This window comes from Pantoea sp. FN0305 (assembly GCF_050113845.1).
In the GTDB taxonomy this organism is placed as follows: domain Bacteria; phylum Pseudomonadota; class Gammaproteobacteria; order Enterobacterales; family Enterobacteriaceae; genus Mixta; species Mixta alhagi.
Window position 1 is genome coordinate 225,444 of sequence record NZ_JBNJSN010000002.1, and the last position, 55,989, is coordinate 281,432.

At 54.5% G+C, this 55,989-nt stretch carries 53 protein-coding genes, 5 tRNA genes, 3 other RNA genes and 4 pseudogenes (2 of these 65 running past the window's edge); 46 read left to right on the forward strand and 19 right to left on the reverse strand.

From position 1 onward, the window contains the following. The 5 genes in view from pxpA to nei are tightly spaced (at most 44 nt apart) and all read left to right on the forward strand, a layout consistent with a single transcriptional unit that may run on beyond the window. Positions 1-313, forward strand: partial view of a 5-oxoprolinase subunit PxpA gene (gene pxpA / locus ACQE3Y_RS05135; protein WP_426981013.1) — the end only. 428 nt of this gene lie to the left of the window's left edge; only the last 313 of its 741 coding nucleotides appear in the window; its start codon lies off the left edge, out of view; its stop codon occupies positions 311-313. Between the two features lie 44 nt (positions 314-357). Continuing rightward, positions 358-1,086: a DUF969 domain-containing protein gene (locus tag ACQE3Y_RS05140; protein WP_250652125.1), complete on the forward strand. Its 729-nt coding sequence runs from the start codon at positions 358-360 to the stop codon at positions 1,084-1,086. Further along, a complete protein-coding gene (locus ACQE3Y_RS05145; RefSeq protein WP_426981014.1) occupies positions 1,086-2,102 on the forward strand; it encodes a DUF979 domain-containing protein in 1,017 nt (338 codons plus the stop codon). Before ACQE3Y_RS05140 ends, ACQE3Y_RS05145 begins: the two co-directional genes overlap by 1 nt. Before the next feature lie 7 nt (positions 2,103-2,109). Beyond that, positions 2,110-2,757, forward strand: a complete 648-nt coding sequence (pcp, locus tag ACQE3Y_RS05150) for a pyroglutamyl-peptidase I (RefSeq protein WP_426981015.1) — start codon at positions 2,110-2,112, stop codon at positions 2,755-2,757. Between the two features lie 12 nt (positions 2,758-2,769). Then, positions 2,770-3,558: an endonuclease VIII gene (gene nei, locus ACQE3Y_RS05155; protein WP_426981016.1), complete on the forward strand. Its 789-nt coding sequence runs from the start codon at positions 2,770-2,772 to the stop codon at positions 3,556-3,558. A gap of 221 nt (positions 3,559-3,779) precedes the next feature. Here the strand turns inward: nei and ACQE3Y_RS05160 are convergent, their stop codons facing one another. Then, positions 3,780-5,063 carry a citrate synthase gene (locus tag ACQE3Y_RS05160; protein ID WP_085067587.1) on the reverse strand — a complete coding sequence of 428 codons (1,284 nt, stop codon included), beginning with the start codon at positions 5,061-5,063 and terminating at the stop codon, positions 3,780-3,782. Between the two features lie 622 nt (positions 5,064-5,685). Between ACQE3Y_RS05160 and sdhC the strand changes: the two genes are divergently transcribed. The 27 genes from sdhC (at position 5,686) to ACQE3Y_RS05295 (ending at position 26,270) form a co-directional block, all read left to right on the forward strand. Next, positions 5,686-6,075: a succinate dehydrogenase cytochrome b556 subunit gene (gene sdhC, locus ACQE3Y_RS05165; protein WP_426974110.1), complete on the forward strand. Its 390-nt coding sequence runs from the start codon at positions 5,686-5,688 to the stop codon at positions 6,073-6,075. After that, positions 6,069-6,416, forward strand: a complete 348-nt coding sequence (sdhD, locus tag ACQE3Y_RS05170) for a succinate dehydrogenase membrane anchor subunit (protein WP_085067586.1) — start codon at positions 6,069-6,071, stop codon at positions 6,414-6,416. Before sdhC ends, sdhD begins: the two co-directional genes overlap by 7 nt. Before the next feature lie 2 nt (positions 6,417-6,418). Beyond that, a complete protein-coding gene (gene sdhA, locus ACQE3Y_RS05175) occupies positions 6,419-8,185 on the forward strand; it encodes a succinate dehydrogenase flavoprotein subunit (protein ID WP_085067585.1) in 1,767 nt (588 codons plus the stop codon). Between the two features lie 17 nt (positions 8,186-8,202). Continuing rightward, positions 8,203-8,919, forward strand: coding sequence for a succinate dehydrogenase iron-sulfur subunit (locus ACQE3Y_RS05180; protein WP_085067584.1), 717 nt, complete (start codon positions 8,203-8,205; stop codon positions 8,917-8,919). Between the two features lie 254 nt (positions 8,920-9,173). Then, the gene (sucA, locus tag ACQE3Y_RS05185) at positions 9,174-11,981 is read left to right on the forward strand and encodes a 2-oxoglutarate dehydrogenase E1 component (RefSeq protein WP_426974111.1); all 2,808 of its coding nucleotides are present in this window, start codon (positions 9,174-9,176) and stop codon (positions 11,979-11,981) included. Between the two features lie 13 nt (positions 11,982-11,994). Beyond that, positions 11,995-13,218, forward strand: coding sequence for a 2-oxoglutarate dehydrogenase complex dihydrolipoyllysine-residue succinyltransferase (gene odhB / locus ACQE3Y_RS05190; RefSeq protein WP_426974112.1), 1,224 nt, complete (start codon positions 11,995-11,997; stop codon positions 13,216-13,218). A 69-nt stretch (positions 13,219-13,287) separates the two neighbouring features. Next, the gene (sucC, locus tag ACQE3Y_RS05195) at positions 13,288-14,454 is read left to right on the forward strand and encodes an ADP-forming succinate--CoA ligase subunit beta (protein ID WP_085067581.1); all 1,167 of its coding nucleotides are present in this window, start codon (positions 13,288-13,290) and stop codon (positions 14,452-14,454) included. Continuing rightward, positions 14,454-15,329 carry a succinate--CoA ligase subunit alpha gene (gene sucD, locus ACQE3Y_RS05200; protein ID WP_085067580.1) on the forward strand — a complete coding sequence of 292 codons (876 nt, stop codon included), beginning with the start codon at positions 14,454-14,456 and terminating at the stop codon, positions 15,327-15,329. The genes sucC and sucD overlap by 1 nt, the downstream gene beginning before the upstream one ends. 706 nt (positions 15,330-16,035) lie before the next feature. After that, entirely contained in the window at positions 16,036-17,604 is a 1,569-nt protein-coding gene (gene cydA / locus ACQE3Y_RS05205) for a cytochrome ubiquinol oxidase subunit I (RefSeq protein WP_426974113.1), read from the forward strand. Positions 17,605-17,615: 11 nt separating this feature from the next. Beyond that, on the forward strand, positions 17,616-18,755 hold the full coding sequence (gene cydB, locus ACQE3Y_RS05210; RefSeq protein WP_426981018.1) for a cytochrome d ubiquinol oxidase subunit II: 1,140 nt from the start codon (positions 17,616-17,618) through the stop codon (positions 18,753-18,755). Between the two features lie 15 nt (positions 18,756-18,770). Then, the gene (gene cydX / locus ACQE3Y_RS05215) at positions 18,771-18,884 is read left to right on the forward strand and encodes a cytochrome bd-I oxidase subunit CydX (RefSeq protein ID WP_085067578.1); all 114 of its coding nucleotides are present in this window, start codon (positions 18,771-18,773) and stop codon (positions 18,882-18,884) included. Continuing rightward, a complete protein-coding gene (gene ybgE / locus ACQE3Y_RS05220) occupies positions 18,884-19,177 on the forward strand; it encodes a cyd operon protein YbgE (RefSeq protein WP_426974115.1) in 294 nt (97 codons plus the stop codon). Before cydX ends, ybgE begins: the two co-directional genes overlap by 1 nt. Positions 19,178-19,403: 226 nt before the next feature. Continuing rightward, a complete protein-coding gene (gene ybgC / locus ACQE3Y_RS05225; protein ID WP_250652134.1) occupies positions 19,404-19,808 on the forward strand; it encodes a tol-pal system-associated acyl-CoA thioesterase in 405 nt (134 codons plus the stop codon). Beyond that, entirely contained in the window at positions 19,805-20,491 is a 687-nt protein-coding gene (tolQ, locus tag ACQE3Y_RS05230) for a Tol-Pal system protein TolQ (protein ID WP_085067575.1), read from the forward strand. The genes ybgC and tolQ overlap by 4 nt, the downstream gene beginning before the upstream one ends. 13 nt (positions 20,492-20,504) lie before the next feature. Continuing rightward, a complete protein-coding gene (tolR, locus tag ACQE3Y_RS05235; protein ID WP_038627352.1) occupies positions 20,505-20,933 on the forward strand; it encodes a colicin uptake protein TolR in 429 nt (142 codons plus the stop codon). A 31-nt stretch (positions 20,934-20,964) separates the two neighbouring features. Further along, the gene (gene tolA / locus ACQE3Y_RS05240) at positions 20,965-22,281 is read left to right on the forward strand and encodes a cell envelope integrity protein TolA (RefSeq protein WP_426981019.1); all 1,317 of its coding nucleotides are present in this window, start codon (positions 20,965-20,967) and stop codon (positions 22,279-22,281) included. 124 nt (positions 22,282-22,405) lie between these two features. Then, positions 22,406-23,701 (forward strand): Tol-Pal system beta propeller repeat protein TolB, encoded by a 1,296-nt coding sequence (gene tolB / locus ACQE3Y_RS05245; protein WP_426974117.1) that lies wholly within the window; start codon positions 22,406-22,408, stop codon positions 23,699-23,701. A 44-nt stretch (positions 23,702-23,745) separates the two neighbouring features. Continuing rightward, a complete protein-coding gene (gene pal, locus ACQE3Y_RS05250; protein WP_085067572.1) occupies positions 23,746-24,273 on the forward strand; it encodes a peptidoglycan-associated lipoprotein Pal in 528 nt (175 codons plus the stop codon). A 9-nt stretch (positions 24,274-24,282) separates the two neighbouring features. Further along, entirely contained in the window at positions 24,283-25,068 is a 786-nt protein-coding gene (gene cpoB / locus ACQE3Y_RS05255) for a cell division protein CpoB (RefSeq protein WP_426974118.1), read from the forward strand. A gap of 164 nt (positions 25,069-25,232) precedes the next feature. Next, positions 25,233-25,308: transfer RNA gene (locus tag ACQE3Y_RS05260), tRNA-Lys, on the forward strand. 73 nt (positions 25,309-25,381) lie between these two features. After that, positions 25,382-25,457, forward strand: a tRNA-Lys gene (locus ACQE3Y_RS05265). 76 nt (positions 25,458-25,533) lie between these two features. After that, positions 25,534-25,609: transfer RNA gene (locus ACQE3Y_RS05270), tRNA-Lys, on the forward strand. A gap of 12 nt (positions 25,610-25,621) precedes the next feature. Then, positions 25,622-25,748, forward strand: a non-coding RNA gene (locus ACQE3Y_RS05275) — RtT sRNA. A 12-nt stretch (positions 25,749-25,760) separates the two neighbouring features. Then, positions 25,761-25,887: non-coding RNA, RtT sRNA (locus tag ACQE3Y_RS05280), on the forward strand. 75 nt (positions 25,888-25,962) lie between these two features. Further along, positions 25,963-26,038: transfer RNA gene (locus tag ACQE3Y_RS05285), tRNA-Val, on the forward strand. Between the two features lie 2 nt (positions 26,039-26,040). Continuing rightward, positions 26,041-26,116: transfer RNA gene (locus ACQE3Y_RS05290), tRNA-Lys, on the forward strand. 29 nt (positions 26,117-26,145) lie between these two features. Continuing rightward, positions 26,146-26,270, forward strand: a non-coding RNA gene (locus ACQE3Y_RS05295) — RtT sRNA. Between the two features lie 72 nt (positions 26,271-26,342). Here ACQE3Y_RS05295 and ACQE3Y_RS05300 read toward each other — a convergent pair. Further along, positions 26,343-27,803 (reverse strand): AlkA N-terminal domain-containing protein, encoded by a 1,461-nt coding sequence (locus ACQE3Y_RS05300; RefSeq protein ID WP_426981020.1) that lies wholly within the window; start codon positions 27,801-27,803, stop codon positions 26,343-26,345. 168 nt (positions 27,804-27,971) lie between these two features. On the opposite strand from ACQE3Y_RS05300, the gene ACQE3Y_RS05305 reads away from it, so the two are divergent. The 3 genes from ACQE3Y_RS05305 (at position 27,972) to pnuC (ending at position 30,413) form a co-directional block, all read left to right on the forward strand. Further along, positions 27,972-28,463, forward strand: a complete 492-nt coding sequence (locus tag ACQE3Y_RS05305; RefSeq protein WP_426981021.1) for a methylated-DNA--[protein]-cysteine S-methyltransferase — start codon at positions 27,972-27,974, stop codon at positions 28,461-28,463. Between the two features lie 161 nt (positions 28,464-28,624). After that, positions 28,625-29,683, forward strand: a complete 1,059-nt coding sequence (gene nadA / locus ACQE3Y_RS05310) for a quinolinate synthase NadA (RefSeq protein ID WP_426974120.1) — start codon at positions 28,625-28,627, stop codon at positions 29,681-29,683. 22 nt (positions 29,684-29,705) lie between these two features. Continuing rightward, positions 29,706-30,413, forward strand: coding sequence for a nicotinamide riboside transporter PnuC (pnuC, locus tag ACQE3Y_RS05315; RefSeq protein ID WP_250652140.1), 708 nt, complete (start codon positions 29,706-29,708; stop codon positions 30,411-30,413). A 4-nt stretch (positions 30,414-30,417) separates the two neighbouring features. On the opposite strand, the gene zitB is transcribed toward pnuC, so the two are convergent. The 4 genes from zitB to ACQE3Y_RS05335 all read right to left on the reverse strand — a co-directional run bounded on the left by zitB (position 30,418) and on the right by ACQE3Y_RS05335 (position 35,565). After that, a complete protein-coding gene (gene zitB / locus ACQE3Y_RS05320; protein ID WP_426974121.1) occupies positions 30,418-31,350 on the reverse strand; it encodes a CDF family zinc transporter ZitB in 933 nt (310 codons plus the stop codon). After that, positions 31,319-34,465: an ATP-binding protein gene (locus tag ACQE3Y_RS05325; RefSeq protein WP_426981022.1), complete on the reverse strand. Its 3,147-nt coding sequence runs from the start codon at positions 34,463-34,465 to the stop codon at positions 31,319-31,321. Before ACQE3Y_RS05325 ends, zitB begins: the two co-directional genes overlap by 32 nt. Beyond that, on the reverse strand, positions 34,447-35,034 hold the full coding sequence (locus tag ACQE3Y_RS05330; RefSeq protein ID WP_426981024.1) for a response regulator: 588 nt from the start codon (positions 35,032-35,034) through the stop codon (positions 34,447-34,449). Before ACQE3Y_RS05330 ends, ACQE3Y_RS05325 begins: the two co-directional genes overlap by 19 nt. Positions 35,035-35,208: 174 nt before the next feature. Then, on the reverse strand, positions 35,209-35,565 hold the full coding sequence (locus tag ACQE3Y_RS05335) for a YbgS-like family protein (RefSeq protein WP_426974124.1): 357 nt from the start codon (positions 35,563-35,565) through the stop codon (positions 35,209-35,211). 293 nt (positions 35,566-35,858) lie between these two features. On the opposite strand from ACQE3Y_RS05335, the gene aroG reads away from it, so the two are divergent. Further along, positions 35,859-36,911, forward strand: a complete 1,053-nt coding sequence (gene aroG / locus ACQE3Y_RS05340; protein ID WP_426981026.1) for a 3-deoxy-7-phosphoheptulonate synthase AroG — start codon at positions 35,859-35,861, stop codon at positions 36,909-36,911. 67 nt (positions 36,912-36,978) lie between these two features. Here the strand turns inward: aroG and gpmA are convergent, their stop codons facing one another. The 6 genes from gpmA to modE all read right to left on the reverse strand — a co-directional run bounded on the left by gpmA (position 36,979) and on the right by modE (position 43,736). Then, on the reverse strand, positions 36,979-37,731 hold the full coding sequence (gpmA, locus tag ACQE3Y_RS05345) for a 2,3-diphosphoglycerate-dependent phosphoglycerate mutase (protein WP_085067561.1): 753 nt from the start codon (positions 37,729-37,731) through the stop codon (positions 36,979-36,981). Positions 37,732-37,877: 146 nt separating this feature from the next. Then, positions 37,878-38,909, reverse strand: coding sequence for a galactose-1-epimerase (gene galM, locus ACQE3Y_RS05350; protein WP_426974126.1), 1,032 nt, complete (start codon positions 38,907-38,909; stop codon positions 37,878-37,880). Next, the gene (gene galK / locus ACQE3Y_RS05355) at positions 38,903-40,051 is read right to left on the reverse strand and encodes a galactokinase (RefSeq protein WP_426981027.1); all 1,149 of its coding nucleotides are present in this window, start codon (positions 40,049-40,051) and stop codon (positions 38,903-38,905) included. The genes galM and galK overlap by 7 nt, the downstream gene beginning before the upstream one ends. Then, a complete protein-coding gene (gene galT, locus ACQE3Y_RS05360; RefSeq protein ID WP_426974128.1) occupies positions 40,048-41,100 on the reverse strand; it encodes a galactose-1-phosphate uridylyltransferase in 1,053 nt (350 codons plus the stop codon). Before galT ends, galK begins: the two co-directional genes overlap by 4 nt. A 307-nt stretch (positions 41,101-41,407) precedes the next feature. Next, positions 41,408-42,877 carry a molybdate ABC transporter ATP-binding protein ModF gene (gene modF, locus ACQE3Y_RS05365; RefSeq protein ID WP_426981028.1) on the reverse strand — a complete coding sequence of 490 codons (1,470 nt, stop codon included), beginning with the start codon at positions 42,875-42,877 and terminating at the stop codon, positions 41,408-41,410. Between the two features lie 76 nt (positions 42,878-42,953). After that, positions 42,954-43,736, reverse strand: a complete 783-nt coding sequence (gene modE / locus ACQE3Y_RS05370; protein WP_426974130.1) for a molybdenum-dependent transcriptional regulator — start codon at positions 43,734-43,736, stop codon at positions 42,954-42,956. A 164-nt stretch (positions 43,737-43,900) separates the two neighbouring features. Here modE and ACQE3Y_RS05375 point away from each other — a divergent pair, with 164 nt between their 5' ends. From ACQE3Y_RS05375 to modC, 4 genes are all read left to right on the forward strand, one after another. Beyond that, complete coding sequence (locus ACQE3Y_RS05375; protein ID WP_426974131.1) at positions 43,901-44,056, forward strand: AcrZ family multidrug efflux pump-associated protein; 156 nt, start codon at positions 43,901-43,903, stop codon at positions 44,054-44,056. A 150-nt stretch (positions 44,057-44,206) separates the two neighbouring features. Then, complete coding sequence (gene modA, locus ACQE3Y_RS05380) at positions 44,207-44,983, forward strand: molybdate ABC transporter substrate-binding protein (protein WP_426974132.1); 777 nt, start codon at positions 44,207-44,209, stop codon at positions 44,981-44,983. Further along, positions 44,983-45,672 (forward strand): molybdate ABC transporter permease subunit, encoded by a 690-nt coding sequence (gene modB, locus ACQE3Y_RS05385; protein WP_426974133.1) that lies wholly within the window; start codon positions 44,983-44,985, stop codon positions 45,670-45,672. The genes modA and modB overlap by 1 nt, the downstream gene beginning before the upstream one ends. Then, positions 45,672-46,733 (forward strand): molybdenum ABC transporter ATP-binding protein ModC, encoded by a 1,062-nt coding sequence (gene modC / locus ACQE3Y_RS05390; protein ID WP_426974134.1) that lies wholly within the window; start codon positions 45,672-45,674, stop codon positions 46,731-46,733. Before modB ends, modC begins: the two co-directional genes overlap by 1 nt. Positions 46,734-46,826: 93 nt before the next feature. Here the strand turns inward: modC and ACQE3Y_RS05395 are convergent. Continuing rightward, positions 46,827-47,051, reverse strand: a pseudogene (locus tag ACQE3Y_RS05395) (HAD hydrolase family protein); the annotation flags it as partial. Between the two features lie 113 nt (positions 47,052-47,164). Here ACQE3Y_RS05395 and ACQE3Y_RS05400 point away from each other — a divergent pair. From ACQE3Y_RS05400 to ACQE3Y_RS05410, 3 genes and pseudogenes are all read left to right on the forward strand, one after another. Further along, a pseudogene (locus ACQE3Y_RS05400) lies at positions 47,165-47,794 on the forward strand (DDE-type integrase/transposase/recombinase); the annotation flags it as partial. A gap of 102 nt (positions 47,795-47,896) precedes the next feature. Then, positions 47,897-48,358, forward strand: a pseudogene (locus ACQE3Y_RS05405) (STM2901 family protein). After that, the gene (locus tag ACQE3Y_RS05410) at positions 48,343-48,672 is read left to right on the forward strand and encodes a DUF1493 family protein (protein ID WP_426974136.1); all 330 of its coding nucleotides are present in this window, start codon (positions 48,343-48,345) and stop codon (positions 48,670-48,672) included. Before ACQE3Y_RS05405 ends, ACQE3Y_RS05410 begins: the two are co-directional and overlap by 16 nt. A 192-nt stretch (positions 48,673-48,864) precedes the next feature. On the opposite strand, the gene ACQE3Y_RS05415 is transcribed toward ACQE3Y_RS05410, so the two are convergent. Together ACQE3Y_RS05415 and ACQE3Y_RS05420 are read right to left on the reverse strand one after the other, a co-directional pair. Next, positions 48,865-49,707 carry a pyridoxal phosphatase gene (locus tag ACQE3Y_RS05415; RefSeq protein ID WP_426981029.1) on the reverse strand — a complete coding sequence of 281 codons (843 nt, stop codon included), beginning with the start codon at positions 49,705-49,707 and terminating at the stop codon, positions 48,865-48,867. A gap of 124 nt (positions 49,708-49,831) precedes the next feature. Next, positions 49,832-50,047: pseudogene (locus ACQE3Y_RS05420) on the reverse strand (HAD-IIB family hydrolase); the annotation flags it as partial. A 158-nt stretch (positions 50,048-50,205) separates the two neighbouring features. Between ACQE3Y_RS05420 and pgl the strand changes: the two are divergent. After that, complete coding sequence (gene pgl, locus ACQE3Y_RS05425) at positions 50,206-51,201, forward strand: 6-phosphogluconolactonase (protein ID WP_426974138.1); 996 nt, start codon at positions 50,206-50,208, stop codon at positions 51,199-51,201. Continuing rightward, on the forward strand, positions 51,177-51,347 hold the full coding sequence (locus ACQE3Y_RS05430; protein WP_426974139.1) for a hypothetical protein: 171 nt from the start codon (positions 51,177-51,179) through the stop codon (positions 51,345-51,347). The genes pgl and ACQE3Y_RS05430 overlap by 25 nt, the downstream gene beginning before the upstream one ends. Here ACQE3Y_RS05430 and ACQE3Y_RS05435 read toward each other — a convergent pair. The 4 genes from ACQE3Y_RS05435 to bioA all read right to left on the reverse strand — a co-directional run bounded on the left by ACQE3Y_RS05435 (position 51,344) and on the right by bioA (position 54,932). Beyond that, on the reverse strand, positions 51,344-51,820 hold the full coding sequence (locus ACQE3Y_RS05435) for a kinase inhibitor (RefSeq protein ID WP_426981030.1): 477 nt from the start codon (positions 51,818-51,820) through the stop codon (positions 51,344-51,346). The genes ACQE3Y_RS05430 and ACQE3Y_RS05435 overlap by 4 nt on opposite strands. Positions 51,821-51,832: 12 nt before the next feature. Beyond that, positions 51,833-52,513 carry a type 1 glutamine amidotransferase domain-containing protein gene (locus tag ACQE3Y_RS05440; RefSeq protein WP_250652157.1) on the reverse strand — a complete coding sequence of 227 codons (681 nt, stop codon included), beginning with the start codon at positions 52,511-52,513 and terminating at the stop codon, positions 51,833-51,835. Then, on the reverse strand, positions 52,513-53,565 hold the full coding sequence (locus tag ACQE3Y_RS05445; protein ID WP_426981031.1) for an NADP-dependent oxidoreductase: 1,053 nt from the start codon (positions 53,563-53,565) through the stop codon (positions 52,513-52,515). Before ACQE3Y_RS05445 ends, ACQE3Y_RS05440 begins: the two co-directional genes overlap by 1 nt. A 74-nt stretch (positions 53,566-53,639) precedes the next feature. Further along, positions 53,640-54,932, reverse strand: coding sequence for an adenosylmethionine--8-amino-7-oxononanoate transaminase (gene bioA, locus ACQE3Y_RS05450; RefSeq protein ID WP_426981187.1), 1,293 nt, complete (start codon positions 54,930-54,932; stop codon positions 53,640-53,642). 86 nt (positions 54,933-55,018) lie between these two features. Here bioA and bioB point away from each other — a divergent pair, with 86 nt between their 5' ends. Beyond that, positions 55,019-55,989: the 5' portion of a biotin synthase BioB gene (bioB, locus tag ACQE3Y_RS05455; protein WP_085067545.1), read on the forward strand. 61 nt of this gene lie beyond the right edge of the window; 971 of the gene's 1,032 nt are visible here — the first part of the coding sequence; it begins with the start codon at positions 55,019-55,021; its stop codon lies beyond the right edge, outside the window.

Consider the following 55,989-nt stretch of genomic DNA (forward strand, 5'->3'; position numbering starts at 1 on the left):
ATCGATCCGCGCCGCGCAGCATCACGGATTGCGCACCCGGGAAGAGGTCTTCGCCGATCGCGGCTATCAGGCCGACGGCTCGCTGGTGCCACGTAATCAGCCGGGCGCGATGATTGAAGAAGAACAACAAGCCATATCTCGTACCTTAAGCATGGTGCAGCAGGGGAGAATCGCCAGCGTCACCGGGGAGTGGGTTACATTGCATGCACAAACCGTTTGTCTGCACGGCGACGGCCCGCATGCATTAACGTTCGCACGCCGCCTGCGTGACGCGTTTGCTGCGCAGCATATAGCTGTTAGCAGTGAAATCTGACAGCTCACCCCGGATCGTAGCGGGATTTTTTAGCAGGAGATACTATGCAACCTCTGGTAAGCCTGTGGCCCCTGTTGGGGATCGCAGCCATTGTTATCGGTTTTTTACTGCGTTTTAACCCGGTGCTGGTGGTGCTTCTGGCCGGTCTGGTCACTGGCTTCGCCGCGCATATGCCGCTGGCGGATATTCTGGAAAAGCTGGGCTCGGGATTCCTGAATACCCGTAACCTGCCGTTTATTCTGCTGTTGCCACTGGCGATAATCGGGCTGCTGGAGCGGCATGGATTAAAAGAGCGCGCCCAGGCGTGGATCGCCACAATTAAAACGGCCACCGCAGGTCGCCTGTTAATTATCTATCTGCTGGTGCGTGAAGCCACGGCGGCGCTGGGGCTAACCAGCCTGGGCGGACATCCGCAAATGGTGCGTCCGCTACTGGCACCGATGGCGGAAGGTGCCACAAAAAACCGTTATGGCGAATTGCCCGCTGAGGTTCGCTACCGTCTGCGCGCCATGTCAGCGGCAACCGATAACGTTGGGCTCTTTTTTGGCGAAGATATTTTTGTCGCCTTCGGCGCCATTATTTTCATGCATAACTTTATGCTGGAATCGGGCGGTATCCACACCGAGCCATTGCACATTGCGCTATGGGGCATTCCTACAGCGGTGTGCGCCTTTATTATCCACGCTCTGCGTCTGCGTCGGCTGGATAAGAAACTGGCGGCAGAGCTAAGCGCGCTAAATCAGGCGGCGCTGCAGCAGAAGGAGGGCCGCTAATGTTTCAGCAACAGTATCTGTTTTATCTGGCCGGATTGATTTTGCTGGTAGTGGCGCTGATGTCATGGCGTGATAAGGCCAATCCGCGACGTTTTACCACCGGGCTATTCTGGGGCCTGTATGGCCTGATCTTTTTTATCGGTGACTGGGCATATCAACTGGCGACGCAGTTAACCGGATCCGGCGAGGCTGGCGCGCGTAATCTGCATATTTTTGTTGGCGTGCTGGTGATGTTAATGGGCGTGATTGCTGGCCTGGGCGGGTTAAAACTCGGGCGCTATCACCAGCGCAGCGAAGAAGAACGTCAGCAAAGCGCCAGTCGGCTGGGCAATCGCCTGTTCCTGCCGGCGCTCTCTATTCCGCTGGTTACGGTAGCGGGCGTGCTGGCGTTTAACCATATTGCCGGGCTGGAAACGCGGGTGTTCGGCACCGGCAACCACGCTACGTTGGTCACGCTCTTTTCAATGTCCGTGGGCTGTTTGGTGGGCTGGCTGGTGGCATTGAAAATCAGCCATGAGCGTCCGGCGCAATCGTTGCAGGAAGCGCGCCGCCTGCTGGACTCCATCGGCTGGGCCTTTGTTTTGCCGCAGCTCCTTGCCACCCTGGGCTTGCTGTTTACCACTGCAGGCGTTGGCAGCGCGATCGCTCACCTCACGGGGGAATATCTGGCGGTGGATAATCGTATGATTGCCGTAGCGGTCTATGTGACTGGTATGGCGCTGCTGACCATGATTATGGGCAATGCCTTTGCTGCGTTTCCCATTGTCACTGCCGGTATCGGTATTCCGATCCTGGTGCTGCAGCACGGCGGCAACCCGGCCGTTATGGCCGCTATTGGGATGTTTTCCGGCTACTGCGGCACCCTGATGACGCCGATGGCAGCCAATTTTAATCTTGTTCCTGCGGCGTTACTGGAGCTGCCGGATCGCAATGCGGTCATCAAGGCGCAGACGCCTACCGGCGTGCTACTGTTAATTGTGAACATATTCCTGCTCTATTTCCTGATGTTCCTGTGAGGCGATAATGAGAAAAGTACTGATTACGGCGTTTGAGCCTTTTGGCGGTGAGCAGATGAACCCTTCATGGGAAGCGGTGCGTCAGCTGCATGAGCGTATGCTGTGCGGTTTTCAGGTAGTAGCCAAAGAGTTGCCCTGCGTCTTTGGCGATGCGCTCACTACGCTTTACGCTGAAATGGAGGCACTGCAGCCAGAATTAATTATTGCGGTAGGGCAGGCGGGTGGGCGCGCCGATATTTCCGTAGAGCGCATCGGTATCAACATTAACGATGCGCGTATCCCTGATAACAAGGGTAATCAGCCCATTGATGAACCGATTATTCCCGGCGGTCCGGCCGCCTACTTTTCAACCCTGCCAATTAAGGCGATTGTTGAAGGGATACGTGAAGCTGGCATTCCCGCATCGGTATCACAAACGGCAGGTACCGACGTCTGCAATCATGTGATGTATGGGCTGCTGCATCGTCTTGCTCAACAGGGCAACGGGGTGCGCGGTGGGTTTATTCATATTCCTTATCTGCCGGAACAGGCGATTAACCATCCCGGCGCGCCGAGCATGGCGGCACAAACCGTGATTCTGGCGCTGGAAATGGCGATTACCATTGCGCTACGAACTGAACAGGATTTGCGTCTGGTTGGCGGCGCAACGCACTAACAGGATATCTCTATGCCAGAAGGACCCGAGATCCGTCGGGCGGCGGATCGGCTGGAAAAAGCCATCGCGGGCAAGCCCCTGACGGAGGTCTGGTTTGCTTTTCCGCAGCTAAAAACTTATGAAAATGCGTTAATTGGTGAAACGGTCACCGCCATTGAAACCCGAGGCAAAGCGCTGCTGACCCATTTTTCCAACGGATTAACGCTTTACAGTCATAACCAGCTTTATGGCGTCTGGCGGGTGGTCAAAACCGGTAGCGAGCCGGCAACGCAGCGCATATTACGGGTGCGCCTCGGCTGCGCCGACCAAACGATTTTGCTCTATAGCGCGTCTGATATTGAAATGCACAACAGCGACACGCTGGCGGCGCATCCTTTTTTGCAGCGCATCGGGCCCGATGTTCTGGATATGACGCTTACCGAAGAAGAGGTGTGCGAGCGCCTGCTTTCACCGCGCTTTCGTCGGCGTCAGTTCAGCGGGCTGTTGCTGGATCAGGCTTTTCTGGCGGGCTTAGGCAATTACCTGCGTGTGGAGATTTTATGGGACGCAGCGCTGGCACCGCAGCACCGGGCGCAGGATTTAACCGGGGCGCAGCTACAGCGCCTGGCGCATGCGCTGTTGGCGATTCCGCGTCACTCTTATCGGATGCGTGGCACCATGAAGAGCGCACATCACGGTGCGGCCTTTCGTTTTAAAGTCTTTCATCGGGCTGGCAAACCCTGTGAGCGCTGTGGCGGAATCATTGAGAAAAGCACGCTTTCATCGCGTCCTTTTTACTGGTGCCCCGGCTGTCAGCATTAATCTGTTAGCGCTAATAAAAAAGGGCCCGCAGGCCCTTCAGACGCCTATGCTTAAGCGCGGGAGACAAGGACCGAAGAGCAAAGCGTCCCGCGCCAGGGAAGGCGCGGGACGAGCTGGCAGGGATGCCGTCTTTTGCGTCTTTGCGAACGGACCTTGTCTCCCGCGCGATCGCCAGAACAAACTTTAAGGGCCCGCAGGCCCTTTTTTCTTTGGCAGGAAAATTATTTCTGCAGCTGGGATTCGAACTCACGCTGTGCGTAACCGGTATAGAGCTGACGCGGACGGGCAATTTTCATGCCTTCGTCATGCATCTCTTTCCAGTGGGCAATCCAGCCAACGGTACGTGCCATAGCAAAAATCACGGTAAACATAGAAGAGGGGATGCCCATCGCTTTCAGAATAATGCCAGAGTAGAAATCGACGTTCGGATAGAGTTTGCGCTCAATAAAGTATGGGTCATTCAGCGCAATATGCTCCAGCTCCATCGCCACTTCCAGCAGGTCATCTTTCATACCCAGCTCGTTCAGCACTTCATGACAGGTATCGCGCATAACCGTTGCACGCGGATCGTAGTTTTTATAAACACGATGACCGAAGCCCATCAGGCGGAAAGAGTCATTCTTATCTTTCGCACGCCTCACAAATTCCGGAATATGCTCTTTATGGCTAATCTCTTCCAGCATGCGCAGACAGGCTTCGTTTGCGCCGCCGTGCGCCGGTCCCCATAGCGAGGCGATACCGGCAGCGATACAGGCGAACGGGTTAGCGCCGGACGATCCTGCGGTACGTACCGTTGAAGTAGAAGCGTTCTGCTCATGATCCGCGTGCAGGATCAGAATACGATCCATGGCGCGCTCCAGCACCGGGTTCACTTTATACTCTTCACACGGGGTGGCGAACATCATATGCAGGAAGTTACCGGCATAAGAGAGGTCATTGCGCGGATAAACGAACGGCTGGCCAATCGAATATTTGTAACACATGGCTGCCATGGTCGGCATTTTAGAGAGCAAGCGGAACGCCGCAATTTCACGGTGACGCTCAATATTCACATCCATTGAGTCATGGTAGAACGCCGCCAGCGCGCCGGTGACGCCGCACATAACCGCCATCGGATGCGAGTCGCGACGGAAGCCATGAAACAGACGGGTAATCTGCTCATGAATCATGGTATGGCGCGTAACCGTGATACGAAACTCTTCAAACTGTTCTGGCGTCGGCGCTTCACCATTCAAAAGGATGTAACAGACTTCCAGATAATTAGAGTGGGTAGCGAGTTGGTCGATGGGATAGCCACGATGGAGCAGAATGCCTTCATCACCATCAATATAGGTAATTTTGGATTCGCAGGACGCAGTAGAGGTAAAACCAGGGTCAAACGTAAACAAACCCTGTGAGCCAAGGCTTCGGACATCGACAACATCCTGGCCCAGCGTGCCCTGTAGCACGTCCAGCTCAACAGGAGCTTCACCGTCAAGGGTGAGCGTCACTTTTTTATCAGCCATTTACAGTCTCCTTAGCGCCATATTTGTAGGATCTTTGACACCGAAGTTACCATCATGCTGCAAATTGCGTGAAGTAATTGCAGACTATCTACTCTGTGGCATGTTTTGCTTGCAGGGTACAGAGTGACGGGCGCAGTCGGAAGTTTCCGACAGCCACGATGCTAATGCGTTCTGTGGTTGTTAAAGATCCGTGCTGGTCATTATGAATCTTAACTAATAACCTGATGCGTTTAGCAATTTATTTCATCACTGTTACATAACTTGCGTTGAGGGGTAAAGTGTATCCCCATAACTTTTGCGCATCATAGAACTTTCGTGCGTTAGTTTGTAACTGAATTGTTGAAGTTTTGTCAAATCAGATAATTGAATTTGTTTAAAATATGAAAACCGTGAGGTTGATCACTGTTCCACTTAAATCTCGCTAAAGCGTTTGTAGAGCAATTGTAATGAGAATGTGATCGTCCTATACTGCCGCCAGGTCTCCGGAATACCCTGACACCAGGAGCCACCCAGCGTTTTTATCGCTTCAATTAACACTGGATGTTGCTGTTATGGTGCCGGTGCACGAGTCGTGTTCGGCTATCACCTTCAGGCCCGGAGGAAGCAAAATAAGAAAAGCTGTGTGGGCAAAACCGTGAAAAAACAAAGACCTGTCAACTTGGATCTCACTACGATCCGGTTTCCCGTTACTGCAATATCGTCCATTCTCCACCGCGTTTCCGGCGTCATTAGTTTTGTGGCTGTTGGGATCCTGCTCTGGTTACTCGGACTCTCGCTCTCCTCTCCTGAAGGCTTCCTGCAGGCATCTGCCGTGATGAACAGCTTTTTCGCTAAGTTCATTATGTGGGGCATTCTCACCGCCCTGGCCTGGCATACTGTTGGCGGTATTCGCCATATGTTGATGGATTTCGGTTACCTGGCGGAAACGCAGCGTGTCGGCAATAGCTCTGCACACTTCTGTTTCGCTATTACTATCGTGCTTTCAATTCTGGCTGGAGTCCTCGTATGGTAAGCAATGCTACTGCACTGGGTCGCAATGGTGTGCAGGACTGGCTGCTGTTACGTGCCACTGCAATCCTCATTACGCTCTACACCTTATATATTCTTGGCTTCATCATTGTGTCAGATACGCTGACTTATGATATCTGGCGCGCCTTCTTCGCCTCTTCCTTTACTAAGGTCTTTACCCTGTTGACGCTGTTTTCTACCGTGATCCACGGCTGGATCGGTATGTGGCAGGTGCTGACAGACTATGTTAAACCTCTGGCATGGCGTCTGCTGTTGCAGCTGGTCATTGTTGTTACGCTGTTGGTTTATGCAATTTATGGAACTGTTGTGGTGTGGGGTGCGTGAGAATGAATTTGCCAGTCAGAGAGTTTGATGCCGTAGTTATCGGGGCAGGCGGCGCAGGTATGCGCGCGGCCCTGCAGATTTCACAGTCGGGCCAGAGCTGCGCCCTGCTGTCTAAAGTTTTTCCTACCCGTTCCCATACCGTTTCTGCGCAGGGCGGTATTACCGTCGCGCTGGGTAATACCCATGAAGATAACTGGGAATGGCACATGTACGATACCGTTAAAGGCTCCGACTATATCGGCGACCAGGACGCGATCGAATATATGTGTAAAACCGGCCCGGAAGCGATTCTGGAGCTGGAACATATGGGCCTGCCATTCTCCCGTCTGGAAGATGGCCGCATTTATCAGCGTCCGTTCGGCGGACAGTCGCGTAATTTCGGCGGCGAACAGGCGGCACGTACCGCGGCGGCCGCTGACCGTACCGGCCATGCGCTGCTGCACACGCTCTATCAGCAGAACCTGAAAAACAAAACCACCATTTTCTCAGAATGGTATGCGTTGGATCTGGTGAAAAATCAGGACGGCGCCGTAGTGGGCTGTACCGCGCTGAGTATTGAAACAGGCGAAGTTGTCTACTTCAAAGCGAAAGCCACGGTGCTGGCGACCGGCGGCGCAGGCCGTATCTATCAGTCCACCACCAATGCCCATATCAATACCGGTGATGGCGTGGGTATGGCGCTGCGCGCGGGCGTGCCGGTGCAGGATATGGAGATGTGGCAGTTCCACCCGACCGGCATCGCGGGCGCTGGCGTGCTGGTGACCGAAGGTTGTCGTGGTGAAGGTGGCTATCTGCTGAATAAACATGGCGAACGCTTCATGGAACGTTACGCGCCGAACGCCAAAGATCTGGCGGGCCGTGATGTGGTCGCGCGTTCCATGATGATTGAGATTCGTGAAGGCCGCGGCTGTGAAGGCCCGTGGGGTCCGCACATTAAACTCAAGCTGGATCATCTGGGTAAAGAGGTGCTGGAGTCGCGTTTGCCGGGCATCCTTGAGCTGTCCCGTACCTTTGCTCACGTGGATCCGGTAAAAGAACCGATTCCGGTTATCCCAACCTGCCACTATATGATGGGCGGCATTCCGACCAAAGTGAGCGGCCAGGCGCTGACCCTGAACGAAAAAGGGGAAGATGTGGTGGTGCCGGGTCTGTTCGCCGTTGGCGAAATTGCCTGCGTATCGGTACACGGCGCGAACCGTCTGGGCGGCAACTCGCTGCTGGACCTGGTCGTGTTTGGCCGTGCGGCAGGCCTGCATCTGCTGGAGTCGATTCAGGAGCAGGGAACGCTGCGCGATGCCACTTCAGAAGATATCGACGCCGCCATGGCGCGCTATCATCGCTGGGATAACAACACCACGGGTGAAGATCCGGTTGAAATCCGTAAGGCGTTGCAAAGCTGCATGCAGAATAACTTCTCTGTGTTCCGTGAAGGCGATGCGATGGCGCAGGGGCTTGAGGATCTGAAACAGATCCGTGAGCGCCTGAAACATGCGCGTCTTGACGATCGTTCCAGCGATTTCAATACCCAGCGCATCGAATGCCTGGAGCTGGATAACCTGATGGAAACCGCTTTTGCTACTGCGGTAGCAGCGAATTACCGCACGGAGAGCCGCGGCGCCCATAGCCGTTTTGACTACCCGGAACGTGACGATGAGAACTGGCTGTGCCATTCGCTCTATCTGCCGCAAACCGAAAGCATGACGCGCCGTGAGGTGAACATGCAGCCGAAACTGCGCGCCGCTTTCCCGCCGAAAGTGCGTACCTACTAATTTGCGGAGAAGAGACGATGAGACTCGAATTTTCCATTTATCGTTATAACCCGGACGTGGATGACGCGCCGCGCATGCAGGATTACACCCTGGAAGCGGAAGATGGCCGTGACATGATGCTGCTGGACGCGCTGATCAAGCTGAAAGAGAAAGACCCGACGCTGGCCTTTCGGCGTTCCTGCCGTGAGGGCGTTTGCGGCTCTGACGGCCTGAATATGAACGGTCGTAACGGTCTGGCCTGCATTACGCCGGTTTCAGCGCTGGGCAACGGCAAGAAAAAAATCGTTATCCGTCCGCTGCCGGGCCTGCCGGTAGTCCGTGACTTAGTCGTGGACATGGGGCAGTTCTACAAGCAGTATGAGAAAATTAAGCCTTACCTGTTGAATAATGGCGCAAATCCGCCTGCACGCGAGCATTTGCAGTCGCCGGAAGATCGTGCGCACCTGGATGGGTTGTACGAATGTATTCTGTGCGCCTGCTGCTCAACGTCATGCCCGTCATTCTGGTGGAATCCGGATAAGTTTGTTGGGCCTGCGGGGCTGCTGGCTTCCTATCGCTTCCTGATCGACAGCCGCGATACCGAAACCAATGCGCGTCTGGACGATCTCAGCGATGCTTTCAGCGTATTCCGTTGCCACAGTATCATGAACTGTGTCAGCGTCTGTCCTAAAGGGCTGAACCCAACGCGCGCTATCGGCCATATTAAGTCGATGCTGCTGCAGCGTAACGCATAACAGCACTATGCTCCGGGAACCCCGGTTCCTGGAGCATTTACGGAGACCCTGGTAAGGTCTGTCACGGCGCGGTGAAAAACCTTACCAAGGTTCCCTTACGGGCCAGGGCATCGATTGCCCCGTGCTTGTATCGATGAACTGGATCTGGCTGTGGCGGGCACTTTCCAAGCAGGTGCGCGACACAGCGTTGGGCAAGCCGGTAACCCGGCAACAATGAAACCTCGAAAAAAGCATGTAATGCTTAAGGGATCACAATGCAGAACAGCGCAATGAAGCCCTGGCTTGACTCTTCCTGGCTGGCCGGCGCGAACCAATCTTACATAGAACAGCTCTATGAGGATTTTCTCACCGATCCTGACTCTGTTGATGCTGTATGGCGCGATATGTTCCAACAGCTTCCCGGCACCGGGCTCAGGCCTGAGCAGTTCCACTCCTCTACGCGCGACTATTTCCGTCGTCTGGCAAAAGATACCTCGCGTTACGCCGCTTCCGTTGGCGATCCCGATGCCAATGCCAAACAGGTTAAAGTCCTGCAACTGATCAATGCCTACCGCTTCCGTGGACATCAGCACGCTAACCTCGATCCGCTGGGCCTCTGGCAGCAGGAGCAGGTTTCCGATCTCGACCCGGCTTTTCATGGCTTAAGCGAGGCGGATTTTCAGGAAACTTTCAATGTCGGCTCTTTTGCCATCGGCAAAGATCGCCTGCAGTTAGGGGAACTGATTAATGCGCTGAAGCAAACCTATTGCGGCTCAATCGGCGCGGAATATATGCACATCACCAACACCGATGAAAAACGCTGGCTGCAACAGCGTATCGAATCGGCTGTAGGACGCGCATCTTTCTCCGCTGAAGAGAAAAAAGGCTTTCTGAAAGAGCTAACCGCCGCAGAAGGGCTGGAGCGCTATCTGGGCGCTAAATTCCCCGGTGCGAAACGCTTCTCGCTGGAAGGCGGCGATGCGCTGGTGCCGATGCTGCGTGAGATGATTCGTCACGCCGGCAAAAGCGGCACGCGTGAAGTGGTACTGGGGATGGCGCACCGTGGTCGCCTGAACGTATTAATCAACGTACTGGGTAAAAAACCTCAGGATCTGTTTGATGAGTTCGCCGGTAAACACAAAGAGCATCTCGGTACCGGTGACGTAAAATATCATATGGGCTTCTCTTCCGATGTGGAAACCGAAGGCGGTATGGTTCACCTGGCGCTGGCGTTTAACCCGTCGCATCTGGAGATCGTCAGTCCGGTAGTTATGGGCTCGGTACGTGCCCGCCTCGATCGTCTGGATGAGCCGGTCAGCAATAAAGTGCTGCCGATTACCATTCATGGCGATGCGGCGGTCATCGGCCAGGGCGTGGTTCAGGAAACCCTGAACATGTCGCAGGCGCGAGGTTATGAAGTGGGCGGTACGGTGCGTATCGTGATTAACAACCAGATCGGTTTTACCACTTCAAACCCGAAAGATGCCCGTTCAACACAATACTGTACCGACATCGGTAAAATGGTGCAGTCGCCTATTTTCCACGTTAACGCCGACGATCCGGAAGCGGTCGCCTTTGTTACCCGCCTGGCGCTCGATTTCCGTAATACCTTTAAGCGCGATGTCTTTATCGATCTGGTTTGCTATCGCCGTCACGGCCATAACGAAGCGGATGAGCCAAGCGCAACCCAGCCGGTGATGTACCAGAAAATCAAAAAGCATCCGACGCCGCGTAAAATCTACGCCGATCGTCTGGAAACGGAGCAGGTGATTAATCTGGAAGACGCTACGGAGATGGTTAACCTTTACCGTGATGCGCTGGATGCAGGTGAATGCGTAGTGCCGGAATGGCGTCCCATGAGCCTGCACTCTTTCACCTGGTCGCCTTATCTCAACCATGAGTGGGATGAGAGCTACCCGGAAAAAGTGGAACTCAAGCGTCTGCAGGAGCTGGCGAAACGCATCAGCCAGGTGCCGGAATCCGTTGAAGTGCAGTCGCGCGTGGCGAAGATCTACAACGACCGCGCTGAAATGGCAGCAGGCAATAAGCCGTTTGACTGGGGCGCAGCGGAAAACCTCGCCTACGCCACGCTGGTGGATGAGGGGATTCCGGTGCGTATTTCCGGCGAAGACTCCGGGCGCGGCACCTTCTTCCATCGTCATGCGGTGATTCATAACCAGGCGAACGGCTCAACCTGGATCCCGCTGCAGCATATCCATAACGGCCAGGGCCAGTTCAAAGTCTGGGATTCGGTGCTGTCGGAAGAAGCCGTGCTGGCGTTTGAATATGGTTACGCTACCGCTGAGCCGCGTACCCTGACCATCTGGGAAGCGCAGTTTGGTGACTTTGCCAACGGCGCTCAGGTAGTTATCGATCAGTTCATCAGCTCCGGCGAGCAGAAGTGGGGCCGTATGTGCGGCCTGGTGATGCTGCTGCCGCACGGCTATGAAGGGCAGGGACCGGAGCACTCGTCGGCGCGCCTGGAGCGTTATCTGCAACTCTGCGCAGAGCAGAATATGCAGGTCTGTGTACCGTCGACCCCGGCGCAGGTCTATCACATGCTGCGTCGTCAGGCGTTGCGCGGTATGCGTCGCCCGCTGGTGGTCATGTCGCCGAAGTCGCTTTTGCGTCATCCGCTGGCGGTTTCTACCCTGGATGAACTGGCTAACGGCAGCTTTAAGCCCGCGATTGGTGAAGTCGACGCGCTGGATGCCAAAGCAGTAAAACGCGTAGTGCTGTGTGCCGGTAAGGTCTATTACGATCTGCTGGAGCAGCGTCGCAAAAATGAACAAAGCGATGTCGCTATCGTGCGCATTGAGCAGCTTTATCCTTTCCCGCACAAAGCGGTACAGGAAGCGCTGCAGCCTTACGCGCACGTGCATGATTTCGTTTGGTGTCAGGAGGAGCCGCTAAACCAGGGCGCCTGGTATTGCAGCCAGCATCACTTCCGTGAAGTGATTCCTTTTGGTGCTTCTTTACGTTATGCCGGACGTCCGGCTTCCGCTTCACCTGCTGTAGGTTACATGTCTGTACACCTGAAACAGCAGCAAGACCTGGTTAATGACGCGCTGAACGTTGATTAAATAAGGAAAGATAATGAGTAGCGTAGAAATTCTCGTTCCCGACCTGCCTGAATCTGTTGCTGATGCCACTGTAGCAACCTGGCATAAGAAACCGGGCGATGCGGTAAGCCGCGATGAAGTACTGGTAGAAATCGAGACCGATAAAGTGGTGCTGGAAGTGCCAGCCTCTGCTGACGGCGTGCTGGAAGCCATACTGGAAGAAGAGGGTGCAACCGTGACCTCGCGTCAGATCCTGGGACGCCTGAAAGAGGGTAACAGCGGCGGCAAAGAGGCCTCTGTTAAAACGGAAAGCAATGAATCCACTCCGGCGCAGCGTCAGTCTGCTTCGCTGGAAGAAGAGAGCAACGATGCCCTCAGCCCGGCGATCCGTCGGCTGATTGCCGAGCACGATCTGGATGCGGCGGCGATTAAAGGCACCGGCGTAGGCGGACGCATTACCCGCGAAGATGTGGAAAAACATCTCAAGCAGCAGCCGGCGAAAGCCGAGTCAAAACCGCAAGCCGCCGCGCAGCAGGCACAGCCTCAACCGCTGGCTGGCCGCAGCGAGAAGCGCGTACCGATGACGCGTCTGCGTAAGCGCGTTGCCGAGCGTCTGCTGGAAGCGAAAAACAGCACCGCCATGCTGACCACTTTTAACGAAGTCAACATGAAGCCGATCATGGAACTGCGTAAGCAGTACGGCGATGCCTTCGAGAAACGTCACGGCGTGCGTTTGGGCTTTATGTCCTTCTATATCAAAGCGGTTGTGGAAGCGCTGAAACGCTATCCGGAAGTGAACGCTTCCATCGATGGCGATGATGTGGTGTATCACAACTACTTTGACGTCAGCATCGCCGTTTCCACGCCGCGCGGCCTGGTGACGCCGGTTCTGCGCGATGTCGATACGCTGAGCATGGCGGATATCGAGAAGAAAATTAAAGAGCTGGCGGTAAAAGGCCGTGACGGCAAGCTGACGGTCGAAGAGCTGACCGGCGGCAACTTTACCATCACCAACGGTGGCGTGTTCGGTTCGCTGATGTCGACGCCGATCATTAACCCGCCGCAGAGCGCCATCCTGGGCATGCACGCAATCAAAGATCGCCCAATGGCGGTTAATGGTCAGGTTGTGGTGCTGCCGATGATGTATCTGGCGCTCTCTTACGACCACCGTCTGATTGATGGCCGCGAATCCGTGGGCTATCTGGTGGCAGTGAAAGAGATGCTGGAAGATCCGGCGCGCCTGCTGCTGGACGTTTAATGTTGCCGGGCGCGGTTACTGCCGCGCCCAACCTTATTAATCTTTTCAGACCTGAATGGATAGAACATCATGAACTTACACGAGTACCAGGCGAAACAGCTGTTTGCACGGTATGGCTTACCGGCACCGACCGGTTACGCCTGCACTACACCACGTGAAGCGGAAGAAGCGGCCTCTAAAATTGGCGCAGGTCCGTGGGTAGTAAAATGTCAGGTTCATGCCGGTGGCCGTGGTAAAGCGGGCGGTGTGAAAGTGGTTAACAGCAAAGAAGAGATCCGTACTTTTGCTGAAAACTGGCTGGGTAAACGTCTGGTCACTTATCAAACGGATGCGGAAGGCCAGCCGGTTAACCAGATTCTGGTTGAAGCCGCTACCGATATTGATCAGGAACTCTACCTGGGTGCCGTGGTTGACCGCAGCACGCGTCGCGTGGTGTTTATGGCCTCCACCGAAGGTGGCGTTGAAATTGAAAAAGTGGCGGAAGAGACGCCAGAGCTGATTCATAAAATGGCGCTGGATCCGCTGACTGGCCCGCAGCCTTATCAGGGCCGCGAGCTGGCGTTTAAGCTGGGTCTGAGCGGCAAGCAGGTCAATCAGTTCACCAAAATTTTTATGGGTCTGGCGACGCTGTTCCTGGAACGCGACCTGGCCCTGGTTGAGATCAACCCGCTGGTTATCACCAAACAGGGCGACCTGGTCTGCCTGGATGGCAAACTGGGCGCAGACGGTAATGCGATGTTCCGTCAGCCGGAGCTGCGTGAAATGCGCGATCCGAGCCAGGAAGATCCGCGCGAAGCGCATGCGACGCAGTGGGAACTTAACTACGTTGCGCTGGAAGGCAACATCGGCTGTATGGTAAACGGCGCCGGTCTGGCGATGGGCACCATGGACATCGTGAAACATCACGGTGGTCAGCCAGCTAACTTCCTTGACGTTGGCGGCGGCGCAACCAAAGAGCGCGTTACCGAAGCCTTTAAAATCATCCTGTCTGACGACGCGGTAAAAGCGGTATTCGTTAACATTTTCGGCGGCATCGTACGCTGTGACCTGATTGCTGATGGCATCATCGGCGCGGTGGCAGAAGTTGGCGTCAACGTACCGGTAGTGGTGCGTCTTGAAGGGAACAACGCTGAGCTGGGCGCACAGAAACTGGCGGACAGCGGTCTGAACATTATTGCAGCAACCAGCCTGACCGACGCGGCCCAACGCGTTGTTGCTGCAGCGGAGGGTAAATAATGTCCATTTTGATCGACAAAAACACCAAAGTGATCTGCCAGGGTTTCACCGGCGGCCAGGGTACATTCCACTCTGAACAGGCGCTGGCCTATGGTACGCAGCTGGTTGGCGGCGTAACGCCAGGCAAAGGCGGCACCACGCATCTGGGCCTGCCGGTATTCAATACCGTACGCGAGGCGGTGGAAGCGACTGGCGCAACGGCATCCGTTATCTATGTTCCGGCACCTTTCTGCAAAGACGGTATTCTGGAAGCGATCGATGCGGGTATTAAGCTGATCATCACTATCACTGAAGGCATCCCGACGCTGGATATGCTGACGGTAAAAGTGAAGCTGGATGAAGCGGGCGTGCGCATGATTGGCCCGAACTGTCCGGGCGTTATCACCCCAGGCGAATGTAAAATCGGCATTATGCCGGGCCACATTCACCAGCCGGGCCGCATCGGTATCGTTTCACGTTCCGGTACGCTGACCTATGAAGCTGTGAAGCAGACTACCGATATCGGCTACGGCCAGTCCACCTGTGTGGGTATCGGCGGCGACCCGATCCCTGGCTCTAACTTTATCGATATCCTGCAGATGTTCCAGGATGATCCGCAGACAGAAGCCATCGTGATGATCGGTGAAATCGGCGGCAGCGCAGAAGAAGAAGCGGCAGCCTACATCAAAGAACACGTTACCAAACCGGTTGTTGGCTATATCGCTGGCGTTACGGCGCCGAAAGGCAAGCGTATGGGCCATGCTGGCGCGATCATTGCCGGTGGCAAAGGTACGGCGGATGAGAAATTCGCTGCGCTGGAAGCGGCCGGTGTTAAAACCGTCCGTAGCCTGGCGGATATTGGTGACGCGGTAAAAGCAGTCCTCCCTCTTAAATAATCGGTATCAGCTTATTCCACAGACTGGCCACCTACGGGTGGCCTTTTTTATGAGTTTTATTCCTGCTATAAGGGATGTTTGTTAATAATAAAATGAATTTCGGTTTAATAATTGTGAAGTTAAATGCAGTAAAAATCTATTTTTCTTTTTATCAATGGAATTGAAATGAAAATTTAAGACTGCTCTTGCGAAAGGAATAGACATTTATGCGGTATGATTTCTGCTGTTTTTAAATAAAGTTTTAATAAAGTCATTTAGCCAAAACATATTATTAACATATATTTTACCTGTTTGGTTTATATTGATTATTATATTTAACCTTATTTTAATTTTATAGCTAAGCCATGGATGTTTAAGTGATTTTTGAGATGATTTCTCATTTTTGATCCTATTACGCTATGTCATATCAAGCCTTTATAACACTTTCAGGTTAAATGCGGGTCCAGATCAAAAAATATCCCAGAGATCACAATAATTTTTCTTTACCGTATCGTTTGTAAGGGTATGATATTGCCGTCTCACTTACGGTGAGTTATCAACTCTCTTTTATTTGCTGCCTGCGGGTGTGATTTTCCCTGTCCGTTTAACAGCAAACTATAAATATCGTTTTATTGAAAACAGCAATCAGCATGGCGCTATTTGCCAACGCTTTCCGGCAAATGAACATCATGCATTAACTGCTTTTAGCAAAGAGCAAGGGGTTAAGATGTTTGATATCGTCGAACTGTCGCGTTTACAGTTTGCCCTGACTGCGATGTACCACTTCCTTTTCGTGCCGTTAACGCTGGGTATGGCGTTTCTGCTGGCGATTATGGAAACCGTTTATGTCCTGTCGGGTAAACAGATCTACAAAGATATGACCAAATTCTGGGGCAAGTTGTTTGGTATCAACTTTGCACTGGGCGTGGCAACGGGCCTGACCATGGAGTTCCAGTTCGGCACCAACTGGTCTTACTACTCTCACTATGTCGGCGATATCTTCGGTGCCCCGCTGGCCATTGAAGGCCTGATGGCTTTCTTCCTTGAATCCACCTTTGTTGGCCTGTTCTTTTTTGGCTGGGATCGCCTGAGCAAAGTGCAGCATATGGCCGTCACCTGGCTGGTGGCCCTGGGTTCCAACCTCTCTGCGCTCTGGATCCTGGTGGCAAATGGCTGGATGCAAAACCCCATCGCCTCTGAATTTAATTTTGAAACCATGCGCATGGAGATGGTGAGCTTCTCAGAGCTGGTGCTTAACCCGGTCGCGCAAGTGAAGTTTGTGCATACGGTTGCGGCAGGCTATACCACCGGCGCAATGTTTATTCTTGGCATCAGTGCATATTACCTGCTGCGCGGGCGCGATCTGGCATTTGCTAAACGCTCCTTTGCTATCGCCGCCAGTTTCGGCATGGCGGCGGTGCTGTCGGTGATCGTGCTGGGCGATGAGTCAGGCTACGAAATGGGCGATGTGCAAAAAACCAAGCTGGCAGCGATCGAAGCCGAGTGGGAAACGCAGCCCGCCCCGGCAGCCTTTACCCTGTTTGGCCTGCCCAATCAGCTGACGCAGGAAAACAGCTACGCGATTCAAATTCCTTATCTGCTGGGCCTGATTGCTACCCGTTCGGTCGATCAGCCAGTTACCGGCCTGAAAGATCTGCTGGCACAGCATGAAGTGCGCATCCGCAACGGGATGAAGGCTTATCACCTACTGGAAGAACTGCGTGCAGGCAATACCGATCCGGCAGTGCGTGAAGCCTTTAACGGCCACAAGCAGGATCTGGGTTACGGTCTGCTGCTGAAACGTTATACGCCAAATGTTGTCGACGCCACGGAAGCGCAAATCAAGCTGGCTACTCAGGACTCAATTCCGCATGTTGCGCCGCTCTATTTCTCTTTCCGCATTATGGTGCTGTGCGGCGTGCTGATGCTCGGCATTATCGGCCTCTCGTTCTGGAGCGTTATTCGTAACCGCATCGGGAAAAACCGCTGGCTGCTGAAAGCGGCGCTGTATGGCATTCCGCTGCCGTGGATTGCCGTTGAGGCGGGCTGGTTTGTTGCAGAGTATGGTCGTCAGCCGTGGGCGATTGGCGAGGTGCTGCCAACGGCCGTGGCGAACTCAACGCTTACCGTCGGCGATCTGCTGTTCTCAATGGGACTGATTTGCGGCCTCTACACGCTCTTCCTGGTGGTGGAAATGTATCTGATGTTCAAATTTGCCCGCCTGGGACCAAGCAGCCTGAAAACCGGACGCTATCACTATGAGCAGTCCACTCTCGCCTCGCAGTCGGTGCAGTAAAGGAGCCAGCCATGTTGGATTATGAGGTTGTACGTTTTATCTGGTGGCTGCTGATCGGTATTTTGCTGATTGGCTTTGCGGTCACCGATGGTTTTGATATGGGCGTGGGCATGCTGTCGCGCATTCTCGGACGTACCGATACGGAACGCCGGGTCATGATCAATAGCATTGCGCCGCACTGGGATGGAAACCAGGTCTGGCTGATTACCGCCGGCGGCGCACTGTTTGCCGCCTGGCCGATGGTCTATGCCGCCGCCTTTTCCGGTTTCTACGTTGCGATGATTTTAGTGCTGGCCTCGCTGTTTTTCCGGCCGGTGGGCTTTGACTACCGGTCGAAAATTGAAGATTTGCGCTGGCGCACGCTGTGGGACTGGGGCATTTTTATCGGCAGCTTTGTTCCGCCGCTGGTGATTGGCGTGGCGTTTGGCAACCTGTTGCAGGGCGTGCCTTTCCATATCGACGCCTATCTGCGTCTCTACTACACCGGTAATTTCTTCCAGCTGCTGAATCCGTTTGGTCTGCTGGCGGGCGTGGTTAGCCTGACGATGATCCTGACGCAGGGCGCAACTTACCTGCAGATGCGCACCCATGGCGAGCTCTGTTTACGCGCTCGTGCCACTGCGCAAATCTGTGCGCTGATCATGCTGGTTGCCTTTGCGCTGGCGGGCGTTTGGGTGGTTTACGGCATTGATGGCTACGTAGTGACCAGCACGCTGGATCATGCCGCATCCTCAAATCCACTTAATAAAGAAGTGGCGCGCGAAGCAGGCGCCTGGCTGATTAATTTCAAGCAGCATCCGCTGCTGTGGCTGATTCCGGCGCTGGGCGTGGCGTTGCCGCTGTTCACCGTCGTCTGTTCACGCATCGGGAAGGGCGGCTGGGCGTTTCTGTTCTCTTCGCTGACGCTGGCCTGCGTTATTTTGACCGCTGGCGTAGCGATGTTTCCATTCATTATGCCCTCCAGCATCCAGCCTGACATGAGCCTGACCATGTGGGATGCCACGTCAAGCCTGTTGACGCTGAAGCTGATGCTGTTTGTGGCGATGATCTTTGTGCCGCTTATCCTGATTTACACCAGCTGGTGTTACTACAAAATGTTCGGACGTATCACTAAAGAACATATTGAAAGCAACACTCATTCACTCTATTAACGGAGGCGTTAAACCATGTGGTATTTTGCCTGGATTCTTGGAACGCTATTGGCCTGTGCCTTCGGGATTATCACCGCGCTGGCGCTGGAGCATGTAGAAGATAGCGCCCAGCAACAGGATAAACCCTGATGCGTCAGCAGCTACAACAGCTCTATTTCATCATGGATAAGCGCCCGCTGCGGGCGCTTTCTCTGGTGCTGGCATTGCTGCTGGCAGGCTGCCTGTTCTGGGATCCGACGCGTTTTGCCGCCAGCACCAGTTCGCTCACCGTCTGGCAGGGTTTTTTACTGATATGGGCGGTATGCGCTGGCGTGGTGCATGGCGTTGGATTTCATCCTCGACGGGTACGGTGGCAGATGTTTTTCTCGCCGCTGTTGGCCCTGATTGCCCTCTCGCTGGGAACGTTCTTTTTCTTTTTTTGATGCGATTGCAGGCCTGAAACATGAGTACAGGCTCAGGCCTGCCTGACGCTGAAAATTTATGTCAGCAAACGTCTGTTTAGCGCCGTTTTTTTTCAATGATTATCCTGCCATTTTTGTCAATAGTTTCCATTCTATAATTATTTTCTCCACGCTCTGGTGACCCATTCCAAAGCCGTTTGCACTTGCGTATAGTAGCAACGTTTAAAAAGCATTACCGGGATGTAAAGTGAGTACAACGCTGTTTCGATGGCCGGTGCGTGTCTATTACGAAGATACCGATGCCGGTGGGGTGGTTTACCACGCCAGCTATATCGCTTTTTATGAACGAGCGCGTACGGAGATGCTGCGCCAGCATCATTTTCATCAGCAATCGCTGCTTGAACAGCAGATTGCTTTTGTTGTACGTCGAATCACGGTTGATTATATTGCCGCCGCGCGACTGGATGATATGCTTGAAGTGCAGAGCGAGGTGACGTCGATGACCCGTGCCACTATGACGTTCAGGCAACGCATCGTTAATGCAGAAGGCAAATTGCTCAATGAGGCAGAAGTCCTTATCGCCTGCATCAACCCACACCTAATGAAGCCAATAGCGCTTCCCAAGTCTATTGTCGCGGAGTTCAAGCAGTGACTGACATGAATGTTCTTGATTTGTTCCTGAAGGCAAGCCTTCTGGTTAAACTTATCATGTTAATTTTGATCGGGTTTTCCATTGCGTCCTGGGCGATTATTATCCAGCGCACCCGCATTCTTAACGCGGCGGGACGCGAAGCGGAAGCGTTTGAAGACAAATTTTGGTCGGGCATTGAGCTATCCCGCCTTTATCAGGAAAGCCAGGCGCGTCGCGATGAGCTAACCGGTTCAGAGCAGATCTTTTACGCCGGTTTTAAAGAGTTTGCGCGTTTGCATCGCGCCAACAGCCATGCGCCGGAAGCGGTGCTGGAAGGCGCCAGTCGGGCAATGCGTATCTCAATGAACCGCGAGCTGGAAAGCCTGGAAAACCATATTCCCTTCCTTGGCACCGTGGGTTCCATCAGTCCTTATATTGGCCTGTTTGGTACCGTGTGGGGGATTATGCACGCCTTTATCGCGCTGGGCGCGGTGAAGCAGGCCACGCTGCAGATGGTTGCGCCGGGTATTGCCGAAGCGCTGATTGCGACCGCTATCGGCCTGTTTGCCGCTATCCCTGCCGTAATGGCGTATAACCGCCTGAACCAGCGCGTTAACAAACTGGAACAGGGTTATGACAACTTTATGGAAGAGTTCACGGCTATCCTGCACCGTCAGGCATTCTCCAGTGAGAATAAAAAGTAAGCAGAGGTGACGTATGGCCAGAACGCGTGGTCGCGGTCGTCGCGATCTGAAGTCTGAAATTAACATCGTTCCGCTGCTGGACGTGCTGCTGGTGCTGCTGCTGATTTTTATGGCCACGGCGCCCATTATCACCCAGAGCGTTGAAGTGGATCTGCCGGACGCCACGGATTCTAAAACGGTGTCCAGTGATGATAATCCACCGGTGATCGTAGAGGTTTCCGGCGTTGGGCAATATAGCCTGGTTGTCGATCACGATCGTATGGAGCAGTTGCCTTCAGAGCAGGTGGTGGCGGAAGCACAGCGCCGACTGGAAGCGAATCCGAAAACGGTATTTCTGATTGGCGGCGCAAAAGATGTGCCCTATGACGAGATTATCAAGGCGCTGAACCTGCTGCACCAGGCGGGTGTGAAATCAGTCGGCCTGATGACGCAGCCAATTTAATTATTCCGTAACCGTTTTTTGGGAACCGAGCGTGTCGAAGGCATCCGAACAAAACGATAAGTTAAAACGCGCGATAATCATCTCAGTGATATTGCATATCGTCCTGATTGCATTACTGATTTGGAGTTCGTTTAACGAAAAAATCGAGGCCAGCGGTGGCGGTGGCGGTAGCGATATTGATGCCGTTATGGTCGACCCAGGTGCGGTGGTTGAGCAGTATAACCGCCAGCAAAATCAGCAAAGCGACAGCCAGCGCGCCGAGCAGCAGCGTCAGAAGCAGGCGCAGCAGCAGGCGGAAGAGCTGCAGCAAAAGCGCGCAGCTGAGCAGCAGCGATTGAAAGAGTTGGAAAAAGAGCGGCTTCAGGCGCAGGAAGAGGCGAAACAACAGGCCCAGGCGCAGGCTGAACAGCAGCGCCAGGCGGAAGAAGCCACCAAACGCGCCGCAGAGCAGCAAAAAGCTGCAGAAGCCGCTGCAGCGAAAGCGAAAGCCGCAGCCGAAGCGAAAGCAGAAGCGGCAGAGCAGGCCAAAGCCGCGGCAGCAAAAGCGAAAGCAGAGGCGGCGGAGCAGGCCAAAGCCGCGGCAGCGAAAGCGAAAGCAGAGGCGGCGGAGCAAGCTAAAGCTGCGGCAGCGAAAGCGAAAGCAGAGGCGGCGGAGCAAGCCAAAGCTGCGGCAGCGAAAGCGAAAGCAGAGGCGGCGGAGCAAGCCAAAGCTGCGGCAGCGAAAGCGAAAGCAGAGGCGGCGGAGCAGGCTAAAGCGGCGGCTGCTGAGGCAAAGGCCAAAGCGGCGCAGGAAGCAAAAGAGAAAGCGGCTGAGGCCAAGGCCAAAGCGGCACAGGAAGCAAAAGAGAAAGCGGCCGCTGAGGCAAAAGCCAAAGCGGAAGCGAAAGCAAAAGCCGCCGCTGAAGCTAAAGCGAAGGCAGCGGCTGAAGCGAAGAAAAAAGCAGCGGCGGAAGCCGCCAGCGACAGCAGCGCGGTTGATGATTTACTGGGCGGCCTGACCTCAGGTAAAAACGCACCGAAAACCGGCCAGGCTGGTGGCGGTGCGGCAGGGAAGGGCACTCAGAAAAAATCAGGCGCTTCCGGCGCGGCGATTGACAGCTATCTGGGACAGGTAAAAGGCGCGATAGAGAGTAAATTCTACGATGCCGATACCTTTAAGGGGCGCACCTGTGACGTTCGTATCAAGCTGGCGCCTGATGGTTTGCTGATTTCAGCTACGGCGGCGGGCGGCGATGCGGCGTTGTGTCAGGCGGCGATCAATGCGGCGCGTATGGCGCGTATGCCTAAACCACCAAGTCAGGATGTCTGGCAGGCGGTAAAAGATGCGACGCTGGAATTCAAGCCGTAAGAATGCAGTAACAAATGGCAGGTTGAACTATGGTTAGCTTGCCGTACTCTGTATGGTTTTAGTTAATCGTCGTCAGGAACAGTGCGAATTATCGAGAACATGGCGTTCAGATAAGGGAGAGAAAATGAAGCAGGCACTACGTGTAACCCTAAGCTTTTTTCTTCTTCTGTGGGCAGCAGTGCTGCATGCAGAAGTACGCATCGAAATCACCCAGGGGGTGAATACGGCGCGTCCGATTGGTGTTGTGCCGTTTAAATGGGAGGGGCCGGGCGCGGCGCCGGAAGATATTGGCGGCATTATCGCTGCGGACTTACGCAACAGCGGTAAATTCAATCCGCTGGATCGTTCTCGTCTGCCACAGCAACCTGGCAGCGCGGCGGAAGTGCAGCCAGCCGCCTGGACCGCGCTGGGTATTGATGCCGTCGTGGTGGGGCAGATTCAGCCGGGTGCTGATGGCAGCTATACGGTCTCTTATCAGCTGGTGGATACTTCCGGCTCGCCGGGTACCGTGCTGGCGCAAAATCAGTACAAAGTCACCAAACAGTGGCTGCGTTATGCCGCGCATACCGCCAGCGATGAGTCTTTTGAAAAGCTGACCGGCATTAAAGGCGCATTCCGTACCCGTATCGCTTATGTGGTGCAGACCAATGGCGGCCAGTTCCCTTATGAACTGCGCGTAGCGGATTATGATGGCTATAACCAGTTTGTGGTACACCGTTCACCACAGCCGCTAATGTCACCGGCCTGGTCACCGGACGGCAGCAAGGTGGCCTATGTTACGTTTGAGAGCGGCAAGTCTGCGCTGGTAATTCAAACGCTGGCTAACGGTGCGATTCGTCAGGTTGCCTCTTTCCCGCGTCACAACGGTGCGCCAGCCTTCTCGCCGGACGGTTCTAAGCTGGCGTTTGCGCTCTCTAAAACCGGCAGCCTTAACCTTTATGTAATGGATCTGGGATCGGGTCAGATTCGTCAGGTGACCGATGGTCGCTTTAACAGCACCGAACCTACCTGGTTCCCGGATAGCCAGAGCCTGGCGTACACTTCGGATCAGGCCGGACGTCCACAAATTTATAAAATTAATGTCAATGGCGGCGCGCCGCAGCGTATTACCTGGGAAGGTTCACAAAACCAGGACGCTGACGTTGCTACTGACGGCAAATCTATGGTGATGATCAGCACCAACGGCGGCGCTCAACACGTCGCCAGACAAGATCTGGAAACGGGAGCCGTTCAACAATTAACGGACACGTTCCTGGATGAGACGCCAAGTCTCGCACCTAACGGCACGATGGTAATCTATAGCTCTACTCAGGGGATGGGTTCCGTGTTGCAGTTGGTTTCGACAGATGGGCGTTTCAAAGCGCGTCTTCCGGCGACTGATGGACAGGTCAAATTTCCTGCCTGGTCGCCGTATCTGTGATGCATGTGTAAATATGTATGGCAAACTAATAACAGGATTTAGAAATGCAACTGAACAAAGTGCTGAAAGGTTTAATGCTGGCTCTGCCGGTAATCGCTGTAGCTGCATGTAGCTCGCACAAAAACAACGACAACGACCAGACCAACGGTATGGGCGGCGCTGATGGTGCATACGGTAGCGGCAATGGCATGAACGGCGGCAACATGTCTTCTGACGAGCAGGCGCGTCTGCAGATGCAGCAGCTGCAGCAGAACAACATCGTTTACTTTGACCTGGACAAATATGACATCCGTTCTGACTTCGCTCAGATGCTGGATGCGCACGCGACTTTCCTGCGTAATAACCCGTCCTACAAAGTTACCGTTGAAGGTCATGCGGATGAGCGCGGTACGCCGGAATACAACATTGCACTGGGCGAGCGTCGTGCTAACGCAGTGAAGATGTACCTGCAGGGTAAAGGCGTTTCTGCCGATCAGATCTCTATCGTTTCTTACGGTAAAGAGAAGCCTGCGGTTCTTGGTCATGACGAAGCGGCTTACTCCAAAAACCGCCGTGCCGTCCTGGTATACTAAGAGAGTCACATGATTAGTAGCTTCAGACCTCACTTGTTGAGTCTGTCGTTACTGATTGGCTTAGCGGCCCCCTGGGCCGCTAATGCTCAGGCATTAATCAGTAGCGTCGGCTCCGGCTCGGTAGAAGACCGTGTCACCTCCCTTGAGCGCATTTCCAATGCACAGGCTCAGCTTCTTCAACAGCTTCAACAGCAGCTTAACGCAACGCAAAGTGATATCGATTCGCTGCGTGGGCAGATTCAGGAAAACAGCTATCAACTGAATCAGGTTGTTGAGCGGCAAAAACAGATCTATCAGCAAATTGACAGCCTGAGCAGCGGCGCTGCGGCGGCGAGCAGTAATGCTGCCCCTGATGCCGGCGGTGATACTGCAGCGGCCCCGGCAGAGACAGGTGCAACGTCAGCGGCACCGGTACAAAGCGGTGACGCCAATACTGATTACAACAGCGCCGTTGCGCTGGTACTGGAAAAGAAACAGTACGATCAGGCTATTGCAGCGTTCCAGGCTTTTGTGAAGAAATACCCTGATTCAACCTATCAGCCTAATGCAAATTACTGGCTGGGACAGTTGAATTACAACAAAGGCAAAAAGGATGATGCGGCATATTATTTCGCTACCGTGGTGAAAAAATATCCGAAATCACCAAAAAGCTCGGAAGCGCTGTATAAGGTGGGCGTTATCATGCAGGACAAAGGTGATAACGCAAAAGCCAAAGCTGTTTATCAGCAGGTCATTAAACAGTATCCAAATACCGAAGCAGCCAAACAGGCGGAAAAACGCGCTGCCAGCCTTTAAGCGCGTAATAATGACCAGATTTCGCTGGATTTCTGGTCTTAACGCATGAAAGGTAAGCAGTTGAACCTTCTGTGGGAAAATAGTGGTTGCGCTGGAAAGGTAAATCAGTAATATATGCCGCCGTTGACGAGGCTTAAGCAATTAGGTTTCGGACGGCAAAAAGTGGGTCGTTAGCTCAGTTGGTAGAGCAGTTGACTTTTAATCAATTGGTCGCAGGTTCGAATCCTGCACGACCCACCACTTAAAGCCGTACCCGATGTAGATCGGCAGGAAGCGAACCTCATTTCTTCCTGAACAGCAGTAACCGCATTGCGGGTCGTTAGCTCAGTTGGTAGAGCAGTTGACTTTTAATCAATTGGTCGCAGGTTCGAATCCTGCACGACCCACCATTATTAAAGCAGTACCCGGTGTAAATCGGCAGGAAGCGAACCCCGTTTTTTTCCTGAACAGCAGTAACCGCATTGCGGGTCGTTAGCTCAGTTGGTAGAGCAGTTGACTTTTAATCAATTGGTCGCAGGTTCGAATCCTGCACGACCCACCATTATTAAAGCAGTATCCGGTGTAAATCGGCAGGAAGCGAACCTGCAGCAGGTTCGGGTCGAGCATAAGCGAGACAACGTTGCCAGCGGCAACGGCCCGAAGGGCGAGGCGCAAGCCGAGTTATCCTGCACGACCCACCATTATTAAAGCAGTATCCGGTGTAAATCGGCAGGAAGCGAACCTGCAGCAGGTTCGGGTCGAGCATAAGCGAGACAACGTTGCCAGCGGCAACGGCCCGAAGGGCGAGGCGCAAGCCGAGTTATCCTGCACGACCCACCATTATTAAAGCAGTATCCGGTGTAAATCGGCAGGAAGCGAACCCCGTTTCTTCCTGAACAGCAGTAACCGCATTGCGGGTGATTAGCTCAGTTGGTAGAGCACCTCCCTTACAAGGAGGGGGTCGGCGGTTCGAACCCGTCATCACCCACCATCGGGTCGTTAGCTCAGTTGGTAGAGCAGTTGACTTTTAATCAATTGGTCGCAGGTTCGAATCCTGCACGACCCACCAGTGTAGAAAGGCGCCCTAAAGGCGCCTTTTTGCTATGCAAAATCGGCAGGATGAGAACCTGCAGCAGGTTCGGGCCGAGCGAAGCGAGACAACGTTGCCAGCGGCAACGGCCCGCAGGGCGAGGCGAAGCCGGGTTATCCTGCACGACCCACCAGTGTAGAAAGGCGCCCTAAAGGCGCCTTTTTGCTATGCAAAATCGGCAGGATGAGAACCTGTATTCACCACGCTATTTTTTTGGCCCCAGATTTTTCCAGATATGCATTACCGCATAGCTGCGCCACGGTTGCCAGGCCACAGAGCGTGCCTCTGCCTGCTTTGCGCTGATCTTGCCAAGGGTATTGCGCACCACAATATCGCCAGCGGGAAAAGCATCTGGCCAGCGCAACGCGCGCATGGCGATATAGGCAGCCGTCCAGTCACCGATGCCCGGCAGCTGCTTAAGCTTTTGCATCATTTCTTCGGGGTGAGTACAGGTATCCAGTTGCAGATCGCCCTGGGCACAGGCGGCGGCCAGCGCCAGAATAGAACGCGCCCGGGCGCTGACAATGCCCAGGCTGGCGATCTCGTCAATGCTCGCCTCAGCAATACGCTGCGGCAGGGGAGCGAGACAGTTAAGCTCAGGGAAAGGCGTTTCAAACGCCTCACCAAAGGCGCTGACAAAACGGCCTCCCAGCGTCGTGGCTGCTTTAACCGTAATCTGCTGACCCAGAATAGCGCGTACCGCCATTTCAAAGCCGTCAAAAGCCCCCGGGACTCGCAGGCCGGGATCGCCATCGATGCTGGCGGTTAGCAAAGGATCCTGGCGTAAACGCTCGTCAATACACTGCGGATGCGCATTAAGATCGAATAAATTACGCAGACGTCGCAGCAACGCAGGCAGCGCCCCGGTCAGCGCGTGCGAAAACTCTACCTGCAATGCGTTTTTCTGCGGAGCATGGGTCACACAAATCCAGCCGCGATAGCGCCCCAGCTGCACTGTTCTGAGGTAGCGAGTCTCATCAACCCACTCCACATTCTTTAACGCACGCAGGCGAAGAAAGTCGAGCATGGTCTGCCAGTTATAGGGGGGCCGATAACCCAACAGCAGGGTGGATGAACCTAAATGACCGAAATCTTTTTCTCCGGTAGCGGCTTCTTTACGCAGATGGCTGGGCGGCATACGATAACGCGCATTAAAAACATCGTTGAATCGGCGTAGGCTACTAAAGCCGCTGGCGAAAGCGACTTCGGTGATGGGCAGGCGCGTTTCGGTCAGCAGCTGCTTAGCCAGCAGCAGGCGGCGCGTCTGTTTCAGCTCAAGCGGGGAAACCCCCAGCTCCTGCTGCACAATGCGTCGTAGCTGGCGCAGGCTAAGATGGAACCAGGCGGCAACCTCTTCCAGGCTGCTGACTTCATCAATCATGCCTTCATCAATACGCTGCAACAGCAGATCGGTTATCCGATGGGCGCTGTCAACTGGCGCATTGCCTGGTGCCAGCTCAGGACGGCAGCGCAGACAGGGGCGAAAATCAGCCTTTTCCGCCGCTTCGGCACTGGCAAAAAAACGGCAGTTCTCCCTTCGCGGCGCTTTCACCGGACAAACAGGGCGACAATAAATGCCGGTCGAAGTTACGCCAACATAAAACAGGCCGTCAAAGCGTGTGTCTTTAGAGGTCAGGGCTTGATAAGCGGTATCGCCGTTAATCATTGTCTTGCTCCGCCAGAGGTCATAAACCTTATCTTATGCTCTGGTTTAGTATAAAACTCGCTGTTTTCGGACAGGCATATTTTTTGTTCTGCTGACCGGAAACAGCGAGTAAGCGCCAGAGAAGGCGCGATAATAAGCAAACAGTGCGAGTGAACGGAGGTAAATACCATGAGCTACTACAGCAAAAAAATGGCGTCGCCGGTTGGTGAGTTAACGCTGTTCGCCAGCGAACGCGGGCTGGCTGCGGTGCTGTGGCCCAATGAACTGAGACGCATCCGGCTGGTTCCGGTAACGGAAGATCCCCGGTATCCTCTGCTGCTGGAAGCAGAACGTCAGCTTAACGCCTATTTTAACGGCGAGCTGCGGCAGTTTACCGTGCCGCTCGATTTTAACGGCACCGAATTTCAGAAAAAGGTCTGGCAGGCGCTGGTGGCGATTCCCTATGGAGAAACGCGCAGCTACGCTGACATTGCCCGGGCGATAGGCCATCCTGGAGCGGTAAGAGCGGTCGGTGCCGCCAACGGCAGAAACCCCGTTTCTATTATTGCTCCCTGCCATCGGGTCATTGGCTCTAACGGCAAATTAACCGGATTTGCCGGTGGTCTGGAGGCCAAGGCTTTCCTGTTGGCGATTGAAAAGCCTGACCTGCTGAGCCAGTGAAAGACGCGGCGCGCCTGTTTCACCAGCCGCCGCCTAAAACGCGCGACAGCGGCCTCGTTTTCCATTATCTTGTTTAGCATAAAAAACAGATGTGGGTTTTTATGCCGTTATACAACGGTGTAAATGCTAAATAAGTTAAATTGATAAAACGAGAGCGCTGAATGAGCCTGTTGCCCGATTTCAATGACTTCTATCCTTTCCCGCCCAAACCGGGTCGCCTGACCGCTGATGAAAAACAGCACTATCGCGAGAAAATTAAACGTCTGCTGCGTGAGCGTAATGCGGTAATGGTGGCCCACTACTATACCGATCCAGAAATTCAGGCGCTGGCGGAAGAAACCGGCGGCTGCGTGGCCGACTCGCTGGAAATGGCGCGTTTCGGCAGCGCCCATTCCGCTTCAACATTATTGGTTGCTGGCGTGCGCTTTATGGGTGAAACGGCAAAAATCCTCAGCCCGGAAAAAACGATTCTGATGCCTACGTTACAGGCGGAATGTTCGCTGGATCTCGGCTGCCCGATTGATGCGTTCAATGCCTTCTGCGACCAGCATCCTGACCGCACCGTCGTGGTTTATGCTAATACCTCGGCGGCGGTAAAAGCGCGGGCTGACTGGGTGGTCACCTCCAGCATTGCCGTTGAGCTGATAGAACATCTTGACAGCCTCGGCGAGAAAATTCTGTGGGCGCCGGACCGACATCTTGGACGTTACGTGCAGCAGCAAACCGGAGCCGACATGCTGTGCTGGCAGGGCGCCTGCATTGTTCATGATGAATTTAAAACCCAGGCGCTGCAGCAAATGAAAGCGCTGTATCCGCAGGCGGCGGTGCTGGTTCATCCGGAATCGCCGCAGGCGATAGTGGATCTGGCCGATGCGGTTGGCTCTACCAGTCAGCTGATTCAGGCGGCGAAAACATTGCCGCATCCGCAGATGATCGTGGCTACCGATCGCGGCATTTTCTATAAGATGCAGCAGGCGGTGCCGGAAAAGGTTCTGCTGGAAGCGCCTACCGCAGGCGAAGGCGCAACCTGCCGCAGCTGCGCGCACTGTCCCTGGATGGCGATGAATGGTCTGCAGGCGATTGCAGAAGGGCTGGAGCAGGGCGGTAAGGCGCATGAGATCCATGTGGATGAGGCACTGCGTGAGCGGGCGCTGCTGCCGCTTAACCGTATGCTATCTTTTGCAGCGGAACTTAAACTTAACGTAAAGGGTAATGCCTGACGGCTTACTTCAGGGTGCCAGGATGGACTTTTTAAGCACGCAAAACATTCTGATTCACATTCCGCTGGGCAAAGGCGGTTACGACTTATCATGGATTGAGGCGATTGGCACTCTGGCGGGTCTGCTTTGTATCTGGCTGGCCAGCCGGGAAAAAATCATCAATTATCTGTTTGGGCTGATCAACGTCACGCTGTTCGCCATTATCTTTTTCCAGATCCAGCTCTATGCCAGCCTGCTGCTGCAGCTGTTTTTCTTTGCCGCCAATCTTTATGGCTGGTACGCCTGGAGCCGACAGGAGGGAAACCAGGCGGCGTTGCAGATTCGCTGGTTACCGCGCAACAAAGCGCTTGGCTGGGGCGTGGGCAGTCTGCTAGCGATAGCCTTAATGACGTTATGGATCGACCCGGTGTTCGCTTTCCTGACCGAGGTGGCCGTGATGCTGATGCAGGCGCTGGGGCTACAGGTCACCATGCCGGAACTGCAGCCTGATGCCTTCCCGTTCTGGGATTCCACCATGATGGTGTTATCGATCGTGGCGATGATTCTGATGACGCGTAAATATGTCGAGAACTGGCTGCTGTGGGTTGTGATTGATGTGATCAGCGTGTGGATTTTTGCCCGTCAGGGCGTCTATGCCATGTCGCTGGAATATCTGATTTTGACGCTGATTGCGTTAAATGGCAGCTGGCTGTGGATCAAAAGCGCGCGTCAGCATCAACGCGCGCGTTAAAGGGTTAGTGATGGTGATGATGGGCGTGCGACGACGCGCCCAGCGTCAGGCCGCAGTCCCCCCCTTCGCAGGCCTGGTATTCCATCTGAACCGTAGCGTGATCGATCTGATAGCGCTGATGCAAATAGTGATGAATACGCTGCAACAGCGCGTCATGATCGTAAGGGGGGATCACGTGAACGTGTAGCGTGACGACAGGCTTTTCGCCTACCTGCCAAAGATGAACATGATGCACATTACGCACTTCTGGAATATTCAGCGTTAAATCACGCTTTAGCTTCTCTGCGTCAATCGCCGCAGGCGCGCCTTCCAGCAATTCATGCAGGCTCTCTTTAAGCAATGCCCAGGCGCTGCGTAGCACCAGCGCGGAGACCACCAGCGACAAAATGGGATCCACAGGCGTCCAGCCGGTAAACATAATAATTAACGCCGCAACAATCGCTCCCAGAGAGCCGAGCAGATCGCCCAGCACGTGCAGCGCCGCCGCCCGCACGTTCAGATTGCTTTCGCTGCTGCCACGATGCAGCAGCCAGAAAGAGAGCAGATTGGCCAACAGGCCGCCAATGGCGATAGCCAGCATCATCCCGCTTGCTACCGGTTGCGGCTGATAAAAGCGCTGCACCGCTTCCCAGACAATCAGTACGGTAATCACAAAGAGCGCGATGGCGTTAACAAAGGCAGCCAGCGTGGTCAGGCGCAGCCAGCCAAAGGTATGGCTGGCGTTCGGCTTACGCTGCGCAAAATGTACCGCCAGCAGAGCCATCAGCAGCGCGGCGGTATCCGTCAGCATATGACCGGCATCGGCCAGCAGCGCCAGCGAGCCGGAGAGCAGCCCGCCTGCCACTTCTGCCAGCATAAACAGGGCGGTAACAATAAAGGCCGCGAGCAGGCGGGAGCGGTTGCCGTCATGTTCCGGGTGTGAATGATGATGCGTCATAGTTTTCCAGTCTGGCTAATAAATCTTTGATTAATAATAACAGTAAACGGCTGGTTTCCCCGCACGCCTGCCGCGCCTGCGCCTGCGCGCCCAGCTGCTGGCAAAGCTGCTTGCCTTCATCAATACCTAACAGCAACCAGCTGCCCTTCATGCGATGAGCATGTTTTTCCAGCTGCGCCCAGTCCTGTCGATCGAGCGCCTGCTGAATAGCCTCGCTGTCTTCCTGAAGCGTCTGACGCAGCGTGGTGATGACCCGTGGTAAGAATGCCGCATCCCGGTTGGCCAACTGCCAGAGTTGTTGCTCCAGCTCATCCTGGATCTGGGTAGCCGGCTGGCTGGTTAACAGGGTTCGCAGCGCCGTGAGGCTGACCGGCTTCAGTATCACTTCGTCCGCCTCGCGCCAGGCTTCCGGGTGCTGTGGCAGCTGAACGTCGGCGCTACAGTAGATAAGCCGGGTGCGTTTTTCCGCACCGCGTTCGCGTCGCCGTAAAATGCGCGCCACCGTTGGGCCATCGGGATGCGGCATATTGTAATCGATAAAAATAATATCGAAGCGGGTACTTTGTGCGGCCCGCAGCAGCGCGCGCCCTTCAGCGAACACCTGAACATGTGCGCCCAGCCAGTTGAGCTGCTGCTGCATAACCAGCAAGTTGGTAGGATGATCGTCAACTACCGCAATCGTTAGATGCTGAAGCTCTGAGGGATTATTGGCGGAAGATGCCGTAATCAATGACGCTTCGGAAGTGAAGGTCAGCGGTAGCGTCACGGTGACCCGGGTGCCCTGGCCGGGCTGCGAGTATAGAATGATATCGCCACCCATTCGGCGCGCTATTTCACGACAAATCGAGAGTCCCAGTCCGCTCCCCTGGACAGAGCGCGCACGCCCTGAAGGTGTCTGATACCAGGGTTCAAACAGTCGCGCCTGCTCATCCGCAGGGATACCGTAGCCGCTATCGGTAACGCATAGCGTAAGCTCACTATCCGTGGCGCTCAGCGTCAGGGTAATGGTGCCCTGAGCGGTAAATTTCAGCGCATTGCTGATCAGGTTTGTGGCAATCTGCTGCAGTCGGCCGCCATCCAGCAACACGCGCCGGGGCAGGGCGCTCAGCGCTTTCACGTTGAAGGCGGGACCGTTGGTACGCATCAGCGGCGACCAGAAGCGGGAAAGATCCTCCAGCCACTGTTGGAGATCCAGCGGGACCGGCTGCAAACTAAAGGTGTTATTTTCGATCCGCGCATGATCCTGGAGATCGTTTAATAACGACATCAGTGAGGTGGCGCTGCTGTGGATTAATCTCAGGCGGCTTGTCTGTGGCTGATGGGCCAGCTCCAGCTCCAGCAGGCCGAGAATCGCCTGCATTGGCGTACGCAGTTCATGGCTGACGCTGGCGATAAACTGGCTTTTCATGCGGTTGGCTTGCTCTGCCGCCTCGCGCTCCTGCTCAAGCCGTAAACGCTGCCGCGCTTCCAGGCGCTGTTGCCGCCAGCGGCGTACCAGCAACGCCAGCAGTAGCAGAATAGCGGCCAGGGCGAGAATCAACAGCGTCAGAATAACGGGGCGCATGGCGCCGCTATCCGCACTGCCGGGCTGATTTTCATTGCTCCATGCGGCTCGCATACGCTGCTGGGTATCGGGTGGGATCTGCTGCAGTCCTTTATCGAGGATGGCACGCAGCAACGGCTGCTGACTGTTGACGCCCATCGCGATCGGCCAGGCAATATCGCTGGCGGCAAAGGCGAAGCGCACGGCCTCGCCGTAGCGGCTTTGTATCAGCCAGCGTGCCGAGAGCACATTATCTACCACCGCATCCAGCTGTCCGTTGGCCAGCGCATTATACAGTGTGGGGGCATCGTCAAAAGGTTGCACGGTAACGCCTTCAGGGAGCAGCTGTAGTGCTAAATCGCCACGCCGGATACCCACGCGTTTGCCCTGTAAATCCTGCCAGCGGGTAAGGTTGGGCGACAGCGCGCCGACATAAACGCCCCATAGCGCACGCCAGACCGGAAGCGTGCTGCTTTCCATGCCATCGCTGCCGGTCAACGGCTGCACCAGCTCAATCAGCGCATGGCCTGTGCTGACCCGTTCCCGCGCCTGCTGCGGATTATTAACCCACAGCGGGGTAAAGCGCAGGCCGGTACTTTGTCCGATGGCGTTCAGCAGGTCGACGCTGTAACCGCGCGCTTCGCCGCTGGCGCTGCGGTAGCTCCAGGGATAATTATCCGTTAGCGCACTATAGACCACCTGCGGATGCTGCTTCAGCCAGGCCTTTTCCATTGCGGTAAGATGCAGCGTATTGGTATCAGAGTAGCGCGGTAGCTGCATGCTCCAGCGCCCCTGGATACCATTAATCACTTCGACCGGCAGTTGCCGAATCGCCTGATTCAGCGCGTCGCGCAGCGCGACCTGCGGCGTAACGGCGTACAGGCTCAGTTCACCTGGCTCAAGCGTGGAGGCGATCTGATAAATTTCTCCCTGCTGTAGCTGGCTGAGCAGAAAGCCCGCGCTGGTTTCATCCGCCACAACATAATCGTTTTGCCGATTGAACAGGGTATAGAGCGCCTGCAAATCACTGCTGTAAGTTTCCCAGCGGTGACGATGCGCAAAGTCAGGATCAACTTGCTGCAGCGTGCTGGCGCTAACCGCAATGCGTGCCCCCTGCGAATTAAACATGACCGGGCGATGATTCTGGCGGCTGCGGTAGATGCGTAGCGGGGTACTAAACCAGGGGCGGGTGGCGTAAAGATCGTCGGCGATCGCCTGACGCAGGATGCCAAAGGCGAGATCTTCCTTGCCCTGACGTAGCGCATCCAGCAGCGCAGCGTTAGTCGGATAGCTGTTAATGGCAAAGCGCGCGCCGGTCAGATTACCCAGCGCCACCAGGTAATCGGCGTTGATGCCATATAAATCCTTACCAACAAACATATTCCACGGCGCGCTGCTGGCCTGCAGCACGCCTACGCGCAACGTTTTTCCCTGCCAGGGCCCTGTTTCGCCGCCCGGCATCATCAGCTCCTGCGGCAGCGGCATACTGCTTACCGGTCGCCAGGCGGCGGTGGCCGGAAGGCTCAGCAGCAGCGCCAGCAGCAGCAGGCGAGCTATTGCTGAGCTTTCCATAAGGCGGCGAGATCCAGGACGGAATGGGCTCCGGTTTTCTCCAGAATATTCTTTTTATGCGTACTGACCGTTTTATTGCTGATATGCAGCTGTTGAGCGATCTGCAAATTAGACAAGCCCTGTGCCAGTAAGGAAAGCACCTGCTGTTCTTTGCCGGTCAGTGGCAAAGCGCCTGCAGCGGAAATATCGGCGGCGAAAACCGTCTTTCCGCCGAGCACCGCAAGAATAGCGCTCAGCAATTGCGGCATACTCTGACTTTTCACAATGTAGCCAGCGGCACCGGTAGCCTGCGCCATTTGCATATACAGGCGCTCGGTTTGAGCAGAGTAGATCAGCACCGGCAGATCAGGAAAACGGCGTTTAAGCAGCTTGAGCATCTCCAGCCCATTGCTGTCAGGCAGGCTGATATCCAGGATCACCAAATGGGGCATTTGCTGCTGCAAAGCCTGAAAAGCGGCGGCTTCGCTATCTACTGCCGTCAGGCTCAGGCGAATAGGCGCATTTGCCAGTGCAGCTTCCAGCGCAACCTGCACCAGCGGATGGTCGTCAATAAGTAACAGATGCGCCATAGAAATATTTCATTGATCGTTATTTGATTTATTACAGCATCTTAGAATAGCGAAAAAAGCGGTGGAAGCAATGTCTGGCAGAAGAGAAGGCGGTAAACCAGCAAAAATTTATCGTGGGTCAAAATAAAAGAGAGCCGCGGCTCTCTTTTATTTAATCAGCATGATGGCGTCATGTTATTGCGTCGTGCCGTCGGTTTTACGATCAACGTCGCCACCGCCCTGCTGCGTCTGAACTTTTTCATTGATGTTAGGGCATTTGCCGTCTTTACACTGCGCGTTTTTATCCATTTCATCAGCGCTCATGCCGTTGCTGCCAGCGGTTGGCGTGCTGCTGGTATTATTATTAATACCGGAATTGTTAATCTGGCTATTATCAACATTATTCGGCGGCAAATTTTCTTTTGCGCCTGGCGCTACTGCGCCGGCATCCGCTGCCTGGTTTGCTGCACCGTTATTACCGTCTGCGGCCAGTGCGGCACCGCTGCCCAAAGTCATGGCTGCTGTCAGAATTGCAATGGCAAACTTATTCATAATTATGCTCCCGTTAATTATTGATAGTTGCTGACGAAACCTGATAAAACGTTTAAGTCATTTTCTCGTGCAGGCAAAACAATATATCGCCACAGCAACATATGGCGAAAACTTGTGATGAAAATAATAAATTTTTAAGAACTAACGGTTAAAAGTGTAGTAAGGAACCAAAGAAACGCAAATCCCAAATGCCCTTTGTTTAGGGAAACACGATTTACAGCGCGGCAGTGACGGGATAGATTGGGCAAGGTGTGCCAGCTGCATGACAGGCAAAATATAAAAATGGATAGCTTATGAATTACCAGAATGATGATTTAAGAATCAAAGAGATAAAAGAACTGTTACCTCCGGTTGCGCTACTGGAAAAGTTTCCCTCGACGGAAAAAGCTGCGACGACCGTTGCCGCTTCGCGTCAGGCGATTCACAAAATTCTGAAAAATGAAGATGACCGTTTGCTGGTGGTGATCGGTCCCTGTTCTATTCATGATGTTGAAGCAGCCAAAGAATATGCTGACCGCCTGTTAACGCTGCGTGAAGCGCTAAGCGGCGAGCTGGAAATCGTGATGCGCGTCTATTTTGAAAAGCCGCGTACCACGGTGGGCTGGAAAGGGCTGATCAACGATCCGCTGATGGACGGCAGCTTCCAGATCAATGATGGTTTGCGCATTGCCCGCAAACTGTTGCTGGACATCAATGACGCCGGTCTGCCGACGGCGGGTGAATTCCTCGATATGATTACCCCGCAGTATCTTGCCGACCTGATGAGCTGGGGAGCAATTGGCGCACGTACCACCGAATCACAGGTGCACCGTGAACTGGCTTCAGGCCTTTCCTGCCCGGTAGGCTTTAAGAACGGCACTGACGGCACCATTAAAGTGGCGATTGATGCGATTAACGCGGCCGGATCGCCACACTGTTTCCTGTCGGTGACCAAGTATGGCCATTCTGCGATTGTTGAAACCAGCGGCAACGGTGACTGCCATATTATCCTGCGCGGCGGTAAAGAGCCGAACTACAGTGCGCATCATGTCAGCACAGTAAAAGCGGGTCTGGAAAAAGCGGGTCTGCCGGCTCAGGTTATGATCGATTTCAGCCATGCTAACAGCAGTAAGCAGTTCCAGCGTCAGATGGTAGTGGCTGAGGATGTTGCACAGCAGATCGAAGGCGGAGAGCAGGGCATTATCGGCGTGATGATCGAAAGTCATCTGGTGGAAGGTAATCAAAGCCTGGAAAGCGGCGAGCCGCTGGTTTACGGCAAGAGCATTACCGACGCCTGCATCGGCTGGGAAGATACGGAGAAGGTACTGCATCGGCTGGCCGCTGCGGTAAAAGCGCGCCGGGGCTGAGCGTCGTCTTAGGCGTAGGCAGCAATAAAAAACCCGCCGTCTGGCGGGTTTTTTTGCAAATAACGAATTACTTCGCTTTGCCCTGGTTCGCTACCGCTGCGGCTTTCGCTGCGATTTCGTCAGCGTCGCCCAGATAGTAACGCTTAAGCGGCTTGAAGTTTTCGTCGAACTCATAAACCAGCGGTACGCCAGTTGGGATGTTCAGTTCGAGGATCTCTTCTTCGCTCATGTTATCCAGATATTTCACCAGCGCGCGCAGTGAGTTACCGTGAGCGGCAATGATCACTTTCTCACCGCTTTTCAGGCGCGGCAGAATAGATTCATTCCAGTAAGGGATAACGCGTTCAATGGTCAGCGCCAGGCTTTCCGTGGTAGGCAGCTGTTCAGCGGTCAGTTTCGCATAGCGCGGATCGTGGCCCGGGAAGCGTTCATCTTCGCGATCCAGTTCCGGCGGGGTAACGGCAAAGCCGCGACGCCACTGTTTTACCTGCTCGTCGCCATACTTCTCAGCGGTTTCTGCTTTGTTCAGGCCCTGCAGCGCACCGTAGTGACGCTCATTCAGACGCCAGGATTTTTCAACCGGCAGCCAGGCCTGATCCAGTTCGTCCAGAATGTTCCACAGAGTGTGAATTGCGCGCTTCAGCACGGAGGTGTAAGCGAAATCGAAGGTGAACCCCTCTTTTTTCAGCAGCTGACCTGCTGCTTTTGCTTCTCCGCGGCCTTTATCAGACAGATCCACATCGTACCATCCGGTAAAGCGGTTTTCGTTGTTCCACTGGCTTTCGCCGTGGCGCACCAGAACCAGCTTAGTTACAGCCATAGCTTAACTCCTTAACGCTCGTATGATAATGAAACCATTATATTGCCGTCGCGCGCGGCACGGCAATCGATAGTGCCCTACCATAGCGGAATTCTACGCACGGCGTAAGTACTCAACCTGCGCGATGCCTGTTTTTCAGCCTGATGTTATTCCGCCGTTAACGTATAGCGGGTAACACTGTGATAGGTTTCGCCCGGTTGTAACCAACAGTCAGGCTGGGGCCATTCAGGATGGTTAGGTGAGTCGGGTAAAAACTCACTCTCCAGCGCGATGCCCTGGAAAGCAGTATAGCTCTCCTGGTCACGTGCCGGCGTTCCTGCCAGATAATTGCCGCTGTAAAACTGCAGCGCCGGCGCGCTGGTATGCACCGTCAGCTTAAGTTTGCCGTCTGCCGACCAGAGCTGCGCTGCAGGTTGCGCGGCATCGCGTTCATTCAGCAGAAAGGCATGGTCGTAGCCCTGTACCAGACGCTGATCCTCATCCTGCAAAAAGTCACGGCTAATGGATTTGGGCTGGCGGAAATCAAAGCCGCTGTTCTCTACCGTCTGTAGCGGCGCGCGCGGAATGCCTTCGCTGTCTACCGGCAAATAGCGATCGGCGCTGAGCTGCAACCTGTGCTGACGCGCATCGCCGTGATGCGCGTCCAGATTGAAATAGGCGTGATTGGTCAGATTGACCGGGCAGGAACGATCCACCTGCGCCTCCCAGTTAATCCACAGGCAGTTATTATCATCCAGCCGATATTCCACCTGAGCGATAAGATTGCCGGGATAGCCCTGGTCGCCGTCGGGTGAATCGATACGGTAAATAACGCTGTTTTCGTTCTGGCGAACAATCTGCCAGCGGCGTTTATCGAAACCTTCCGGGCCGCCGTGCAGCTGATGCGCGCCCTGATTTGCCGCTAAAAAAATATCCGCCTTGTTCAGACGCGCACTGGCGATGCGGTTGGCGTAGCGGCCTACGGTCGCGCCAAGATAAGCGGTCTGCTTAAGGTAGTCGGCAGGCGTTGCGCAGCCGAGCAGCGCTTCACGAATGCTGCCATCTTTCATGGGGACGCGCGCCGAGAGCCAGGTCGCGCCCCAGTCCATAAAGGTGGCGACCATGCCCTTGCCGTTGCGCAGTACGGTAATGCGCCACGGCTGGCCGTCGGGAGCCAGTGAAGTCGCTTCGTTTAGCATTGTCCCGCGCCCTCCGATGCCTTGCAGACATAAAAGGTCTCTTTAATCCCGGTTTTGGCTTCGTACTGGCTGGCAACGGCGGCTTTTACCGGCTCCACCAGGTCAACCGGAATCAGCGCCACCACGCAGCCGCCAAAGCCGCCGCCGGTCATCCGCACGCCGCCCCGAGCGCCGATAACGTCTTTCACTATCTCAACCAGCTGGTCGACAGGCGGTACGGTGATCTCAAAATCATCGCGCATTGAGGCGTGTGATTCCGCCATCAGCTCACCCATGCGTTTCAGGTCGCCTTTGCTTAGCGCCTCGGCAGCTTCCAGCGTGCGGGCGTTCTCGGTTAATACGTGACGCACGCGTTTGGCAACCTGCGGATCCAGCTCATGTTCTACTGCTCTGAACTGATTGATATCCACATCGCGCAGCGCGGGCTGGCTGAAGAAACGTGCGCCGGTTTCGCACTGCTCGCGGCGCGTGTTGTACTCACTGCCTACCAGGCTGCGACGGAAGTTCGAGTTAATAATCACCACCGCCACATCCTGCGGCATCGGCACCGCACGCGTGCCTAACGTGCGGCAGTCAAGCAGCATGGCGTGATCTTTTTTACCCAGCGCGGAGATCAACTGATCCATGATGCCGCAGTTACAGCCGACGAACTGGTTTTCCGCTTCCTGACCGTTTACCGCGATCTCGGCGCCATCCAGCGGCAGATGGTAAAGCTGCTGGAATACGGTACCCACTGCCACTTCCAGCGACGCAGATGAGCTGAGTCCAGCCCCCTGCGGCACGTTGCCGCTGATCACCAGGTCCGCGCCGTTAAAGTTGCCGCTGCGCTTTTGTAAATGTTTCACCACGCCGCGCACGTAATTCGCCCACATCGGCTCTTTAACGCTCATAATCGGCTCATCCAGCGAGAAGCTGTCCTGCTGATTATCATAATCTACCGCGATAACCCGCACCTGACGATCGTCACGCCTGGCGCAGCTGATCACCGTCTGGTAATCAATAGCGCAGGGCAACACAAAGCCGTCGTTGTAATCGGTATGTTCACCGATCAGGTTGACGCGGCCCGGTGCCTGAATGGTGTGTGTCGGCTGATAGCCAAACTGCTGCTGGAAAATCTGATCGGTAGTGGTTTTTAACGTCATTCTGAGTCTCCCGTCTGGCGGAAATGAATATCACTGACGGAACGCAGGCGCTCCGCTGCCTGTTCTGCGGTTAAGTCGCGCTGGGTTTCTGCCAGCATTTCATACCCAACCATAAACTTACGTACCGTCGCCGAACGCAGCAGCGGCGGATAAAAATGTGCATGCAGCTGCCAGTGCGGGTTCTCTTCGCCATTGAACGGCGCGCCATGCCAGCCCATGGAGTAGGGGAAAGAGCACTGGAACAGGTTATCGTAGCGGCTGGTAAGCTTTTTCAGCGCCAGCGCAAGGTCGCTGCGCTGCGCATCAGTCAGATCCACAAGGCGCTGAACAGCCGTTTTCGGCAGCAGCAGCGTTTCAAACGGCCAGGCCGCCCACCAGGGCACCACCGCCAGCCAGTGTTCAGTTTCCACCACCGTGCGGCTGCCGTCTTTTAGCTCACGCGCCACATAATCCACCAGCATCGGTGAGCCGTGCTGCTGCCAGTAAGCGCGCTGATGCTGATCTTCGCGCTGCACTTCGTTTGGCAGGAAACTGTTTGCCCATACCTGACCGTGCGGATGGGGATTTGAGCAGCCCATCGCCGCGCCTTTATTTTCAAACACCTGTACCCAGGGATAGTCGCGGCCCAGCTCGGCGGTCTGCTGCTGCCAGGTGGCGACTACCTCTTCCAGCGCCGACAGACTTAATTCCGGCAACGTTTTGCTGTGGTCAGGAGAAAAGCAGATCACCCGGCTGGTGCCGCGCGCGCTTTCGCAGCGCATCAACATATCGTCGCTTTGCGGCGCTTCTGGCGTATCAACCATCAGCGCGGCAAAGTCGTTGTTAAACACCCAGGTGCCGGGATAATCGGGATTTTTGTCGCCGGTCACACGGGTATTCCCCGGACAAAGAAAACAGTCAGGGTCGTGTTTCGGCAGTTGCTGCACGGCCGGTGCCTCTTGCGCGCCCTGCCATGGGCGTTTCGCACGATGTGGGGAAACCAGCACCCACTGATCGGTCAGCGGGTTATAACGGCGATGAGGATGATCGACCGGATTGAATTTTTCCATGTTGTGTCCTGATAGCTGACTAAAGCGGAGATCGCAGAATAAAAAATAGCACAGTGTAAAACCTGAAAGCGTGATCCAGTCTGGATAAATGGAATCGTTTACACAAGATGAAAATTCTTATTTGCCAGTGTTAATAGCACCTGATGCTTTGTGGGTTGATTAGACAGGGTGAAATAATGGTAACGGTTACATAATGAATGCCGCTTTGTGATGCGCAGCAAATGCAACAAGAGCAGGGGAAATCAGGAGATAACGATCGGCCTGCGTTTGTGGCTTCATTATGGCCCGGTTTGCCCGGGCCATAACATTAACTCAGCGCGGCAATTTCATAGCGGTAACGATCGTCCTGCGGCACAAAGCTCAAACGGTGGGTAATACATTGCGGCGCATCTTCAGCATGATGTGAAACAAACAGCAATTGCGTCTCGCCTTCGGTAATCAATATATCTACAAAGCGGCGTACCAGCTGTCGATTGATGGGATCCAGCCCCTGTAGCGGCTCGTCCAGAATCAGCAGCGCAGGGTGTTTCACCAGCGCCCGCGCAATCAGCACCAGCCGCTGCTGCCCCCACGACAAACTGTGGAAAGGCGTATCGCCCTGCGTCGCCATTCCCAGCAGCGCCAACCAGTTATCAGCCAGCTTGCGTTGGCGGTCGGAAACCGCCTGATACAGGCCGATAGAGTCGAAATAACCGGAAAGGATCACGTTGCGCACGCTGATGGCGACGCGGTAATCCAGATGCAGGCTGCTGCTGACATAGCCAATATGCTGTTTGATATCCCAGATGGTTTCGCCGCTGCCGCGCCGACGACCAAACAGGGTTAAATCGTTGCTGTAACCCTGCGGATGATCGCCGGTTACCAGGCTCAGCAAGGTCGATTTCCCTGCGCCGTTAGGCCCGACGATTTGCCAGTGCTCGCCTGGCTTAACCTCCCAGGTCAACCCGTGTAAAACCGGTTTATCGTTATAGCTGACCACGCCGTTTTTCAGCACGATGCGCGGTACGTCAGGCGCCAGCCGCGGTTGCTGAGCAGGATTATCTGCTTCCGGCACCGCCATGCCCGCCAGCTGTTCGCTGTGCGCCAGCTGCGCCACCAGCGCTTCTGCCAGCACCGTTTCGCGTGCGCCGACATGGGTGAGACTACACTCCGCCAGCACGCCGGTACGCTCGACAAAAGCGGGGATATCGTCAAAGCGATTTAACACCAGCACCAGGGTATATCCTTGCTGATGCAGCTGCTCAAGCAGCGCCGCCAGGCTGGCGCGCGAAGCCACATCCAGCCCATCAAAAGGTTCGTCCAGCACCAGCAGATCCGGCTGAGCCATAAGCGCCTGACAAAGCAGGGTTTTGCGCGTTTCACCGGTGGAAAGATATTTAAAGCGGCGTTCCAGCAGGTATTCAATGCCGAACAGCTGCGCCAGCTGGCGGCAGCGCGTTTCATCTTTTACCTCCTCCTGAATCATTTCCGCCGCCGTGCGCCCGGTATCCTCTTCGCCTTCGCTCAGGAGATCGGTATTGTTACGCTGCCACTCCTCCTCAACCAGCTTTTGCAGTTTTTCCAGCGACAGGCGCGTCGGGCGGATAAAGTCGCTGGAAAAGCGGCCCTGCAGCGGCGGCAGCTCACCTGTCAACGCGCGCGCCAGAGAAGATTTACCGCTGCCGTTAGCGCCAACAAAAGCCCAGCTTTCTCCGCCGCGCAGCGTTAAATCATTAAGGGTCAGGATCCGGGTATCGCTAAGACGAAACGTGCCTTGCGAAATTTGCAATGTAGCCATTTTTCATTCCGTTTTTTGCAGCGTAAAAAGGATTTTTAATGGCTGGCTGAAAGCTTGTCAAACAACCGTGACCAATTCAGAGCAGCGTCGCGATAATCACCCGATCGGCATTGAAATGTGCCAGCACCGTCGCCTCTGGCTGTAGATTTTGCTGCGCAACCTGCTGATTGCTTAACGTGGCGCACAGGGTTTCGCCGCTGGTCAGGCGCATCAATACTTCGCTTTGCTGCTCACCATGCTCAATCGCGCTGATGGTACAGGGAAGTTGGTTATCCGCCCCGGAAGGCGTATGGCTTACCTCGATCCAGGGCGCTTTGATCAACAGTAACACCTCCTTGCCCGCGCTCAGCTGCAAGCGATCTGCACTCTGCCGGGTCAGGGCAGCTTTCAGTCGCGTCTGTTGATCGGCTAACAACACCTCAACGTGCTGCTGCACCGACTGCGCATCGCGATTCACCAGGGTGCCAAACAGCTGATTGCGCGCGCTGGTTTGCAGCGAGAAACGGGCGATGGCTGCCAGCAGGCTATCCAGCGGCAATTGGTCATCCTGCAACACATCAAACGCTTTTTGCTGAATCTGCTCCAGCAGACGGAACAGCTCAATTAAACGTTCGCCATAGCGCGTAAGCTGCGCGCCGCCGCCGCCTTTGCCGCCCGTTGCGCGCTCTACCAGCGTGCGCTCCGCCAGCTGATTCATCTCATTGATCGCATCCCATGCGCTTTTGTAACTGATGCCAGCCAGCTTTGCGCCCTGGCTAATTGAACCGGTGTGTTTGATTTGCTGCAATAACGCAATCCGGCGCGGATCGGCAAACAGCTTCTGCTGTAGTCGAATAATCAGAGAAATATCAGCCTGCATGCTAAATCCCAAAAAGTGGTAATCATCGGATTGTAAAAGAGGCGGCAGGGAGTGTCACGGCGTTAAGCATTGCCGCTTAAGGAAAGGTAAAGCGCACAAAATAGCAGTGCGTTTTCTGCCACGCTGGTTAAAATGGTTTTTTTACCGTAATAAACGAGGCAACTATGCTGGAGTTATTAAAAAGCCTTGCTGTCGCCGTGATCATGGTGCCGATCGTAATGGCGGTCATTCTTGGCCTGATTTATGGCCTGGGCGAAGTTTTCAACGTCATTTCTAAATTCGGTCATCGTAATGACCAGCCGGCAAAGCATCGCCAGTAATCCCACCGCGCGATTCTCTTCTTTTAGCAGGGCGGACATGATGTCGGCCCTGCTGTTTATCTACCTATTCGCCGCTATTTGATCAAACGTATGACATACCTTCCTGTCTCGTTATATTATGCGCTATATAACGTAACCAGGAGAAATGCTATGTCTGCTGTTAAATGGAGCCGCTGGCTGGGTGCTGCCGCCATCAGTTTGAGCGTATCGGGGCACGCCGTTGCCGCGCAAAATGTAACGGTGTTTGCCGCCGCGTCGCTGACCAATGCGCTACAGGATATTGTCAGCCAGTATGAAAAAAACAAACATGAGATTAAAATCGTTACCTCTTACGCCTCCTCGTCGACGCTGGCGCGTCAGATAGAGCAGGGCGCGCCGGCCGATCTGTTTATTTCCGCCGATCAGCAGTGGATGAATTACGCGGCGCAAAAAAACAGTATCGAGGGCGATTCGCGCTATACGCTGCTGGGCAACGATTTGGTGCTTATCGCGCCTGCCGATGCACAGGCGAAAGCGGTTACCATTGATAAAAATACCCACTGGAAAAGTCTGCTAAAGGGGCAGCGTATTGCTACCGGCGATCCGGATCATGTTCCGGCCGGTATTTATGCGAAAGAGGCCTTACAAAATTTAGGCGCCTGGGATACGCTGTCGCCGGTTATGGCGCGCGCCAATAATGTACGCGCCGCGCTGGCGCTGGTGGAACGTAACGAAACCCCCTACGGAATTGTTTACGGCTCTGATGCAGTCGCCAGCCATAACGTGACGGTGGTCGGGCATTTCCCGGCAAACAGCCATAAACCGGTGGAATATCCGATGGCCATTGTCAAAGATCACCGCCATCCTGCCGTCAGCGCATTTTATGACTACTTAAAAGGGCCTGAGGCGGCAGCAATATTTAAAAAATATGGATTTACGCCACGCTAATGATATTGAGTGATGTTGAATGGCAGGCTGTCGAGCTCAGCCTGAAAGTTTCTGCTATTGCTGTGTTATTCAGTTTGCCTTTTGGCATCTTGCTCGCCTGGGTGCTGGCGCGCCGTGAGTTTCGTGGCAAAGCCCTGCTGGATAGTTTGATCCATCTGCCGCTGGTGCTGCCGCCGGTGGTGGTGGGTTATCTGCTGCTGCTGTCGCTTGGGCGGCGCGGCTGGCTGGGCGCATGGCTCTATGACTGGTTTGGCATCAGCTTCGCGTTTAGCTGGCGCGGTGCAGCGTTGGCTGCCGCCGTGGTGGCGCTGCCGCTGATGGTGCGCGCTATTCGCCTGGCGCTGGAGGCGGTCGATCCGAAACTGGAGCAGGCGGCGCGTACTCTCGGGGCCGGACGCTTGCGCGTGTTTTTTACGGTTACTCTGCCGCTTACGCTGCCGGGCCTGATCGCCGGTACCGTGCTCGCCTTTGCCCGCTCGCTCGGCGAGTTTGGCGCCACCATTACTTTTGTATCCAATATTCCTGGCGAAACCCGCACTATTCCACTGGCGATGTTTACGCTGCTGGAAACGCCGGGAGCCGAAACGAATGCCGCCAGACTCTGCCTGATCGCTATTGCGCTGGCGCTGATTTCATTGCTGCTGTCGGAATGGCTGGCTCGCTGGGGCCGTAAGCGTCTGGGGGGCTGATGCTGGAACTTAACTTCACGTTGCAACAGGGCGACAGCTCGCTGCAGATCGATACGCAGCTGCCCGCCAGCGGTATCACCGCCATTTTTGGCGTCTCGGGCGCGGGCAAAACCTCATTGATCAATGCCATTGCCGGGCTGGCTGCGCCGCAGCAGGGCTATATCCGCCTGAACGGGCGCACGCTGAGCGATGCGGAACAGGCTGTCTGGCTACCGCCGGAGAAACGGCGCGTCGGCTATGTGTTTCAGGAGGCGCGCCTGTTTCCGCATTACCGGGTGCGCGGCAATCTGCGCTACGGTATGGCCAAAAGCCGCCAGGGGCAGTTTGATGCGCTGGTCAGTTTGTTGGGTATTGGCGACCTGCTGGATCGCTTTCCCTGGTCGCTCTCCGGCGGTGAAAAGCAACGCGTGGCGATTGGACGCGCGCTGTTAACCGCGCCCGATATCCTGCTAATGGATGAGCCGTTGGCGGCGCTGGATCTGCTACGTAAGCGCGAGCTGCTGCCCTATTTGCAGAAGCTGGCAAAGCAGGTAGATATTCCCTTGCTTTACGTGTCGCACAGTCTGGATGAGATCTTACAGCTGGCGGATCGGGTGCTGGTACTTGATAACGGTCAGGTTAAAGCGACCGGGACGCTGGAAGAGGTATGGAACGGCAGCGCGCTACGTCCGTGGCTGCCGCGTAGCGAACAGAGCAGCGTACTGCGCGTGCAGGTACTGGAGCAGCATCCCGATTATGCCATGACCGCACTGTCGCTTGGCGACCAGCATATCTGGGTCAGCCGGGTAGACGCGCCGCTGAAAACGCCGCTGCGTATTCGCGTTCAGTCATCGGACGTGTCGTTAATTCTGCAACCGCCGCTTAACAGCACCATTCGTAATGTGTTGCCCGCGCAGGTCAGCGAGCTGATTGAAGTCTCCAATCAGCAGATTGAAGTCAAGCTGCGTATCGGTTCCAGCGAGCTGTGGGCGCGCATCACGCCGTGGGCGCGCGATGAGCTGGCGATCAAACCGGGAATGTGGCTGTACGCCCAGATCAAAAGCGTTTCTATCACGCCCTGAAAGCGGCGGAGCCGTCCCTGGCTCCGCGGTTTTTTCTCTGCCTGTCAGGTAAGGCAGCAACGGCGGGTCCGTTGATGTATGGCACTTAAGGCTTTACAGCACTTCGCGCCGAATGGTTTCTGCAATCCCTGGTTCCAGGTTAGTGCCAATAACCCGCGCGGCGCGCGCTTTAATCGCCTCATCGGCGTTGCCCATCGCGACGCCCAGCCCCACCGTTTCCAGCATGCTGAGATCGTTATAATTATCGCCGAACGCCAGCACATCTTTCATTTCCAGTCCCTGCGAAGCGACCCATTGCGCCAGCCGTTTGCCTTTTGAAGTGGTTTACTGAATTTGGCCACCTGAACAGAGGTGATATGTTTACCTCAGAACAACACAGGTGCACCAATGAAAAGAAGAAATTTTAGTCGTGAATTCAAACGTGAATCCGACGAAGCCAGGTGCTGGATCTGTATAACATCAGCCATGGTCGGAGCAAGGAACATCTCCACAATGGCGACTCAGAGAAGCTATCGGATGGGGCGCTGGCTTGCTGGCAGACTTATGAAAGAGCTGGAGCTGGTCAGTTGCCAGCAGCCGACTCATCAATATAAACGTGGCGGCCATGAACACGTCGCTATCCCGAATCACCTTGAGCAGCCGTTCGCAGTGACAGTGCCAAATCAGGTGCGGCGACGTGACGTATAGTTAGACAGGTAAGCGCTGGAAATGGCATGGGAAGCGCGCGGCAAGCCAGGTGGAGTGATGTTCCACAGTGATCAGGGCAGTCATTATACAAGCAGGCAGTTCCGGCAGTTACTGTGGCAGTGCCCGATCAAATAGAGTATGAGTCGACGTGGAAACTGCCGGGATAACAGCCCGATGGAGCGAGGAGCCTGAAGAATGAGTGGGTGCCGGTGACAGGTTACATAAGCTTCAGTGATGCTGCCCATGCAATAACAGACTATATCGTTGGAGATTACAGCGCGCTCAGACCGCACGAATATAACGGTGGGTTACCACCAAACCAATCGGAAAATCGATACTGGAAAAACTCTAAAGATGTGGCCAGTTTTTGTTGACCACTTCAAGTAAACAATTGCGTATAACTCCCATAATTGTTAGTTAGAACAACGAGATTGTGTGTTGTATAATTGTTCGTCATGGTTAGAGGGAGTGAGTAAATGGACACTACTGAAACACTGAATGGTACGTACTTCTACGGCGGGTTATCAAACCTGACACCACAACAACTATGGTAGGCTATAACCATCGCCGTTGTGAGCAATCATCTGGGGATCTCGGCGGTTGATGCTGCACTGGTGATCTCAGGACAGCCAATCATAGGTACGAGAGCCAAGCCAGGAACGGCAACGCCGGGTACATCTATTGCTTCTAAGTACATCAGTCATTGGCTGAATTATAAACTGCCACGTGGGATCAGATTACCAACGTTGACAGGTAAAACTATCAATAGCTTAAGATTAAGTTCAACCAATAATTTAGGTCGGTTCGTTGGTCGTAATGTTCCCTGGCTCGGTTGGGTTATGACATTTACTACGATTTATGACATTCAGAGAGATGTTAAGGATACATATAATCGTGTAGCGGCTCCTAAAGATCGCATTCAGTGGACATACTTCTAATGAGAGATATTGAGAAAGAAATTATCGATTTTATCGATCAGGAATATAACACAAAAAAGTACTTTCTCTTTGGGCCAAAGCGAACCATTACGCTTGATACAAGTATTAGAGACGATCTAAAACTCGTATTTGAAGATAGTGAAGAGTTACTACATGAATACTTTAAGCGTTGGAATGTAGATTCAGGAAAATTTGAAATACTTAACTATCTGAATCCAGAATATCTTGGAAGTAAAGAGCCAGATCCGTATAAGCCTCTAACAGTTGGTATGCTCGTTGAAAGTGCTAAAGCTGGACGTTGGTTATATAGTTGAATGATATATTACAGTTCATTTTAAATGCCCAATGTATGGGCATTTTTTGTTTTAAGATTAACAATGTGATTTGATCCGTGTTTTTATAGTCATTAATAAATACACAGAAAGGTTAGCCGTACTAACTGTTCATCAATGTAAGTTCGCATTCCATTTTCTGGTATAAATTGTATCATTTCATACATTCCTGTTTCAGTTGCACGCTGTTGATTGTTGTTCTGAAAAATACTTATTAACTATTTCTGCTATTCCTGGCTCAACATTAGTACCTATAACAAGATCAGCGCTATCTTTAACCTTATCAGAAGCGTTACCCATTGCTACACCAAGACCAGCATTCTTTAGCATACTAATATCGTTGTAGTTATCACCAAAAGCGATAACCTGGCTCATAGATAAACCCTGAGATTCAACCCATTGTGCTAAGCGTTTACCTTTACTGTTTCCGCTTTGGGCTATATCTACCTGATCATGCCAAGACCACTCACAAGCAAGGCCAAGCTCGCTTTCAACCACATCAGTAAAGTTTTGCAACTTCACTATATCAGTATCAGTAAGAGCAAATTTCCAGATTGCCGATACGTCATCTGCGGCTTCTCGTATTGAGTTTACTTTTTTAAACACAGGACGCTGCGATGCTGGTAGGGCTCTTGCCCAATTTTCAGTACGGATGATGTGCCCGGTTGCTTCTTGATAAATCATGGCGTCATCGGCGTACATCAATCCATGAACATCGTAACTATCAAGCAGATCAATCAACTTAATAGCTTGTTCAGCTTGCAGGGGATCAGACTCAAGCACCTTCTTTTCTTGGTAATTGTACAATAATGCACCATTACAGCATATCGCAGGGGTATCTAATGCAAGTGATTGATAAAATGGGTGAATTGCAACAAAATGTCTTCCGGTAACAATGATGACTTTTGCACCAGACTTACGGGCATTCTCTAAGGCAGTGAGTGATTCAGAGAGGATTTTTTTTTCTGGGGTCAATAAAGTGCCGTCCAGATCGAGAGCTATTACCTGATAATCCATGCTATTTTCGCAGTGTCTTAGTTAGAAGATGTACTGATAGTACACCGCTTGCTTTGTTGATCAACACTTGTAAGTCATGGGAAGGGAAGCATGGACAGGATTTTTTTGTAGTAATGCTTTACCCATACAAACAGGCACCATTACAGCAGATTGCAGGTGTATCTAACGCCAGCGCCTGATAAAAAGGATGGATGGCGCAGTGATGACGTCCGGTAACGATCAGGACTTTTACCCCGGCCCGTTGGGCTTCGGCAAGGGCGGCCAGCGATTCAGGAAGAATGGTTTTACGCGGCGTCAGCAGCGTACCGTCAAGGTCGAGGGCAATCACGCGATAGCTCATAGTTAATTCCGCCAGTCATTATTAGCAAAGCAGCGATGTTACACCCTGTGGTGCTGGTCACCAAACCATAGCGGCACAATCAATCCGCCGAGTCTGGTTAAAACACGCTACCCTTTGCCACAGGCCAACAATTACAGGTAATCAGACAAGGAGAATTCATGAAGCAAGTTGTTTATACCGCCAGTCCGGAAAGCCAACAGATTCACGTCTGGCGTATGAATGAGGATGGCGCGCTGACGCTGTTGCAAGTGGTGGATGTCGCCGGTCAGGTGCAGCCGATGGTGGTGAATCCCACCCAGCCTTTTTTATACGTAGGCGTGCGCCCGCAGTTCCGTACTATTGCATATCGTATCGCTGAGGATGGCACGCTGAGCGAAGCGGGGCAGGCCTCGCTGCCGGGCAGCCCGACGCATATCTCTACCGACCATCAGGGCCGGTTCCTGTTCTGCGGATCCTATAACGACGCCTGCGTCAGCATTAGCCCGATCGGCGCGGATGGCGTACCGCTGGAGCCGAGCCAGATTATTAACGGGCTGGAAGGGTGCCATTCCGCGAATATCGGCAGCGACAACCAGACGCTATTTGTACCAGCCCTGAAGCAGGATCGTATCTGCCTGTTTGATGTTCATGCCACCGGAAAACTCACGCCGCATCAGCAGCCGCAGGTCACTACCGTTGAGGGCGCAGGCCCGCGTCATATGGTGTTCCATCCCAGTCAGCAGTATGCCTACTGCGTCAATGAGCTTAACAGCACCGTTGACGTCTGGAAGCTGCGCAACGCCCACGGCGAAGTAGAGTGCGTACAGAGTCTGGATATGCAGCCTGCCGACTTTACCGACACGCGCTGGGCGGCGGATATTCATCTGACGCCGAATGGTCGTCATCTTTACGCCTGCGATCGTACCTCCAGCACCCTGACTATTTTCAGCGTCAGCGAAGATGGCAGCATGTTAACTCTGCAAGGGCATCAGCCGACGGAAACCCAACCGCGCGGCTTTAACATCGATCGCAGCGGCCAGTATCTGGTTGCGGCAGGGCAGAAATCGCATCATATCGAAGTCTATCGTATCGATGGCGAGCAGGGGCTGCTGACGCCGCTGGCGCGCTATGCGGTAGGGCAGGGGCCGATGTGGGTGGTGATCCACGCGCTGTAAAACTTGAGCCGCATCGCAGCGCTGCGGCAATGGTGGCAAGGCTGCACAATAACACGCAGTTCAGTCAGCAGATGGTAAAAGCAAAAGAGGAATTCAGGCGGCTGGCAGCAGGCGGAGCGCACCAGCGCCCCGCTGAATACTATTAGCTGTAATTCACGGTAATCGATGCGCTGGCGAGGCGGTGGAAATGGACATTAAAGCCCACCATCGCGCCGCTGGCGTTTTCATCCACCTCGATTTTATCCACGTCCAGCGCATGTACGGTAAAAATATAGCGGTGGCTTTCGCCCTGCGGCGGGGCCGCGCCGCCGTAGCCCGCTTTACCAAAATCGGTGCGCGTCTGGATCGCCTCTTCAGGCAGCGATGCCTGGCCGGAACCCGCGCCCTGTGGCAGTACCGTGACGTCAGCAGGAATATTCGCCACCACCCAGTGCCACCAGCCGGAACCGGTCGGCGCATCAGGATCGTAGCAGGTCACGACAAAACTTTTCGTGCCTTCCGGCACCTCATCCCAGGCAAGATGCGGTGAAATGTTATCGCCCTGATAACCCATGCCATTAAAGACATGGCGTTCCGGCATCTTTTCGCCGTCGTTGAAATTGTGACTATAAACCCTCATCGCCTCTCCATTTTATTGATGCAACAGTTTCAGTAACTCTTCGGCGGTGGCGGCAGAAGAAGCGGGATTCTGGCCGGTGATCAGATGACCATCAGTTACCGTCCAGACGCCCCAGTCCTGGGTGCGTTCAAACAGGCCGCCCTGTTTCTTCAGCTCATCCTCTACCAGGAAAGGCACAATATCTGACAGTCCGACCGCCTGCTCTTCGCTGTTGGTAAAGCCGGTGACGCGTTTACCCGCTACCAGCGGTGTACCGTCTGGTTTTTTCACATGGCGCAAAACGCCAGGCGCGTGGCAAACGGTAGCGACCGGCTTACCGTTGGCGAACAGATTTTCAATCAGCGCGATACTGTGCTTATCCTCGGCCAGATCCCATAGCGGACCGTGGCCGCCGGGATAAAATACCGCGTCGTACTTGCTGCCATCAATGGTTTCCAGACGTTGCGTGTTCGCCAGCGCCTGCTGAGCAGCAATATCCTGACGAAAGCGTTGGGTATCGTGGGTCTGCGCATCCGGCTCGTCGCTTTTCGGATCGAGCGGCGGCTGCCCGCCCTGCGGCGAGGCAAGTACCACGCTGATACCGGCATCCTTGAAGATATAATAAGGCGCAGCAAACTCCTCCAGCCAGAAGCCGGTTTTTTTGCCGGTATCGCCCAGCCGATCGTGGGACGTTAAGACCATTAAAATTTTCATTACTGCTCTCCCGGTTGATCCGTTGCTACCCGAATAACCAGCTTGCCGAAGTTTTTGCCTTCCAGCATGCCGATAAAGGCTTCAGGCGCGTTTTCCAGCTCATCAACCCTATGTTCACGGAATACCAGGCGATCTTCCGCTACCCACTGGCTCATCTGACGGAAAAACTCCTCAAAACGATCGCCGTAATCCTGATTGATAATAAAGCCCTGCACCCGCAGGCGCTTACGCAGAATGGCTCCCTGGAACAGCGGTAAATGATCCTGTCCCTGCGGCAGGTCGGTGCTGTTATAGTCGGCAATCAGACCGCACAGTGGGATTCGGCCTTTGCTGTTCATCAGCGGCAATACCGCGTTGAATACTTTGCCGCCGACATTTTCAAAATAGACGTCGATGCCGTCAGGGCAGTGCTGCTTCAGCTGCTGCGCCAGATCGTCGCGGCGGTGATCGACACAGTGGTCAAAGCCCAGTTTTTCCATAGCGTAGCGGCATTTTTCTTCGCCGCCGGCGATGCCGACCACGCGACAGCCTTTCAGCTTCGCGATTTGACCCACTACCGAGCCAACGGCACCGGTTGCGGCGGCCACCACCACGGTTTCGCCCGGCTGCGGATTACCAATATCCAGCAGCCCCATATAGGCGGTAAAGCCGGTCATTCCCAACAGGCTCAGCGCCCACGAAGGGTGCTTTAATACCGGGCCCTGTAATTTAAACAGCCCGCGACCATCCGACAGCGCATAGTCCTGCCAGCCGCTCTGGCTGACCACCCAGTCGCCATGCTGATAGTCGGGATGCTGCGACTGCTCAACAATCGCCACCGTACCGCCGCCCAGCACATCTCCCACGGCAAAAGGCTCAACGTAGGAAGGCGCATCGCTCATGCGACCGCGCATATAAGGGTCGAGTGAGAGATAAACCGTCCGTAACAGCAGCTCTCCCTCGCCGGGCGTGGGAACCGGCTGCGTATCAAGACGAAAGTTGGCGGAAGTCGGCGCACCATGTGGACGCGAGACCAGAATGACGCGGCGATTATGCTCTTTCTGCTGTGACATTATTCACTCCTTGGCTAATGGGGATGCTAAAAGCGTAGTTTATCCCACGGCCCCGCGCTTAACGGCGGTCGGCATTAGCCCGGCAGAAACAGTTCGGCGTGATCCAGGGCCGCCTTAATTGCTTCAGTTAGCTGGCTCAGCTGCTGCGATGTAATCACATAGGGCGGCATCAGATAGATCAGCTTGCCAAAGGGACGGATCCATACGCCGTGCTCAACGAAAAAGCGTTGTATTGCCGCCATATTCACCGGCTGACGGCTTTCAATCACGCCGATAGCACCCAGCACGCGCGCGTCCGCTACCTGCGGATGAGCCGCCAGCGGCAGCAGCGCGGTGCGTAGCTGTTGTTCAATGGTCGCTACCTGCGTTTGCCAGTCGCCTTCCTGCAGCAGCGCCAGACTGGCATCGGCCACGGCGCAGGCCAGCGGATTGCCCATAAAGGTTGGTCCGTGCATAAAGCAGCGCGCCGCACCATTGCTGATGGTGTTCGCCACTTCGCGTGTGGTCAGCGTGGCGGAAAGCGTCATGGTGCCGCCGGTCAGCGCTTTGCCCAGACAAAGAATATCAGGTGCGATACCGGCATGGTCGCAGGCGAAAAGTTTGCCGGTACGGCCAAAGCCGGTGGCGATCTCATCGGCAATCAACAGTACCTGATAGCGATCGCACAGCGCGCGGACCTGCTGCAGATAATCAGGATGGTAAAAGCGCATCCCGCCAGCGCCCTGCACAATCGGCTCAAGGATCACGGCGGCGAGGCTGCCTGCATGCTTGGCAATCTGCGCGGCAAATTCGGCAATATCCTGCTCATCCCAGCAATCATCAAAGCCACACTGCGGCGCGGGCGCAAACAGATGCGTAGGCAGATAGCCCTGCCACAGGCTGTGCATTGAATTATCGGGATCGCAAACCGACATGGCGGAGAAAGTATCGCCATGATAGCCGCGTCGCAGGGTCAAAAAGCGTTGCCGCCGCTCACCGCGCGCCTGCCAGTATTGCAGCGCCATTTTCATTGCCACTTCCACTGCCACCGAGCCGGAATCGGCCAGAAACACGCACTCCAGCGGCGCAGGCGTCATGGCGACCAGACGGCGACAGAGCGCCACGGCGGAGGGATGCGTAATACCGCCGAACATCACATGCGACATTTGCGCCATCTGTTGCTGCAGCGCCTGATTCAGACGAGGGTGGTTATAGCCGTGGATCGCCGCCCACCACGAGGACATGCCATCCACAAGTTGGCGGCCATCGGCCAGTTGCAAATGAACGCCCTGCGCGCCCACTACCGGATAACAGGGCAGCGGTTCGCTCATGGAGGTATAAGGGTGCCAGATATGGTCGCGGTCGAAGGCGAGATCGTCAGAAGTCATGATCACTTGTAAACCAAAATAAAAAGATTTAGTTTACAAGTCTACATCAGATACCATGATAAAAACGACCCTTTCTGGAGTAAGCAATGTCAATGCGCTGGACGCTGGCACAGGCTCAGGCCCTGTTTAATAAGCCTTTTCTTGAACTTATGTTTGAAGCGCAGCAGGTACACCGGCAGCACTTCGACCCGCGTCAGGTACAGGTGAGTACGCTGTTATCGATTAAAACCGGTGCCTGCCCGGAAGATTGCAAATACTGTCCGCAAAGCGCCCGTTATAAAACCGGGCTGGAATCGGAACGCCTGATGGAAGTGGAAGAGGTGCTGGCCTCGGCGCGTAAGGCGAAAGCGGCAGGCTCCTCCCGTTTCTGTATGGGCGCGGCATGGAAAAACCCCAACGATCGCGATATGCCTTACCTGGAAAAAATGGTGCAGGGCGTAAAGGCGATGGGGCTGGAAACCTGTATGACGCTGGGTACCCTTAACGATGAGCAGGCACAGCGGCTGGGCGCAGCGGGACTCGATTTTTACAACCATAACCTTGATACCTCGCCGGAGTTTTACGGCAATATCATCACTACCCGCACCTATCAGGAGCGACTGGATACGCTGGAAAAAGTGCGCGAGGCGGGGATCAAAGTCTGCTCCGGTGGCATCGTTGGCCTGGGGGAAGAGGTAAAGGATCGCGCCGCGCTGCTGGTACAGCTGGCGAACCTGCCGACGCCGCCGGAAAGCGTGCCGATCAATATGCTGGTTAAGGTCAAAGGCACGCCGCTGGCGGATAACGAGGATGTCGATCCTTTTGATTTTATCCGTACCATCGCCGTGGCGCGCATCATGATGCCGCGTTCGCACGTGCGTCTCTCCGCCGGACGCGAGCAGATGAGTGAGCAGACCCAGGCAATGTGCTTTATGGCGGGCGCGAACTCTATTTTCTACGGTTGCAAACTGCTCACCACGCCTAACCCGGAAGAGGATAAGGATCTGCTGCTGTTCCGTAAGCTGGGCCTTAATCCTGAGCACACCCACACTCACGCCGGGGATAACGAACAGCAACA

Excerpts from the sequence above, each read along its gene's own strand:
- ACQE3Y_RS05140 (WP_250652125.1), top strand. The coding sequence starts at position 358 with ATGCAACCTCTGGTAAGCCTGTGGCCCCTGTTGGGGATCGCAGCCATT.
- ACQE3Y_RS05145 (WP_426981014.1), top strand. The coding sequence starts at position 1,086 with ATGTTTCAGCAACAGTATCTGTTTTATCTGGCCGGATTGATTTTGCTG.
- pcp (WP_426981015.1), top strand. The coding sequence starts at position 2,110 with ATGAGAAAAGTACTGATTACGGCGTTTGAGCCTTTTGGCGGTGAGCAG.
- nei (WP_426981016.1), top strand. The coding sequence starts at position 2,770 with ATGCCAGAAGGACCCGAGATCCGTCGGGCGGCGGATCGGCTGGAAAAA.
- ACQE3Y_RS05160 (WP_085067587.1), bottom strand. The coding sequence starts at position 5,063 with ATGGCTGATAAAAAAGTGACGCTCACCCTTGACGGTGAAGCTCCTGTT.
- sdhD (WP_085067586.1), top strand. The coding sequence starts at position 6,069 with ATGGTAAGCAATGCTACTGCACTGGGTCGCAATGGTGTGCAGGACTGG.
- sdhA (WP_085067585.1), top strand. The coding sequence starts at position 6,419 with ATGAATTTGCCAGTCAGAGAGTTTGATGCCGTAGTTATCGGGGCAGGC.
- ACQE3Y_RS05180 (WP_085067584.1), top strand. The coding sequence starts at position 8,203 with ATGAGACTCGAATTTTCCATTTATCGTTATAACCCGGACGTGGATGAC.
- sucA (WP_426974111.1), top strand. The coding sequence starts at position 9,174 with ATGCAGAACAGCGCAATGAAGCCCTGGCTTGACTCTTCCTGGCTGGCC.
- odhB (WP_426974112.1), top strand. The coding sequence starts at position 11,995 with ATGAGTAGCGTAGAAATTCTCGTTCCCGACCTGCCTGAATCTGTTGCT.
- sucC (WP_085067581.1), top strand. The coding sequence starts at position 13,288 with ATGAACTTACACGAGTACCAGGCGAAACAGCTGTTTGCACGGTATGGC.
- sucD (WP_085067580.1), top strand. The coding sequence starts at position 14,454 with ATGTCCATTTTGATCGACAAAAACACCAAAGTGATCTGCCAGGGTTTC.
- cydA (WP_426974113.1), top strand. The coding sequence starts at position 16,036 with ATGTTTGATATCGTCGAACTGTCGCGTTTACAGTTTGCCCTGACTGCG.
- cydB (WP_426981018.1), top strand. The coding sequence starts at position 17,616 with ATGTTGGATTATGAGGTTGTACGTTTTATCTGGTGGCTGCTGATCGGT.
- cydX (WP_085067578.1), top strand. The coding sequence starts at position 18,771 with ATGTGGTATTTTGCCTGGATTCTTGGAACGCTATTGGCCTGTGCCTTC.
- ybgE (WP_426974115.1), top strand. The coding sequence starts at position 18,884 with ATGCGTCAGCAGCTACAACAGCTCTATTTCATCATGGATAAGCGCCCG.
- tolR (WP_038627352.1), top strand. The coding sequence starts at position 20,505 with ATGGCCAGAACGCGTGGTCGCGGTCGTCGCGATCTGAAGTCTGAAATT.
- tolB (WP_426974117.1), top strand. The coding sequence starts at position 22,406 with ATGAAGCAGGCACTACGTGTAACCCTAAGCTTTTTTCTTCTTCTGTGG.
- pal (WP_085067572.1), top strand. The coding sequence starts at position 23,746 with ATGCAACTGAACAAAGTGCTGAAAGGTTTAATGCTGGCTCTGCCGGTA.
- cpoB (WP_426974118.1), top strand. The coding sequence starts at position 24,283 with ATGATTAGTAGCTTCAGACCTCACTTGTTGAGTCTGTCGTTACTGATT.
- ACQE3Y_RS05300 (WP_426981020.1), bottom strand. The coding sequence starts at position 27,803 with ATGATTAACGGCGATACCGCTTATCAAGCCCTGACCTCTAAAGACACA.
- ACQE3Y_RS05305 (WP_426981021.1), top strand. The coding sequence starts at position 27,972 with ATGAGCTACTACAGCAAAAAAATGGCGTCGCCGGTTGGTGAGTTAACG.
- nadA (WP_426974120.1), top strand. The coding sequence starts at position 28,625 with ATGAGCCTGTTGCCCGATTTCAATGACTTCTATCCTTTCCCGCCCAAA.
- pnuC (WP_250652140.1), top strand. The coding sequence starts at position 29,706 with ATGGACTTTTTAAGCACGCAAAACATTCTGATTCACATTCCGCTGGGC.
- zitB (WP_426974121.1), bottom strand. The coding sequence starts at position 31,350 with ATGACGCATCATCATTCACACCCGGAACATGACGGCAACCGCTCCCGC.
- ACQE3Y_RS05325 (WP_426981022.1), bottom strand. The coding sequence starts at position 34,465 with ATGGAAAGCTCAGCAATAGCTCGCCTGCTGCTGCTGGCGCTGCTGCTG.
- ACQE3Y_RS05330 (WP_426981024.1), bottom strand. The coding sequence starts at position 35,034 with ATGGCGCATCTGTTACTTATTGACGACCATCCGCTGGTGCAGGTTGCG.
- ACQE3Y_RS05335 (WP_426974124.1), bottom strand. The coding sequence starts at position 35,565 with ATGAATAAGTTTGCCATTGCAATTCTGACAGCAGCCATGACTTTGGGC.
- aroG (WP_426981026.1), top strand. The coding sequence starts at position 35,859 with ATGAATTACCAGAATGATGATTTAAGAATCAAAGAGATAAAAGAACTG.
- gpmA (WP_085067561.1), bottom strand. The coding sequence starts at position 37,731 with ATGGCTGTAACTAAGCTGGTTCTGGTGCGCCACGGCGAAAGCCAGTGG.
- galM (WP_426974126.1), bottom strand. The coding sequence starts at position 38,909 with ATGCTAAACGAAGCGACTTCACTGGCTCCCGACGGCCAGCCGTGGCGC.
- galK (WP_426981027.1), bottom strand. The coding sequence starts at position 40,051 with ATGACGTTAAAAACCACTACCGATCAGATTTTCCAGCAGCAGTTTGGC.
- galT (WP_426974128.1), bottom strand. The coding sequence starts at position 41,100 with ATGGAAAAATTCAATCCGGTCGATCATCCTCATCGCCGTTATAACCCG.
- modF (WP_426981028.1), bottom strand. The coding sequence starts at position 42,877 with ATGGCTACATTGCAAATTTCGCAAGGCACGTTTCGTCTTAGCGATACC.
- modE (WP_426974130.1), bottom strand. The coding sequence starts at position 43,736 with ATGCAGGCTGATATTTCTCTGATTATTCGACTACAGCAGAAGCTGTTT.
- ACQE3Y_RS05375 (WP_426974131.1), top strand. The coding sequence starts at position 43,901 with ATGCTGGAGTTATTAAAAAGCCTTGCTGTCGCCGTGATCATGGTGCCG.
- modA (WP_426974132.1), top strand. The coding sequence starts at position 44,207 with ATGTCTGCTGTTAAATGGAGCCGCTGGCTGGGTGCTGCCGCCATCAGT.
- modB (WP_426974133.1), top strand. The coding sequence starts at position 44,983 with ATGATATTGAGTGATGTTGAATGGCAGGCTGTCGAGCTCAGCCTGAAA.
- modC (WP_426974134.1), top strand. The coding sequence starts at position 45,672 with ATGCTGGAACTTAACTTCACGTTGCAACAGGGCGACAGCTCGCTGCAG.
- ACQE3Y_RS05415 (WP_426981029.1), bottom strand. The coding sequence starts at position 49,707 with ATGGATTATCAGGTAATAGCTCTCGATCTGGACGGCACTTTATTGACC.
- pgl (WP_426974138.1), top strand. The coding sequence starts at position 50,206 with ATGAAGCAAGTTGTTTATACCGCCAGTCCGGAAAGCCAACAGATTCAC.
- ACQE3Y_RS05435 (WP_426981030.1), bottom strand. The coding sequence starts at position 51,820 with ATGAGGGTTTATAGTCACAATTTCAACGACGGCGAAAAGATGCCGGAA.
- ACQE3Y_RS05440 (WP_250652157.1), bottom strand. The coding sequence starts at position 52,513 with ATGAAAATTTTAATGGTCTTAACGTCCCACGATCGGCTGGGCGATACC.
- ACQE3Y_RS05445 (WP_426981031.1), bottom strand. The coding sequence starts at position 53,565 with ATGTCACAGCAGAAAGAGCATAATCGCCGCGTCATTCTGGTCTCGCGT.
- bioA (WP_426981187.1), bottom strand. The coding sequence starts at position 54,932 with ATGACTTCTGACGATCTCGCCTTCGACCGCGACCATATCTGGCACCCT.